This window comes from Niveispirillum sp. GW835-FHT14G11 (genome assembly GCF_058793615.1).
The window spans coordinates 1-55762 of the sequence record NZ_JBXAFZ010000024.1; the positions used below are offsets into that span (position 1 = coordinate 1).

Annotated in this window: 54 protein-coding genes and 2 pseudogenes (1 of these 56 cut by a window edge); 20 read left to right on the plus strand and 36 right to left on the minus strand. The window is 62.4% G+C overall.

Annotated elements, in window-relative coordinates:
• Positions 1-58 precede the first annotated feature (58 nt).
• From AC1Q7F_RS29115 to AC1Q7F_RS29125, 3 genes and pseudogenes are all read right to left on the minus strand, one after another.
• Positions 59-646 (minus strand): helix-turn-helix domain-containing protein, encoded by a 588-nt coding sequence (locus tag AC1Q7F_RS29115; protein ID WP_492512070.1) that lies wholly within the window; start codon positions 644-646, stop codon positions 59-61.
• A 137-nt stretch (positions 647-783) separates the two neighbouring features.
• Complete coding sequence (locus AC1Q7F_RS29120; protein ID WP_492512071.1) at positions 784-1323, minus strand: hypothetical protein; 540 nt, start codon at positions 1321-1323, stop codon at positions 784-786.
• A 131-nt stretch (positions 1324-1454) separates the two neighbouring features.
• A pseudogene (locus AC1Q7F_RS29125) lies at positions 1455-2809 on the minus strand (IS3 family transposase).
• A 124-nt stretch (positions 2810-2933) separates the two neighbouring features.
• Here AC1Q7F_RS29125 and AC1Q7F_RS29130 point away from each other — a divergent pair.
• A pseudogene (locus AC1Q7F_RS29130) lies at positions 2934-3880 on the plus strand (IS1595 family transposase); the annotation flags it as partial.
• Between the two features lie 42 nt (positions 3881-3922).
• Here AC1Q7F_RS29130 and AC1Q7F_RS29135 read toward each other — a convergent pair.
• From AC1Q7F_RS29135 to napE, 6 genes are read right to left on the minus strand one after another with little or no spacing between them, the layout of a single operon-like run.
• Entirely contained in the window at positions 3923-4558 is a 636-nt protein-coding gene (locus tag AC1Q7F_RS29135) for a NapC/NirT family cytochrome c (RefSeq protein ID WP_492512072.1), read from the minus strand.
• On the minus strand, positions 4558-5109 hold the full coding sequence (locus AC1Q7F_RS29140; RefSeq protein ID WP_492512073.1) for a nitrate reductase cytochrome c-type subunit: 552 nt from the start codon (positions 5107-5109) through the stop codon (positions 4558-4560). Before AC1Q7F_RS29140 ends, AC1Q7F_RS29135 begins: the two co-directional genes overlap by 1 nt.
• A gap of 2 nt (positions 5110-5111) precedes the next feature.
• On the minus strand, positions 5112-7613 hold the full coding sequence (gene napA, locus AC1Q7F_RS29145) for a nitrate reductase catalytic subunit NapA (protein WP_492512074.1): 2502 nt from the start codon (positions 7611-7613) through the stop codon (positions 5112-5114).
• The gene (locus AC1Q7F_RS29150) at positions 7610-7879 is read right to left on the minus strand and encodes a chaperone NapD (RefSeq protein WP_492512075.1); all 270 of its coding nucleotides are present in this window, start codon (positions 7877-7879) and stop codon (positions 7610-7612) included. Before AC1Q7F_RS29150 ends, napA begins: the two co-directional genes overlap by 4 nt.
• Complete coding sequence (locus tag AC1Q7F_RS29155; RefSeq protein ID WP_492512076.1) at positions 7876-8172, minus strand: 4Fe-4S dicluster domain-containing protein; 297 nt, start codon at positions 8170-8172, stop codon at positions 7876-7878. The genes AC1Q7F_RS29150 and AC1Q7F_RS29155 overlap by 4 nt, the downstream gene beginning before the upstream one ends.
• 15 nt (positions 8173-8187) lie before the next feature.
• Positions 8188-8346 carry a periplasmic nitrate reductase, NapE protein gene (gene napE / locus AC1Q7F_RS29160; RefSeq protein WP_492512077.1) on the minus strand — a complete coding sequence of 53 codons (159 nt, stop codon included), beginning with the start codon at positions 8344-8346 and terminating at the stop codon, positions 8188-8190.
• A gap of 298 nt (positions 8347-8644) precedes the next feature.
• On the opposite strand from napE, the gene AC1Q7F_RS29165 reads away from it, so the two are divergent.
• The 3 genes from AC1Q7F_RS29165 to AC1Q7F_RS29175 all read left to right on the plus strand — a co-directional run bounded on the left by AC1Q7F_RS29165 (position 8645) and on the right by AC1Q7F_RS29175 (position 10362).
• Positions 8645-8896, plus strand: coding sequence for a hypothetical protein (locus tag AC1Q7F_RS29165; protein ID WP_492512078.1), 252 nt, complete (start codon positions 8645-8647; stop codon positions 8894-8896).
• Between the two features lie 18 nt (positions 8897-8914).
• Positions 8915-9574, plus strand: coding sequence for a DUF542 domain-containing protein (locus AC1Q7F_RS29170; protein WP_492512079.1), 660 nt, complete (start codon positions 8915-8917; stop codon positions 9572-9574).
• Positions 9575-9654: 80 nt separating this feature from the next.
• The gene (locus tag AC1Q7F_RS29175) at positions 9655-10362 is read left to right on the plus strand and encodes a cyclic nucleotide-binding domain-containing protein (protein WP_492512080.1); all 708 of its coding nucleotides are present in this window, start codon (positions 9655-9657) and stop codon (positions 10360-10362) included.
• Between the two features lie 205 nt (positions 10363-10567).
• Here the strand turns inward: AC1Q7F_RS29175 and AC1Q7F_RS29180 are convergent, their stop codons facing one another.
• From AC1Q7F_RS29180 to nirK, 7 genes are all read right to left on the minus strand, one after another.
• Positions 10568-11773, minus strand: coding sequence for an NnrS family protein (locus AC1Q7F_RS29180; RefSeq protein WP_492512081.1), 1206 nt, complete (start codon positions 11771-11773; stop codon positions 10568-10570).
• Between the two features lie 136 nt (positions 11774-11909).
• Positions 11910-12161, minus strand: coding sequence for a cytochrome C oxidase subunit IV family protein (locus tag AC1Q7F_RS29185; protein WP_492512082.1), 252 nt, complete (start codon positions 12159-12161; stop codon positions 11910-11912).
• A gap of 4 nt (positions 12162-12165) precedes the next feature.
• On the minus strand, positions 12166-12762 hold the full coding sequence (locus AC1Q7F_RS29190; RefSeq protein WP_492512083.1) for a cytochrome c oxidase subunit 3: 597 nt from the start codon (positions 12760-12762) through the stop codon (positions 12166-12168).
• A gap of 37 nt (positions 12763-12799) precedes the next feature.
• Complete coding sequence (locus AC1Q7F_RS29195) at positions 12800-13177, minus strand: hypothetical protein (RefSeq protein ID WP_492512084.1); 378 nt, start codon at positions 13175-13177, stop codon at positions 12800-12802.
• Positions 13178-13228: 51 nt separating this feature from the next.
• A complete protein-coding gene (locus AC1Q7F_RS29200) occupies positions 13229-13726 on the minus strand; it encodes a pseudoazurin (protein ID WP_492512085.1) in 498 nt (165 codons plus the stop codon).
• A gap of 75 nt (positions 13727-13801) precedes the next feature.
• Positions 13802-14623: a formylglycine-generating enzyme family protein gene (locus AC1Q7F_RS29205; RefSeq protein WP_492512086.1), complete on the minus strand. Its 822-nt coding sequence runs from the start codon at positions 14621-14623 to the stop codon at positions 13802-13804.
• A gap of 71 nt (positions 14624-14694) precedes the next feature.
• A complete protein-coding gene (nirK, locus tag AC1Q7F_RS29210) occupies positions 14695-15822 on the minus strand; it encodes a copper-containing nitrite reductase (RefSeq protein WP_492512087.1) in 1128 nt (375 codons plus the stop codon).
• Between the two features lie 171 nt (positions 15823-15993).
• Between nirK and AC1Q7F_RS29215 the strand changes: the two genes are divergently transcribed.
• Positions 15994-16698, plus strand: a complete 705-nt coding sequence (locus AC1Q7F_RS29215; RefSeq protein WP_492512088.1) for a Crp/Fnr family transcriptional regulator — start codon at positions 15994-15996, stop codon at positions 16696-16698.
• Between the two features lie 82 nt (positions 16699-16780).
• On the opposite strand, the gene AC1Q7F_RS29220 is transcribed toward AC1Q7F_RS29215, so the two are convergent.
• Complete coding sequence (locus tag AC1Q7F_RS29220) at positions 16781-17002, minus strand: DUF1858 domain-containing protein (RefSeq protein WP_492512089.1); 222 nt, start codon at positions 17000-17002, stop codon at positions 16781-16783.
• Between the two features lie 139 nt (positions 17003-17141).
• Between AC1Q7F_RS29220 and hemN the strand changes: the two genes are divergently transcribed.
• On the plus strand, positions 17142-18470 hold the full coding sequence (gene hemN, locus AC1Q7F_RS29225) for an oxygen-independent coproporphyrinogen III oxidase (protein WP_492512090.1): 1329 nt from the start codon (positions 17142-17144) through the stop codon (positions 18468-18470).
• A 33-nt stretch (positions 18471-18503) separates the two neighbouring features.
• Here the strand turns inward: hemN and AC1Q7F_RS29230 are convergent, their stop codons facing one another.
• From AC1Q7F_RS29230 to ubiT, 7 genes are all read right to left on the minus strand, one after another.
• Complete coding sequence (locus AC1Q7F_RS29230; RefSeq protein WP_492512091.1) at positions 18504-20414, minus strand: nitric oxide reductase activation protein NorD; 1911 nt, start codon at positions 20412-20414, stop codon at positions 18504-18506.
• A gap of 6 nt (positions 20415-20420) precedes the next feature.
• Positions 20421-21227: a CbbQ/NirQ/NorQ/GpvN family protein gene (locus tag AC1Q7F_RS29235; RefSeq protein ID WP_492512092.1), complete on the minus strand. Its 807-nt coding sequence runs from the start codon at positions 21225-21227 to the stop codon at positions 20421-20423.
• Positions 21228-21290: 63 nt separating this feature from the next.
• A complete protein-coding gene (locus tag AC1Q7F_RS29240; RefSeq protein WP_492512093.1) occupies positions 21291-22649 on the minus strand; it encodes a cbb3-type cytochrome c oxidase subunit I in 1359 nt (452 codons plus the stop codon).
• 12 nt (positions 22650-22661) lie between these two features.
• On the minus strand, positions 22662-23144 hold the full coding sequence (locus AC1Q7F_RS29245) for a c-type cytochrome (protein ID WP_492512094.1): 483 nt from the start codon (positions 23142-23144) through the stop codon (positions 22662-22664).
• Between the two features lie 129 nt (positions 23145-23273).
• A complete protein-coding gene (gene ubiV, locus AC1Q7F_RS29250) occupies positions 23274-24167 on the minus strand; it encodes a ubiquinone anaerobic biosynthesis protein UbiV (protein ID WP_492512095.1) in 894 nt (297 codons plus the stop codon).
• Positions 24168-24172: 5 nt separating this feature from the next.
• The gene (gene ubiU / locus AC1Q7F_RS29255) at positions 24173-25150 is read right to left on the minus strand and encodes a ubiquinone anaerobic biosynthesis protein UbiU (RefSeq protein ID WP_492512151.1); all 978 of its coding nucleotides are present in this window, start codon (positions 25148-25150) and stop codon (positions 24173-24175) included.
• A complete protein-coding gene (gene ubiT / locus AC1Q7F_RS29260; RefSeq protein ID WP_492512096.1) occupies positions 25150-25704 on the minus strand; it encodes a ubiquinone anaerobic biosynthesis accessory factor UbiT in 555 nt (184 codons plus the stop codon). Before ubiT ends, ubiU begins: the two co-directional genes overlap by 1 nt.
• A 135-nt stretch (positions 25705-25839) precedes the next feature.
• Between ubiT and AC1Q7F_RS29265 the strand changes: the two genes are divergently transcribed.
• The 4 genes from AC1Q7F_RS29265 to AC1Q7F_RS29280 all read left to right on the plus strand — a co-directional run bounded on the left by AC1Q7F_RS29265 (position 25840) and on the right by AC1Q7F_RS29280 (position 29645).
• Positions 25840-26535, plus strand: a complete 696-nt coding sequence (locus tag AC1Q7F_RS29265) for an NnrU family protein (RefSeq protein WP_492512097.1) — start codon at positions 25840-25842, stop codon at positions 26533-26535.
• Between the two features lie 193 nt (positions 26536-26728).
• Positions 26729-28741 carry a ribonucleoside triphosphate reductase gene (locus AC1Q7F_RS29270; protein WP_492512098.1) on the plus strand — a complete coding sequence of 671 codons (2013 nt, stop codon included), beginning with the start codon at positions 26729-26731 and terminating at the stop codon, positions 28739-28741.
• Positions 28742-28765: 24 nt separating this feature from the next.
• A complete protein-coding gene (gene nrdD, locus AC1Q7F_RS29275; RefSeq protein WP_492512099.1) occupies positions 28766-28957 on the plus strand; it encodes an anaerobic ribonucleoside-triphosphate reductase in 192 nt (63 codons plus the stop codon).
• Positions 28941-29645, plus strand: coding sequence for an anaerobic ribonucleoside-triphosphate reductase activating protein (locus tag AC1Q7F_RS29280; protein WP_492512100.1), 705 nt, complete (start codon positions 28941-28943; stop codon positions 29643-29645). The genes nrdD and AC1Q7F_RS29280 overlap by 17 nt, the downstream gene beginning before the upstream one ends.
• A 25-nt stretch (positions 29646-29670) precedes the next feature.
• Here the strand turns inward: AC1Q7F_RS29280 and AC1Q7F_RS29285 are convergent, their stop codons facing one another.
• The 5 genes from AC1Q7F_RS29285 to AC1Q7F_RS29305 all read right to left on the minus strand — a co-directional run bounded on the left by AC1Q7F_RS29285 (position 29671) and on the right by AC1Q7F_RS29305 (position 35803).
• Positions 29671-30855 carry an NnrS family protein gene (locus tag AC1Q7F_RS29285; RefSeq protein WP_492512101.1) on the minus strand — a complete coding sequence of 395 codons (1185 nt, stop codon included), beginning with the start codon at positions 30853-30855 and terminating at the stop codon, positions 29671-29673.
• A gap of 8 nt (positions 30856-30863) precedes the next feature.
• Positions 30864-31616: an ABC transporter ATP-binding protein gene (locus AC1Q7F_RS29290; protein ID WP_492512102.1), complete on the minus strand. Its 753-nt coding sequence runs from the start codon at positions 31614-31616 to the stop codon at positions 30864-30866.
• Positions 31616-33835: a TonB-dependent receptor family protein gene (locus AC1Q7F_RS29295; RefSeq protein ID WP_492512103.1), complete on the minus strand. Its 2220-nt coding sequence runs from the start codon at positions 33833-33835 to the stop codon at positions 31616-31618. The genes AC1Q7F_RS29290 and AC1Q7F_RS29295 overlap by 1 nt, the downstream gene beginning before the upstream one ends.
• A 158-nt stretch (positions 33836-33993) precedes the next feature.
• Positions 33994-34815, minus strand: coding sequence for an ABC transporter permease (locus AC1Q7F_RS29300; RefSeq protein ID WP_492512104.1), 822 nt, complete (start codon positions 34813-34815; stop codon positions 33994-33996).
• A 7-nt stretch (positions 34816-34822) separates the two neighbouring features.
• Positions 34823-35803 carry an ABC transporter substrate-binding protein gene (locus AC1Q7F_RS29305; protein WP_492512105.1) on the minus strand — a complete coding sequence of 327 codons (981 nt, stop codon included), beginning with the start codon at positions 35801-35803 and terminating at the stop codon, positions 34823-34825.
• 408 nt (positions 35804-36211) lie between these two features.
• On the opposite strand from AC1Q7F_RS29305, the gene AC1Q7F_RS29310 reads away from it, so the two are divergent.
• Together AC1Q7F_RS29310 and mog are read left to right on the plus strand one after the other, a co-directional pair.
• A complete protein-coding gene (locus tag AC1Q7F_RS29310) occupies positions 36212-36352 on the plus strand; it encodes a hypothetical protein (RefSeq protein ID WP_492512106.1) in 141 nt (46 codons plus the stop codon).
• 184 nt (positions 36353-36536) lie between these two features.
• Entirely contained in the window at positions 36537-37067 is a 531-nt protein-coding gene (gene mog, locus AC1Q7F_RS29315; RefSeq protein WP_492512107.1) for a molybdopterin adenylyltransferase, read from the plus strand.
• 118 nt (positions 37068-37185) lie between these two features.
• Here the strand turns inward: mog and AC1Q7F_RS29320 are convergent, their stop codons facing one another.
• Positions 37186-38190 carry a helix-turn-helix transcriptional regulator gene (locus AC1Q7F_RS29320; protein WP_492512108.1) on the minus strand — a complete coding sequence of 335 codons (1005 nt, stop codon included), beginning with the start codon at positions 38188-38190 and terminating at the stop codon, positions 37186-37188.
• Between the two features lie 149 nt (positions 38191-38339).
• On the opposite strand from AC1Q7F_RS29320, the gene AC1Q7F_RS29325 reads away from it, so the two are divergent.
• The 3 genes from AC1Q7F_RS29325 to AC1Q7F_RS29335 are packed head-to-tail and all read left to right on the plus strand — an operon-like array spanning position 38340 to position 41602.
• The gene (locus tag AC1Q7F_RS29325; protein ID WP_492512109.1) at positions 38340-40328 is read left to right on the plus strand and encodes a TonB-dependent receptor; all 1989 of its coding nucleotides are present in this window, start codon (positions 38340-38342) and stop codon (positions 40326-40328) included.
• Positions 40329-40334: 6 nt separating this feature from the next.
• Positions 40335-41408, plus strand: a complete 1074-nt coding sequence (locus tag AC1Q7F_RS29330) for a PepSY-associated TM helix domain-containing protein (RefSeq protein ID WP_492512110.1) — start codon at positions 40335-40337, stop codon at positions 41406-41408.
• Positions 41405-41602: a hypothetical protein gene (locus tag AC1Q7F_RS29335; RefSeq protein ID WP_492512111.1), complete on the plus strand. Its 198-nt coding sequence runs from the start codon at positions 41405-41407 to the stop codon at positions 41600-41602. Before AC1Q7F_RS29330 ends, AC1Q7F_RS29335 begins: the two co-directional genes overlap by 4 nt.
• Before the next feature lie 79 nt (positions 41603-41681).
• Here AC1Q7F_RS29335 and AC1Q7F_RS29340 read toward each other — a convergent pair whose 3' ends face one another.
• Positions 41682-42575, minus strand: coding sequence for a helix-turn-helix domain-containing protein (locus AC1Q7F_RS29340; RefSeq protein WP_492512112.1), 894 nt, complete (start codon positions 42573-42575; stop codon positions 41682-41684).
• A gap of 112 nt (positions 42576-42687) precedes the next feature.
• Between AC1Q7F_RS29340 and AC1Q7F_RS29345 the strand changes: the two genes are divergently transcribed.
• Together AC1Q7F_RS29345 and AC1Q7F_RS29350 are read left to right on the plus strand one after the other, a co-directional pair.
• Positions 42688-44754, plus strand: a complete 2067-nt coding sequence (locus tag AC1Q7F_RS29345) for a TonB-dependent receptor (RefSeq protein WP_492512113.1) — start codon at positions 42688-42690, stop codon at positions 44752-44754.
• Complete coding sequence (locus tag AC1Q7F_RS29350; protein ID WP_492512114.1) at positions 44754-45212, plus strand: hypothetical protein; 459 nt, start codon at positions 44754-44756, stop codon at positions 45210-45212. Before AC1Q7F_RS29345 ends, AC1Q7F_RS29350 begins: the two co-directional genes overlap by 1 nt.
• A 42-nt stretch (positions 45213-45254) precedes the next feature.
• Here the strand turns inward: AC1Q7F_RS29350 and AC1Q7F_RS29355 are convergent, their stop codons facing one another.
• The 5 genes from AC1Q7F_RS29355 to AC1Q7F_RS29375 are packed head-to-tail and all read right to left on the minus strand — an operon-like array spanning position 45255 to position 51917.
• Entirely contained in the window at positions 45255-47474 is a 2220-nt protein-coding gene (locus tag AC1Q7F_RS29355) for a TonB-dependent siderophore receptor (protein WP_492512115.1), read from the minus strand.
• 45 nt (positions 47475-47519) lie between these two features.
• The gene (locus AC1Q7F_RS29360; RefSeq protein ID WP_492512116.1) at positions 47520-47795 is read right to left on the minus strand and encodes a DUF3325 domain-containing protein; all 276 of its coding nucleotides are present in this window, start codon (positions 47793-47795) and stop codon (positions 47520-47522) included.
• A complete protein-coding gene (locus AC1Q7F_RS29365; protein WP_492512117.1) occupies positions 47792-49396 on the minus strand; it encodes a PepSY-associated TM helix domain-containing protein in 1605 nt (534 codons plus the stop codon). Before AC1Q7F_RS29365 ends, AC1Q7F_RS29360 begins: the two co-directional genes overlap by 4 nt.
• Positions 49393-49716, minus strand: coding sequence for a hypothetical protein (locus AC1Q7F_RS29370; protein ID WP_492512118.1), 324 nt, complete (start codon positions 49714-49716; stop codon positions 49393-49395). Before AC1Q7F_RS29370 ends, AC1Q7F_RS29365 begins: the two co-directional genes overlap by 4 nt.
• Before the next feature lie 26 nt (positions 49717-49742).
• A complete protein-coding gene (locus AC1Q7F_RS29375; protein WP_492512119.1) occupies positions 49743-51917 on the minus strand; it encodes a TonB-dependent siderophore receptor in 2175 nt (724 codons plus the stop codon).
• Positions 51918-52137: 220 nt separating this feature from the next.
• Here AC1Q7F_RS29375 and AC1Q7F_RS29380 point away from each other — a divergent pair, with 220 nt between their 5' ends.
• The 3 genes in view from AC1Q7F_RS29380 to AC1Q7F_RS29390 are tightly spaced (each overlapping or abutting the next) and all read left to right on the plus strand, a layout consistent with a single transcriptional unit that may run on beyond the window.
• Complete coding sequence (locus AC1Q7F_RS29380) at positions 52138-54399, plus strand: TonB-dependent receptor (protein WP_492512120.1); 2262 nt, start codon at positions 52138-52140, stop codon at positions 54397-54399.
• Positions 54396-54971: a hypothetical protein gene (locus AC1Q7F_RS29385; RefSeq protein ID WP_492512121.1), complete on the plus strand. Its 576-nt coding sequence runs from the start codon at positions 54396-54398 to the stop codon at positions 54969-54971. The genes AC1Q7F_RS29380 and AC1Q7F_RS29385 overlap by 4 nt, the downstream gene beginning before the upstream one ends.
• Positions 54968-55762, plus strand: partial view of a PepSY-associated TM helix domain-containing protein gene (locus AC1Q7F_RS29390; RefSeq protein WP_492512122.1) — the 5' portion only. It continues 720 nt past the right edge of the window; the window shows 795 of its 1515 coding nt (coding positions 1-795); it begins with the start codon at positions 54968-54970; its stop codon lies off the right edge, out of view. Before AC1Q7F_RS29385 ends, AC1Q7F_RS29390 begins: the two co-directional genes overlap by 4 nt.

Below are 55762 nucleotides of genomic sequence, written 5' to 3' on the forward strand. Positions count from 1 at the left end.
AGCAAAGGCAATCGCCGAACTCTTGCCATGGAATTGGAAGGCAAAACCCTGAATGGGCCTACGCCGGATGCTTACCCTCGTCCTGCCACCACAGCTCTATGTCGGTTCCCGGCGGCAGGCTGGTCCGGATCGATGCCAATTCAGCGGGGAAGTTTTTTTTAAATTCATCAAGGGCCTGAACGTCCTGGGCGTAGTGGTGGGGACGGGCAGACAGCTTGGCGAACCCCAACGCCTTCATCTCGCGGCTCATGGTTGACGCATCCAGAGAAATGCCGAACTCCTCGGCGATCCACTGCACCAGGTCCTTGAGCCGCCAGCGCACCACACCGTCAACCGCCGGGATCGGCCCCCGTTCCACCTTCTCCGCCAGTGCTTGCCGCTGGGCGGCATTGAGCTTCGGCCGTTGACCTGGCGCCTTCCGGTCGATCAGACCGTCCGGGCCCAGTGCATTGAAAGCAAGGACCCAGTCCCAGACGATTTGCAGGCCGACCCCGCCCAGCTTAGCCGCCGCGCTGCGACGGCCCCCATCATAGATCGACGCCAGGGCCAACAACCGCCGCTTCTGGTCGGCGTCCCGCGACCGCCGGGCCAAGGCAACAAGAGCGGGGCCATCATAATCAGGACGAAGGGGGATCGGCGCTGCCATGGAAAAGCTTCGGCTGTTTGCCAGAGTGACTCACATCCGATCACCTTTGGGAATCCCCGCTGTGAGTCCTCATCAGCGCATATTGGTATAAGTGGTCATTTCTACTATCCATCAAACCTCGGCTTGACTGACAACGCTCAAATTGAAGGCATTGCGTCCAATTGCCGCCGTTGTCGCAACGTGAGCGCTCTTTCGTAGTATTTTACGTTATATCGCTCCATAGGATCCATATTTTCGAAAAGCGTCGCCAGTCGGTCCCAGTAGTCTTGATCCGCTGTGTGGTTTCCGCCATCCAGAAGCACTTTGATCAGAAACGCACGCATGCGCGACAACTCGCCGCCATCGACGTGGAAGTCCCGGACCTGCTGGATAGTTACATCGTGCAGCGTCTGGAAAACGCCGGGGTCGATGCGCGACGAGTTGACCACCGTCACGAATACGCTGCCGAGCGTGACCGCAGCAGAGTGCGAAATTGTATCGAAAGCATCGGTGCATTCGGGAAATACGCGGTGCAACGAGTCCTTGGGCAATCGTTTAAACATATCCACCCAGCCGATGAGAGTTTGCATGAGTTCGTAAAGCGACCGGGCTGCGCGAACAGAAAACTCGGAAGCGCGATCGATCCCGTCCCCACTGGAGTTATAGGCTTCTTCCAGACCGTCCCCGATATGCCGCAAATAATAGAGTCACATGTGACAGTTGACGCTCTGCCGCGCCGCTTTTTTTCACCATTATTGTCCGTCGTCGAAACAAATGGGACGGTTTGCCGATTTTGTGAGCGGAGGTTCTGGCTCGTTGCGGGTTGATGTTAAGCGGGCTGGCTTTGATGGCACAAGCGCCGGTGCTGGATGGTCTGCCTCTTGATTTTTGCCCGCCGTTCCAGGATGGCGGAGCCGCGGCCGTAATAGACATCGGCGGGCGTCAGGTTGCCGATGCTTTCATGGTATCGGCGGCGGTTGTAATGGTCGACGAAATCCTGGATTTTGGCTTCCAGGTCGCCGGGCAGGAGATAGTTTTCGAGCAGGATGCGGTTCTTCAGGGTCTAGTGCCAGCGCTCGATCTTGCCCTGGGTCTTGGGGTGGTTGGGGGCGCCGCGGACATGGTCCATGCCCTTGTCTTCCAGCCATTCGGCCAGATCGCGCGCGATGTAGGACGCGCCATTGTCACTGAGCAAGCGGGGCCGGTGGGCAACATCGACCCGATTGCAGCCCGAGGCCTCCAGCGCCAGGGTCAAGGTGTCGGTGACGTCATCGGCCCCGCTTGCTCAGTGCACAGCTTCCAGGCGACGATATAGCGGGAATAATCATCCAGTATGGTCGACAGATAGAACCAGCCCCAGCCGATGACCTTGAGATGGGTGAAATCGGTCTGCCACATCTGGTTGTGCCGGGTGGTCTTGTCGCGGAATTCGTCGGCCGCCTTGATCACCACGAAGGCCGGGCTGGTGATCAGGTCATGGGCCTTCAGCAACCGGTAGACCGAGGCCTCGGAGACGAAATTGCCCCCGGTATCGGTGAACCTCACCGCCAGTTCACGCGGCGACAGGTCTGGCGCCTCCAGGACCAGTTCGATCAACTGCTGGCGGACCGCGTCGGGGATGCGGTTCCACACCCGGCCCGGCGCGCTGGTCCGGTCGGCCAGGCCGCCTTCACGTGCTGCCCGATAGCGCGCATGCCCCCCGATAGAAGGTGGTGGCGGGAATGCCAAGCCTGTCCGGGGTTCGGTGCAGCGGCAGGTGCGATGCCTCAACCAAGCGGATGATCTCCAGCTTTTCGGACGCGGGGTATCTCATTCCTCGTTGCCCCCATCCGCGATCATGCTTTTTTTGAGCAGGCGGTTTTCCAGGGTCAGGTCGGCGACTACTTCCTTCAGGTCGCGCATCTCGCGCCGCAGGTCCTTGACCTCGCCGGTGCTGGCTTGGCGGGCCGTGTCGCCGGAAAGGCGCTTCTTGCCAGCCTCCAGGAATTCCTTGGACCAGCTGTAATACAGGCTCTCGGCGATGCCTTCCCGTCGGCACAGTTCCGCAATGCTGTCCTCGCCGCGAAGGCCCGACAGCACAATGCGGATCTTCTCCTCCGCCGAATAGTGTTTGCGCGTCTGCCGCCGGATATCCCGGACCACCTGCTCGGCACGCGATTTCGGCGCCATGGATTTCTGCCTCATCTGCGTTCCCTTCGGTCACTACGATGAGCAAGAAATCCTCCCTTATGCAATCAACCGAGTTCGTCCCACAGGGCCTGACGGCGGACAGCCGACGCCGTTGCCGCGTTTTCGGATGATAATCGGTGCCGCCGGCTGCCATCGGTCAATCAGCCTAGCTGGCCGGGATACGGGGCGTCGGGCACGGCCAGGGCATTATCAATGCTCTGACCAGGATTGCCGACAGCAATTCACGGTTACAACGCGGACCCCGCTGCATGCGACCAAGCTGCGGTTGCGCATCTGGCTGCTGGCCCTGAGGTTCATCCTGCAATCCGATAAGGGCGTCTCCTCGTTCCGGCTGGCCGACATCATCGGGGTAAGGCAGCCGACGGCATGGCGGATGGGGCATGTGCTGCGTCTGCTGGTGGCCCGTGACCACACGCTGGGTGGCGTCATCGAAATCGATGATATGTATTTCGGTGGTGCTCCCGGTCCGATCCCGACAAGCCCGGTGCCGGTCGGGGCTGCAAAGGACACCCGCGTACGACCAAGACCCCGGCCATGGTCGTTGTTCAGCGGCCCGCCGGATCGGACCCGGGAACAGCGGCCGACGAAGCCAGGGCCTGCGTTGTTGCCGACCTGTCGTTGAACGAGACCGAACGGGTGCTGGAAGCGAGCGTGACGCCGCAGGCCCATCTGATGAGCGATGAATGAAAGGCCTTCGTGGCGGCCGGCACTGCCTTCGCCCGTCACGACACCGTGTGCCCTGCCCGCAAGGAATATGCCCGTGGCACCGTCCATGCCAATGCTGCTGAAGGCTTCAACAACCGGGTCCGCCAGACCATCGCCGGCATCTTCCATCACATCAGTCCCCAGCATGCCGACCTCTATTTCCATTGGTCACAGCGTATTGCTGCCGGTCGAAAGATCCGAAGAGCCCGGAAAGGAAGGACAATTCTGCAAACCCTCTGGGACCGGGTGCCCCCCGCACGCCAGTTGCCGGCTGTTTTCGTCATGGCCGTCGGACGTCAGATCCGACGGACAAAAGCCGGCGGCATCAATGTCAGATCAACCGTGGCTGCCTTTGGTTGACAATGGCGGCGTGATTCTTCGCCCCTCCTATGTCGTGACCCCTCAATGGGGCGCTGCCGCCTGCTGCGGCATGGTCCAGATCGGCACGCCGGTCATGTCGGGCAGCCGATGGGCGATGCCCTTGTGACAGTCGATGCAGGTGGCCTGACCGGTAAACAGGAATTGCTGATGTGCCGCCGCGCCGCGCGCGCCCTGGCGGGTGATATCCATGCTGTCGGCGCTGTGGCAGTTGCGGCATTCCAGGGAATTGTTGGCCTTCAGCCGCGCCCATTCATGGCTGGCCAGTTCCTTGCGCTTGGCCTCGAACTTCTCCGGTGTGTTCACGGTGCCGAAAATCTTGCCCCAGACCTCTTTGGAGGCCTGCATCTTGCGGGCGATCTTGTCGGTCCATTTATGTGGCACATGGCAATCGGGGCAGGTGGCCCGCACGCCCGACCGGTTGGAATAATGGATGGTCTGTTTCAGATCGGCATATGGATTGTCCCGCATCTCGTGGCAGCCGATGCAGAAGGCCTCCTTGTTGGTGACCTCCAGGGCGGTGTTGAAGCCACCCCACCACAGCACGCCGGCGATAAAGCCGCCAATGGTGAGGAAACCGATGGAGAGATGGCCGGCCGGGCGGTTGAACGCCCGCCAGGCCGCCATCACCAGATCCAGTGCGCGACGGATGATGCCCATCATTGGCCCCCTTTGGCGCCGGCATCCTTTTCGCGGATGACGCTGTCGACATCGCGGAAACTGTTGGGCACGCGCGGCTGTACGTCCGTCTGCGGCACATGGCATTGCAGGCAGAAATAGCGGCGCGCCGACACGGCCCCCAGCACCTGCCCGTCACGATCCTGGAAATGGGTGACGGAGATCATTGGTGCCTGGCTGTCGCCGGTAAATTCCCGCGCGTGGCAGGTCAGGCACTTATTGGCGCGCAGGTCCAACTGATATCCCACGATCTGGTGCGGGATCACCGGCGGCTGTTCGGGATAGTTGCGCTGCCGGCGGCGGTCGTCGGTGGCATCCTTCGGAATGGACGGGGCTTCCTGAACGGTCAGCCCGTCGGCCCCGGTGAAGGCCGGGCGGCCACTGGCTTTGACATCGCGCACGGTCGCGCTGAGGCTGGCGGCGACCTGGGCCGGGGCCGGATCGGTGGCGAAAGCTTTTTGCGCCACCGGCACGCCCAGCACGGGCAGGGCCGCCAGCAGGGACAGGATCAGGGCGGTGCGGAGGTTCTTCATGATCATGCCCCCTGGACCGGCGTGATGCGCACGGCGCATTTCTTGTAGTCGGTCTGTTTGGAGATCGGGTCGGTGGCGTCCAGCGTGACGCGGTTGATCAGCACATCGGCATCAAACCAGGGCACGAAGACCAGCCCGCGCGGCGGCTTGTTGCGGCCCCGCGTTTCCACCCGCGCCCGCACCTGGCCACGCCTGGAGGCCACCAGCACTTCCTGCCCGCGCCGCACATTCATCGCTTGGGCATCATCGGGATGCATGTAGCAGAGTGCCTGCGGTACGGCCTTGTGCAGTTCCGGCACGCGGCGCGTCATGGAACCGGAATGCCAATGTTCCAGCACCCGGCCCGTCGACAGCCAGAATGGATAATCCGTGTCCGGGCTTTCGGCCGGCGGCTCATAAGGCAGGGCATAGATGCGGGCCTTGCCATCCTTATGGCCATAAAAGCGCATCCCTTCGCCGGCCGGCACATAGGGGTCGCTGCCTTCACGGAAGCGCCAGCGCGTTTCCTGGCCATTCACCACCGGCCAGCGCAACCCGCGTTCCTCGTGATAGCGCTCATAGGGGGCAAGGTCATGGCCATGGCCACGGCCAAAGCTGGCATATTCCTCAAACAGCCCCTTTTGCAGATAGAATCCCAGTTCCTTGGATTCTCGGTTCTCATAGGCCGGGTCGCATTCGCTGAGGGAGAACCTGTCCACCTGCCCATTGCGATAGAGGATGTCGAACAGGGTCTTGCCGTGGAATTCCGGCGCCTTGGCCAGCAATTCCGCCGGCCAGACGTCCTCTACCTTGAAGCGTTTGGAGAATTCGACCAGTTGCCACAGGTCCGACCGCGCCTCGCCCGGCGCGTTCACCAGCTGGTGCCAGACCTGAGTGCGGCGTTCGGCATTGCCATAGGCCCCTTCCTTTTCCACCCACATGGCGGCGGGCAGCACCAGATCGGCGGCCATGGTGGTGACGGTGGGATAGGCATCCGATACGACGATGAAATTGTCCGGGTTGCGATAGCCGGGCCAGGTCTCGTTGGCGGTATTGGGGGCCGCCTGCATGTTGTTGTTCACCTGCACCCAATAGCAGTTCAGCTTGCCATCCTTCAGCATCCGGTCCTGCTGCACGGCGTGGAAGCCGGGCTTGGCCGGGATGGTGCCTTCCGGCAGCTTCCACAGATGTTCGGCATGGGCGCGGTGTTCGGCATTCGTCACCACCATGTCGGCGGGCAGCCGGTGGGAGAAGGTGCCAACCTCCCGCGCGGTGCCGCAGGCGCTGGGTTGACCGGTCAGCGAGAAGGGGCTGTTGCCGGGCTCGGCGATCTTGCCCGTCAGCAGATGGATATTATAGGCCAAGTTATTGGCCCAGACGCCGCGCGTATGCTGGTTGAAGCCCATGGTCCAGAAGCTGGTGACCTTGATCTTCGGATCGGCATAAAGCTCCGCCAGCGCCTTCAGCCTTGCCGCCGGCACACCGGACTGGGCGGCCACCTTTTCCAGCGTATAGGGGGCGACGAAGGCGGCGAATTCCTCAAAACTGATCGGGTCGGAATCATTGGCACTGCCGGCATTCTTGGCCGCCTTTTCCAGCGGATTGTCGGGCCGCAGCCCATAGCCGATATCGGTGCGCCCCTTCACGAAGGTGGTGTGTTTGTTGACGAAATCCTTGTTCACCCGCCCGGTCTGGATGATGTGGTTGGCGATATAGTTCAGGATGGCCAGATCGGTCTGCGGCGTGAACACCATGGGGATGTCGGCCAGCTCGAACGAGCGATGTTCGAAGGTGGACAGCACCGCCACCTTCACATCCGGGTTGGACAGGCGGCGGTCGGTGACGCGGGTCCACAGGACGGGGTGCATCTCCGCCATGTTGCTGCCCCACAGCACGAAGGCGTCGGCGGCTTCGATATCGTCATAGCATCCCATCGGCTCATCAATGCCGAAGGTGCGCATGAAGCCGGCCACGGCCGACGCCATGCAGTGCCGTGCGTTGGGATCGATATTGTTGGAGCGGAAACCGGCTTTCATCAGTTTGACGGCGGCATAGCCTTCATGCACCGTCCATTGGCCGGACCCGAACATGCCGATGGCTTCCGGCCCCTTGGCCTTCAGGGTGGCCTTCCACTTCTCCGCCATGATGTCGAAGGCCTGATCCCAGGTGATGGGGGTGAAGTCCCCCTCCTTGGCGTACTGGCCGTTCTTCATGCGCAGCATCGGCGTGGTCAGCCGGTCCTGGCCATAGATGATCTTGGACAGGAAATAGCCCTTCACGCAGTTCAGGCCCCGGTTGACCTCGGCCTTCTGGTCGCCATGGGTGGCGACGATGCGGCCTTCCTTCACCCCCACCATGACGCCGCAGCCGGTGCCGCAGAAGCGGCAGGCGGCCTTGGACCATTTCACCTTGGCATCCATGCCGGTGGGCAGTTGCGTGGCACCGGCCTGCAGGGTGACGCCGGCGGTGGCGGCCGCCGTGGCGGCGGCCTGGGCCTTCAGATAATCGCGGCGGGTCAGTGTCATGGCATGGGCTCCGCAAGGCACGCCGACGGTTCGGCGTGGTGATAAACGGGAAGGGCGCTGTAGACGCCGGCAAGGGCATTGATGGCGTCCAGCATGTCCGCCGTGGTGCCTGCACTGGGCTGTTCGGTCAGCACGATCAGCCGGCTGGCATCGCCGTCGGTGGGCACAATCTCGCCCCCCAGCGCCTGGATGCGGGCGGCTATCGCGGCCAGCGCATCGGGGCGGGCATGGACGATCAGGCTGGAAATGTGGATTTGATCGCTCATGCGGCATCTCCCGTGCGGGGTGTGAGTTGGATGGCACCGACAGGGCAGGGGGCAAGGCAGTCACCGCAGCCGGTGCAGCGATCCCCATCCACATCGGCCCGCGCCCGCCCGCGCGGCAGCAGCAGGAAGCGGATGGCCGCTTCCGGGCAGGCATCGCCGCAGGTCCGGCAATAGGCCCCGGTTTCCGCCAGGCAATGGGCGGCTATAACGGCCAGCGGCGGACCGGCAGGCGGTATGGCACCAGGAGCAGGTGCCCGGCCAAACAGGGCGCGGCGTGAAAGCCTTGTTTCCATGGCGGTCGTGCCCCGTCACATGCCCGGCGGGCCAGCGAATATCTGATATATCCAGACGGTGAAGCCATAGCCAGCCACCACCCCGATCGACAGAACCGGGATGAAAACGAAGGCCAGAAAGACGAACTTCAGCAGTTCGGCCTTTCTGGAGTCCGGAGCGGGGGTTGCATCCATGACATCCTGCCAAAACTATTATTTGCTGACAAAACCATACCCCCAATTGTAGGGGCAAACATTGATCAGGATCAATCTTGCATAACGTCAGCAGTGATCATCGTATTCCGTTATACACAGAAATTTATAGAAAATTGATAATAGTACTATTGTCAATTGATAATAATCAATTTACATCTGAGTGATTTTCCTCATCACTTCTGGTGCCGCACTTGTGCGGAATTTGCCGAAGCGCAAGGACTGCGGTGTTCAGGCCTGCTTGGATGGCCTGCATCCCCAGTGTGAAGGTTCTTGATAGATGACGACGCAATTCATCCAGTTCCGACGTGATGCTGCACATCTACTGTTGTTGCAGCAGGGTGCCGTACTCGGCGCACAGGCCGATGGATCGGTTATCTGTGCCATTGACGATTGTCCCGAGGCACTACCGCCTGAGCGGCTGTTGCAACGGTTGCAGGGGCTGTTCCCGACACCGGGCACGGCCCGCATCAGCTTTACCGATTTGCCCGAACGCGATGGTGGCTGCTGCGGCGGCCGCTGTGGCGGCTGACAAGGCCCGAGGAACGACATGACATCCCTGACACAACCCGTATCGATGTTGGCTGCCACCATTCCAGGTGCCACCGCCGTCTTTCGGCGCCATGGCATCGACTTTTACTTCAGCGGCGATTTGCCCCTGGCTGACGCGGCCAAGGCCCAAGGGCTTGACCCGGCCGGACTTTTGCGGGAACTGCTGAGCCAGCCGGATGGCGAGGGTGCGGCCCCCGCCAGCGTGTCCACTCCGGCGCTGATCAGTTTGATTCTGAGCCGCTTTCATGAAGGTCACCGGCGACAGTGGGAGGAATTGCTTTACCTGTCGCGGAAGGTGGAGAGCGTCCATGGCCAACACCCGGACTGTCCCAAGGGCCTTCATACCCTGTTGGTCCAGGTGGCGGCTGAGTTGGAGGAACATATGCAGAAGGAGGAGCAAGTGCTGTTCCCGGCCATGCTGTCCGGCGGTTCCCTGTTCCTGACCGGCCCCATCGCCTGCATGATGGAGGAGCATGACCTGTTCGGCGATCAGTTGCGCCAGATGGTGGCGCTGACGCGCAACTTCACGCCCCCGGCCCGCGCCTGCGCCACTTGGCGGGCACTCTATAGCAGCTTGCAACATTTCGTGCAGGAGGCCGGGGAGCATGTGCACCTGGAAAACAACGTCCTGTTTACGCGCTTTAATATATCGATTTGAGCAGTGATATTGACGCAGGAGCGCCGCATATCCTACCTAGCCATGGGCCATCAGATGACCTCGCCTCACAGATAATGACAATGAAGCCCGACGACCTGAGCTTGGTGCGCAGCCTTCCGATGTTTCGCAAGCTGGCCGACGGGCAATTGTCGGCCCTGGCGGCATATGGATCGCTGCAGCGCTATCCGCGTTCCACCCTGCTGTTCAACGAGGGGGATCAGGCCGATTTCCTGATGGTGCTGCTTGAAGGTGCGGTTGAACTGTTTGCCCGCGACCAGGATGAGAAGGAGGCGGTGGTGGACATCCTGTTCCCCGTCGATAGTTTCATCCTGGCTGCGGCATTGACCGGGGCCCCCTATTTGATGTCGGCCCGAACCCTTATGCCATCACGCATTTTTCTACTGGAAGCTGGGGCGTTCCGTCGGGCCGTGGCGGCTGATCCTGATCTTTCCATCCCCGTGATGGAGGAACTTGCCCAGCATTTCCGCAGGCTGGTCCGTCAGATCAAAGATCTGAAGCTGCGAACAGGTGCCCAGCGCCTGGGTTGCTATGTCCTGTCCCTGGCGGGGGAAACGGATGAGGCAATATTGCGTTTTGACAAGCGAACGTTCGCTTCACGCCTGGGCATGACGGCGGAAAACCTCTCGCGCGCCTTTGCAACATTGCGAGACCATGGATTGTCTGTTGACGGAAGCCGGATGGTGATCCTGGATCGGATTCGGCTGACTGCTTTCTCCCGTCCAGCGGCCCTTATCGATCACGATGATCAGCCGCTCTCAATCATATAGAGCGGCCTTCCTTTGACTGGAGGCTGGTCCGGCGGCGACTGCCATCGGTGCCGCCCGCGCGGGGTAGGCCCAAACCGCAGACGCGGTGTCGGCGATTGAGGAAAGCGAAAGCCTGGAGCGTGTTTCCGGTCAGCAGAAACACGCTCCAGGGATTGGTCGTGGAAAGGGTGCGAGGCGTGCCAACGCTCTGGAAGACCGATTCTGGTCATCCCGGTCGGCCATCGGCGCGGCGGGAAACCAGAATCGGTGCATAGATGATGAGAAACAGGATGAAGGCCGCCACCCAGGCGGTTCCGGCAATCCTGTAGGCGATCATCATGTCGGGCAGCAACGGGGCAAGAACCCGGACCAGCGCGCCCAGGGTCAACAGCAGGTACGCGGCGACCGTTGCCCTGGCGGCAACAATCTCCCGCCCGGTATGGCCCAGCGCCGCACGGCTCATCACGGCAAGGATCATGGTGGCGAAGGCACCAGCCGTCAACGCATGCACCCAGCTCTGGCCGACAGTCAATCCCACCAGAAGCCATCCCGCCTTCAGGATCAGGCCGACAGGGATCCAGCCATAAGCCACATGCAGGATGAACAGGATGGGCTGATCCACCCCCTTCCATCCCTGCCAGCGGGCTAGGCGCAACCCATGCGCCAGACCGGCGGCAAGGGCAAGAACCCCCGGCACCCACCCGGTCGGTTGCAGGATATCGGCCAGGGTCAGCGCCAACGAGGTGGCCAGGGCCAGCCGGTCAGCCCAGCCGAAGGCAGGTATGGTGGCCGGTCGGCCCAGCCGCTTCAACGCACTGCTGGTAAAGGAGGGAACGATCCGTCCGCCAATCAACGCCACCATGATCAGGACCATGTCGATGGCCAGAATCCGTCCGGTTGCCCAGATCCCCGGCACCCAGCCCAGGCGATCCAGGTGATAGAGGGCGCTGGCGGCGGTGAGCATCAGCAGCAACAGCAGCATCATATAGTTACGCCGATTGCGTGCGCGGATGATGGAGGGAAGGACCATGGCCCCCAGGGCCGGAAAGAAGGCAAGGTCGATCAACGCCCCCGGCAATGGCGGCAGCGGCGTAATCGGGTTCAGGGCCAGCCGCCCGGCCAGCCACAGCAGCGTCAGTGCCACCAGCTTGCCGCCCGCGAAGCCTCGCTCCCCGGTCCAGTTTGGCACCGCAGTCAGCAGGAAGCCGGCGATGGCGGCTCCGGCGAAACCGAACAGCATTTCATGGCCATGCCAGTCGGCCGGATTGCCCAGACCATCGGGCCAATGACCGCTGTGCAGAACATGCAGCCAGAGCGCCAGCAGGATAATGGCATGCGTCCCCGCTGCCAGAAAGAACGGGCGGAACCCGTAAGCGAACAAAGCGAGACGGGCAGGGCGGGGACGGAATGTCTCTTCAAACGGCTGGGTCATGGTGGGGATACCTTCTACTGCGTCCCCCTTCTTATCGCCCCCCAGAATGCGCTGGCGTTGTGGTGGCACAAACAACCGACATTCCACCCGGCTTTTTTGCAGAAAGGTGTTCTTGCCATCCCCTTCCTTCAGGACGCTATCCGCCGATCCCGGTCAGCCTGTGCAGCAGGAACAGGCAACCGATGACCACCACGAAATAGGAACCGAAGGCGACTTGCCAGGAGCGCCCGGCGTGGCGCATTTCAGCGAAAACCAGCAGGACGATCATCACCTTGGTAAAGGTGAGGCCGAAAATCAGGGCAACGGCACCGGCGGGAAGGGTGCTGGCGACCATGGACAGGCTGGTCAGGGCGAGTAGGGTGATGGCGGCGATATGGATGGCACGCATCAGGTCACCGGATGATATACAGGGTGGGCAAGATCATCAGCCAGATCAGGTCCGTGAAATGCCAGTATCGGGCATAATCCCCCAGATAGTGATGTTGCGATTTCAAGAAGGACAGGCTGAACAACACCAGCCCCAGCGCCACATGCAGCGCGTGAAATCCCGTGATCAGGTAATAGATCTGGGCGAATTTTGCCTCATAGTCGAACCTGTTGATGCTTATGGTATATTCCTGGACTTTAAACGCCAGGAACAGCAGGCCGGAAGCCATGGCGCCGATCAGTGCCGGTTTGAAACGGCGCCGATGACGCTGGCATTCCACGGCGATGGCAGCCAGCCAGCCGCTGATGATCAGGGCAAATGTTTCCATGATCGCGGGCTTGACCGCCAGCATCGACTGGGTGTCTGCGAAAACATCCCTGTTCAGCAGCTTCATCACGCAAAAGCCGATCAGCAAGCCCGAAAAGACCAGCAGATCGCCGATGATGAATATCCAAATCATGACATTGCCGGGAATTTCTGCCTGATCGGCAAGGGGGGCGTCGGCACCATCGGTTTCCCCGGTCGCAGGACCGGCGGTGGATATGGAGCGCGGTGAGTACATGATGATCCTCCGGCACATCCACGTCGGGTCGGATGGATCAGGCCGGTCCATACCATAGACGCGGCAGCACCGCGTAAACGGCCAAGCCCGCCAGTTGGATAGCACCAGCCAGTGTCGTGAACCGGGCGAAATGCGTGGTGACGGGAACGCTGCACAGACTGACTGCAATGGCGGCATCAAGGCCGAAGAACAGCCCCAGCGCCACGACGCCTGCCCGAAGCGGTTGATCCCCAATCCGGGATGCGATCATTCGCCAATGTTGGGTCAGCGCCAACCCCACCACGCCCACCGCAAGAAAGCCGGCCAGTTCAACCAAAGCCCCGAGCGGGGCACCGACCCGTGCATCAAGCCATAAGGTGCGCAGCAGGCCGGTACCGAGATAGAGCAGGCAGAGGGGAAGCCCGTAGAGGATCATGGCGGGTTTTCCCCATTTCCTGATACTGGCGGCGCGTGACCATCGCTGCGGTTAAAGCCCGCCCAACAGGGTCTCGAACTTTTTGCCCGCCCGGCCTGGATTTTTCACGGCCTTTGCGGCATCCAGATTGGATGGCTTGCCAACAATGACCGCCCCCACCATGCCCATGGCGAAATGCGGCTTGCATTTCACGCCATAGATCCCCTCGGTGGTGAAGGTGACGGTAACGTCCTGACCCATTTTACCGATAAATGGCTCAGCCCCGGCAGGGGCCATACCGGGAATCGTTTCGGCATTATGGCCGGGATCGGTGGCTTTGAAGGTGACGCTGTCGCCCGGCGCGATCCGGATCAATTCTGGCTCGAACACCATGGCACCAGTGGCTCCCTTGTTCAGCATCTTCACCTCGTGACTGGCCGCCGTCGCCATCGTGGGCAGGCTGATGACAAGGGCGGCGGCGAGGAGAAGGGCTTTTGACTTCATGATTGGCTCCATCAATGGATTTCGACATTCGTCACCGGCATCGATATCGCGGATGGAAAGCGGCACCTTTGCGCCAGGGCAAACAGAAGATGAAAACCCGCACGGCAAGCGGCCATCAGGACAGGATGTCGCGGAGCTGACTTACAGCCCCAACCAACGTCTCAGGCCGCCTTCTTCCCGCACCAGCCGGATGCCCAGGTTGGCGGGCGGGACGCCAACGGAGCAGGCACCGGCCTTCGGGTCGCGGATGAAGCCGACCATCAGGGCGCGGTGGCCTCCTTCGGCAACACGGACGCCGCAATTCTCTGTCACCTGTGTTTGCCCGTCCGGCTTGACGTGGTGGCGGATATAGCAGGTGGAAGTCCATTCCCAGACATTGCCCGACAGATCGGCCAGACCATGTTCGTTGATCCCGAAATGCCCGGCCGGCATCGGCGTGGCATCAATCTTTCCTTGCCCGCGTGACTCTGCCGTGTAGGTGGCAATCCAGCGCTTGGACGGATCGTTTGGGTCGCTGATTTCGGTATAGGCATCGTCTTTATAGCGGGAGCCGGCGGCCAATGCCCATTCCTCATCGGTTGGCAGCCGCCATCTTTTGCCGGTCCGGGCGGACAGCCAGTCTGCATAGGCGACGGCATCATCGTAATTGACACCCGTCACCGGACGGTCAGCGTCACCCGCCCTGTCCAGTACAGGACAAGCATCGGCGCCGACGCACTGATCATACTCCCCCCTGGTCACCTGGTTCCGCATGATGGTCAAGGGGTACTGAAGCGTGATGGTGCGCAATGGTCCGTTGACGGGCGTGCCATGGTGGAGAAACTCCCCGGCTTCGCGATAGGCTACGGCGGCGCTGCTGATGCGCACCGTACCGCCGTCGTTCGGGGCAGGTGCGAGGACATGGGCAGCGGTGAGTGCGGAAAGCCCGATCAGGGCCGCTTTGATGCTGCTGGATGCCAGCATGGGACACCTCTCGACCGCATGATGGAAGCGACTGGCGACCTCTTGATTGTCTCCAGGTCGCCAGTGAGTGATCAGTTGAGGGTGATGGGGCCGGGGGGCGTCACCTGTTTCATCAGGTCGTTGTTCCAGTTGCCCGCGACCTTGACATGGGCGGTGGCTCCCAGCTCTGCCGCTTCGATCAGATTGTGGTTCACATAGGCATAGATGCCGGGCTGTTGGAATGTGTAGATGGCCACGCCGGCGCTGCCGCCCGCGACAAACCAGGTTTCCAGCCCTTTCTCCGGGGCATTGGCGAACTTGCCGCGTTCCCAGACATAGTCGCCATGGCCGCCGATCAGGTGAGGGCGGGTGTCGCGGTTGGCTGTGCTGTGGATGAACAGCACGGTCTCGCCCACCTTCGCATTCAGGGCCTTGTCGCCAGTCAGCGCGCCGACGGCACCGTTGAACACCACATGGGTCGGGATCAGTCCCTTCATGACCTCTGCCGTGTCGGCATAGGAGTCGCCGGCACTTTCATAATCCTTGTATTTGCCGTTGGCATCCTTGGGCACATAGAGGTCGAATTCGCCGATCGTATAGGCGCGGTCATATCGGATGGGCTTGCCCTTCTCATCCTTCAGCCCGTCGCGCGGCAGAACCATAATGGTGCCGGACATCCCGCCGACCACATGCCAAGGGATCATGCCCGGGGGTGCGCAATGATAGACGAAGGCCCCGACTTTGGTGGCCTTGAAGCGCAGGGCCGCCTGTTCGCCGGGATTGACCAGGGTCAGTTGTGCCCCACCCAAGGCGCCGGTGGCGCTATGAAAGTCGATATTGTGCGGCATGGAGTTGGTCTCGGGGTTGATCAGTGTCAATTCGACATAGTCCCCCTCATGCACCACCATGGTCGGACCGGGCATCGAACCGTCGAAGGTCATTGCCTGGAAGGTCGTGCCTTCACCATCAATGACGATCTCCTTTTCGTCGATCCTCATCGTGAACTGGACGACCTTGGGTCCGCCCTTGGCAATCTGGTCATGTTCCATCACAAAAGGCGGGGCCACCAGCTTTGCCTTCACGCGCGGTAGCCCGATGGTTAGATCGGCTTGGTTTTTGGCATTGAGTGTGGGATTGGGGCCTTCATCGGCCCGGATCGGGGCTGCCATCAGCAGGGCGACGGCAGCGGCACCGCAAAGGGCGACGCGGAGGGATAACATGGCACTTCCTTTCTTGACTCTTGCCGTTGCTGTTGACGGGAGTAGACGACGAAGCGTCGTTGCGTTATTTGAGAAAAGGCAATGAGTGCCTCATCTGGTGAGTAGCCGGTCATTTGGTCGCACGTGCGACGGTCATTATTTAGATGGCATTTTGGAATACTGGAGGCGTGAATGGCAGCGCAACGTCTTGACCAGTCGCTTATTCGTGGTCACGGCATCTTTCAGGCGATGAATGGTGATGATCTTGACGCTGTTCTTGCCATGGCATCAGTTCGCCGCTTGGCCGAGGGGTCTGCCGCTTTCACCCAAGGGCATGAGGCGACCGAGTTCTTCTGCTTGCTGAACGGTTGCCTGAAAGTCACCCAGACGACGCAGGATGGACAGCAGGTGGTGATGCGACACGTCAATCCCGGCGATATTTTCGGTATCGCCATGGCAATGCGCCGCCCCGACTACCCGGCGACAGCTGTTGCCGTTGTCGAAAGCTTGGCGCTGGCCTGGCCGTCCAGCCAGTGGGACAACTTCATTGCCCGTTGCCCGACGCTGGCGGTCAATGCCCTGCAAGCGGTCGGGCAGCGCCTGCAGGATGCCCATACAAGGATACTGGAATTATCCACGGAGGAGGTGGAGCGTCGGGTTGCCCATGCCGTGCTGCGCCTGGCCCGTCAGGCTGGTCGCAAGACGGAGGAAGGAATCCTGATCGACTTCCCGGTAACCCGTCAGGATATAGCGGAGATGACGGGAACGACGCTGCACACGGTCAGCCGTGTGATGGCGGCGTGGGAGGTCAAGGGGCTGATCACCTCCAGCCGCAAACGCGTCATCGTGGTGGATGCGCACCGGCTTTTTATATTGGCCGAAGGCAGCGGTGAGTAATGGCGGCGTGAGGGCAGATTTCCTGTGAGTGCGGATATGGCGGAGGATTCCGCCTGAAACGGCATCCGCTTCAATCCATTATTCAGCCGCCAGCCATGATCGCACCATTGATTTCGGCGAGAAACGCCGAAAGCGGGATGCCATGTTCGGCGCACGCCTGCTGCACATCATGCAGGCTGGCGATGGGGCAGCCAACACACATCATCTTGCAGCGGATGAAGATCGGGATGGTCACCTTGTATGTCGCCATCAAATCATCAAGGATCGTGTCCGCTCTGATCGGTACGGTTAGCGCTGCGACCATGGTGCACCCTCCTCAAATCATGGGTCGAGGCTAGACCAGTCAAGCGCTGGCGACGTTGACGCCGCGCAACGTTCATTCTGCATCGGCGGGTCATGGTTTTGTCCTCCTCTACCAGCCCGCCCGCAGGACACAACGCACCATGACGGCATCAATCTCCCCTGAACTGGTGGCCCTGTCGGGCCAGTCGGTTCCCCGCTACACCTCCTATCCCACGGCACCGCATTTCTCCGCGGACGTTACCGCAGCGGATTATGGGGAATGGCTGCGGGTGGCGGGTGTGACCGGCAAGCCGGTATCGCTCTATCTGCATATCCCCTTCTGCCGGACGATCTGCACCTATTGCGGCTGCACCACCAAGGCGGCATTGCGCGATGATCCCATCCGCGCCTATGCCGCCACCGTCCATGATGAAATCGCCCTGGTGGCGCGGCATCTCGGACCCGCCCCGCTGTCCCATATCCATTGGGGTGGGGGCACACCCAACATCCTGCCGCCGGATTGTTTCACCGGATTGGTGGAGGATCTGGCCCGCCGCTTCCGGTTGCAGCCGGGCATGGAACATGCCATCGAACTGGACCCGCGCCATGTGACGCCGGAAGGCGCGCAGCATCTGGCAGGCTTGGGCATCAACCGTGCCAGCCTGGGCGTACAGACGTTGGATCCGGCGGTGCAGGCCGCCATCGCCCGTATCCAGCCGTTGGAACGGATCGAGGCCGCCTTTGCCGCCCTGCGCGCTGTCGGCATCACCGCCATCAATGCCGATTTGATGTTCGGTCTGCCGCGCCAGACGCTGGACTCCATCCGGGGGACGGTGGCCGCCCTGGTGCGGCTGCGTCCGCAGCGGATCGCGGTATTTGGCTATGCCCACGTGCCCTGGATGAAGCCGCACCAGCGGCTCATCCGCAACGAGGACTTGCCGGATGTGGCCGGGCGGCTGGCCCAGGCGCAGTTGGCGCGCAACCTGTTGCTTGCGGCGGGCTACTGCGCCGTCGGCATTGACCATTTCGCCCTGCCGGACGATGACCTGACACTGGCCGCCAATGCGGGCACGTTGCGGCGGAACTTCCAGGGCTACACGACGGATAAGGCGGAAAGCCTGATCGGCATCGGTGCCTCCTCCATCAGCCGGACGCCGCATGGTTACGCCCAGAACGCCCCTGACAATCATGGTTGGCGGCGTGCGGTGGAGGAGGGGTGTCTGCCCGTGGTGCGGGGGCGCCGCCTGCTGCCCGATGATGTGGTGCGCGGTCAGGTGATCGAGGATATCCTTTGCCGTTTCAAGGCCGAGCTGCCGCGACCGGATATGGCCGTACCGCCGCAACTTGCGGCCCTGGTGGAACAGGGCTGGGTGCGGGTGGCGGCGGGGCGGGTGGAAATCCGCGACCATGCGCCGGAAATCGCCCGCATCGTCGCCAGTGCCTTCGATGCCTATCTACCCAGCGGCGGGCGGCATTCAGCGGCGGTTTAGGGGCATCCGGGGTGCCTGTGGCGGCACCCCGCTTCAACCGACCAATTGGCGGTAAATGGCAGGCAGGGCGGCGGGCAGCCGTTCGGGATGGGTGATGATAGCATAGGCGCCCCGGCCAAAAAGATAGGGGAAATAATCCTGCGCCGTCTCATCCACCGTGACACCGAAGACTTTCAGCCCGGCCTTGCGCGCCTCCCGGATGGCGGCGCGCGTATCCTCAATACCGTAGCGGCCTTCGTAATAATCGATATCGTTGGGCTTGCCGTCCGTCAGTAACAGCAACAGCCGGTGCCGCTGCGGGCGCTGGGCCAGTTGCGCGGTGACGTGGCGCACCGCCGCCCCCATGCGAGTATATTGCCCCGGCTTCAGCCCTTCTATCCGGCGTACCACCCTTGCATCCACTGGATCGGTGAAATCCTTCACCAAATCCACCCGCACATCGTTGCGACGGCGGGACGTGAAGGCGAAGATCGCATGTTCATCACCGCAGGTGTCCAGCCCCTGACTAAGCGCCAGCAGGGCCGCCCTTTCCACATCAATCACCCGATGCGCGCCGATGACGGCATCGGTGGACAGCGATACATCCATCAGCACGGCCATGGACAAGTCCCGTTCAATGGCACGCCCGGCGATGAACAGGTTCTCCGATCCTGCACCGCCGGCCTTGCGGTCGGCGGCGGCGCGCACCAGGGCCGACAGGTCTAGATCGTCGCCATCGGGCTGGCCATGCAGCACCACTCGGCGGGGTCGCAGCGCCTCGAACTGCCGACGCACAGCGCGGATCTGGCGCTGCATCTCCGGCGATGGCTGCCACGCTTCGCCATCCTCCTTGGCGCGGGCGGTGATGACGCGGCAATGGTCGGGCCGGTGGGCCTGCTTCTTCCAGTCCCATTCCGGGTAGGTCAGTCCCTCGCTCAGCGCTGTTTCCTCCACGGCGGCGGGGGCGAGGTCCAGATCCAGTTTCAGGCTCGCCGCCGTACGCTGGCTGTTGCTGCCGATGGTCAGGTCGGTCAAATCATCTGCGGCCTGACGCGCCCCTTCCTCATCATCCTCGTCCACCCGGCGGTTCACATTCACCATTTCGGCCAGGGAGAAGATGGTTTCAAACCGGTGGAAACAGAGCGGGTCGCCCCGGTCGCTCTGTTCTGTCTGCCGCCGTTCCGCCTGTCGGCGGCGATTATCGGTGGTGACGGCGGTGCCGGCCTCTTCCTCCCGGTCGTCAGGCGGGGCCGTGCCCGGCATCTGCCGCACCTCCCCGAACAGCGGGATGGGCAGGAAAGGACGGTAGCCGCGCGGGGCGGAGAGGGGGGGGCGGATTACGGCCCCCGGCTGTTCGATCAGAAAGAGAAAAGCATTACCCGGGGGGCGATGTCCGCCCAGGATGGCCCGGATCGCCGCTTCCATCTGCGCTTCTACCGCCGGCAGGCGGCGCTCCCGGCGGGTCGCCAGGGCGGTCGCGCGCAGGCGGTGGAACAGGGGGCGCAGGCCCGGCCACGCCTTCAGGACCGCCCGCGTACCGGCCACGGCGCCGCGTAACGCCTGGATATCCTGGACCAGCGCATCATCGCAATCCGCCACCGGCACGGCATGGGCGAACCAGGCGGCCAGCCATTCATAAAGGGCGGCATTGTCCGCCGCGTCAGGGAAATAGTCGATCACGGCTGGCAAGCGCAGGCTGGTACTGTCCAGTACGGCGCGTTCCAGCTTCTCCTGCCCCAGCCCGACGCGGTGCAGGAAGCCCAGCCGGTGGCTGGATACGACGGGAGCCGCCTCGGCAAGACGGATGGCACCATCCCCGCCCAGCGCGCGGAACAGCACGCCCAGCCGCCCCCTTATATCTGCCAGCCGGACGGCGGCTTGCGGATGATGGGGCAGGGTGGTCAGACCGCCCACCAGCCGGTGCCAGCGCGTGCCGATAAATTCCTCTGGTTCGAAGATAGACATGGGTGCTCACCCCCAGGCCAGTTCGGCCACCCTGGCCAGGGCGGCCTGCACATCCGGATCATCGCTCAAGGGTTGCAGCAAGGCGGCCTCCAGCGCCGCATCCGGTTTGATCCCGGACCGGATCAGGGTGGCAGCATAGACCAGCAGCCGGGTGGATGCCCCTTCCTCCACATCCTGGCCCTTCAGGTCGCGCAGCGCATTGGCCACCCGCACCAGGGGCACGCAGCGCTCCTTGGGCAGTCCGCTCTCGGCGGAAACGATGGCGGCCTCCGTCTCCGGGTCGGGATAGCCGAATTCCAGCGCGATGAAACGCTGCCGGGTGGAGGGTTTCAGTGCCTTCAACACATTCTGATAGCCAGGATTGTAGGAGATCACCAGCATGAATTCCGGCGGAGCGGTTAGCATCTCCCCCGTCCGTTCCAGCGGCAGCACGCGCCGGTCATCGGTAACGGGGTGCAGCACGACGGTCACGTCCTTGCGCGCCTCCACCACCTCATCCAGATAAAGGATCGCCCCTTCGCGCATTGCTCGGGTCAAAGGGCCATCGGTCCAGACTGTCTCCCCGCCCTTCAGCAGGTAACGGCCAGTTAGGTCGGCGGCGGTCAGGTCATCATGGCAGGCCACGGTATAAAGCGGACGGCCCAGTCGGGCCGCCATATGCGCGACGAAACGGGTCTTGCCGCACCCGGTTGGCCCTTTCAGCAGCACCGGCAGGCGATTGCGATAGGCCTGTTCGAACAACAGGCACTCATTGCCGGTTTGGGCATAGAAGGGCGAGACTTCGACCGCCGGCAGGTCCGCGGCTGTTTGCATGGCTCAACTCCTCATAAGGCGATAAGGGCCGGGTGCGGTATGATTTCCGCACCCGGCACCGGCTCACTCGGCAGCGACGGAGGCAGCACCGGCGCGCCGCTGTACCACCTTGCGGGCGTCGCGGACCGGGCCGAACACGGCCCAAAGGAACATCAGTGCCGCCACGACAACCAGCACACCGGAGCCCAGACGCACCCAGTAGAAGGGCGCGATATGGTCCTGCACTTCCATGTAGGACATGCCCATCACCCGCTGCAGATGCACCTGGATGGCACCAGCGAAGGTTAGCGCGAAGGTCATCACCGTCATGCCGCCGGCCATGATCCAGAATGCGAAAATGTTCAGCGTCTGGTGATAGGGCGCCTTGCCGCGCAGATAGGGCATGGCATAGCTGATCATGGCGAGGTTGAGCATGACATAGGCCCCGAAGAAGGCCAGATGCCCATGCGCCGCCGTCACCTGCGTGCCATGGGTATAGTAGTTAACGAAAGACAGGGTGTGCAGGAAACCCCAGACCCCAGCGCCGAAGAAGGCGCCGACGGTGCAGCCCAGCGACCACAACATGGCGGCACGGTTGGGATGGTCCTTGCGGCCCTTGAACACCATCTTGAAGGCGAAGATCACCATGGCAAAGAAGGGTGCGATTTCCAGGGCGGAGAAGATCGACCCGATCCACTGCCAGTATCCCGGCGCCCCGATCCAGTAATAATGGTGGCCGGTGCCCAGCAGCCCGGAGAACAGCGCCAGACCGACGATGGAATAAAGCCATTTCTCAATGACCTCACGGTCCACGCCCGTCATTTTGATCATCAGGAAGGCGAGGACCGAGGCCATCACCAGTTCCCAGACGCCTTCCACCCACAGATGGACAACGTACCACCAATAGACCTTGTCGACCGCCAGATTGTCCGGCGTATAGAAGGCGAACAGCCAGAAAACGGCGATACCCCAAAGGCCTAACAGCAGCACATTGGTCACTGCCGTGCGCCGGCCCTTCAGCACAGTCATGGAGACATTATAGAGAAAGATCAGCGCCACCACGACGATGGCAGCCTTGATCCAGAGCGGTTGTTCCAGGAATTCCCGCCCCTCATGCACGCCCTGCGTATAGCCGGCGACGGCGGCCAGCGCCCCGAACATCAACAGGCCCAACTGGACATAGGCCAGCATTGGGCTTTCGATATCCCGCTCGGCTTCCTCTGGGATCAGATAATAGGTGCAGCCGAAAAAGCCCATCAACAACCAAACGATCAGGGCGTTGGTGTGGATCATGCGGATGATGTTGAAGGGCAGCAGCTCCGACAACGTGTTAGGCAGCACATAGACCGTACCGGCCAGCGCACCCGCCGCAATCTGCACCCCGAACAGGATCATGGCGCAGGCGAAATACCAGTAGGCCACTTTTTGTGAAGCGTATTTCATGATCGTCCCTCCTCAGCCCGCATCATTGGGCGGCCAGCCCTGGGTGTTGATGCGGCTGGTCCATTCCAGGAAATCGACAAGATCGTTGAGTTCCTGATCGCTGAGATTAAATTGCGGCATCTGGCGGCGGCCTTCGATGCCCGACGGCTGCGACTGCATCCAGGCGATCAACCCTTCGCGGGCAGCCTGTGGATCATCCCGCCCGCCAAAGCGGACCCAGACATTGCCAAGCTCCGGCGCGAAATAGGCACCTTCCCCCAGGATCGAATGGCAATTGACGCAGGCGTTCTTTTCCCAGACATGTTTGCCGCGCAGCACGCTTTCGCTCAGCGTCGACTCGTCGGTCGATTTGTTGAGGATGTGCCAATGGCTCTGCGCCGTCAGGCCGACGAAGATCACGAAAAAGAAGACAGAACCGCCATAGAATATGTTCCGGGCGGCCGATTTGCTGAATCGCTCGACCGGTGGCCGATGCGGTTCATGGGTTGACGACATGCTGTGCTCTCCCTTTGCTGGTCCATTGAAGGCAGGTGTCGACGGTGAGGGCACAGCTACGGGGTTTATGAAGACGGGACGTTGCCACGGCGCAAACTTCCCCCCGTTTGCATGTATTGTGGGCTTAGGCTATGCTCGCAGGCACCAGGAAACGCCGCTCGGCCCTTCCAAAAATCCGTCGCAGAAGACCCCGCCCGGTGCCAGTGGCAAAGCCTGGGCGCTTAGTTCGTTGGCATCAATGCGACCGGCGATCAGATCGCGGAACAGGCCGATCACCTCGAAAAAGCCCGTACTCTGCGGGGAGAGGCGCAGTCCTGAGACACCCAAACCAGCTAGCCGGTCCAGCGCATAGGCCATGTTGGCGCAGGGTGACGACAAGGTCTGCACGCCATTGATGGCCAGAAATTCCTGGCCATCCAGCGTATCCACCGCCAGCCCGTCTGGGTCGTCGGCGCAGACGAACTGGCACTGGTCCTTGGGCCGGTCATGATAGCGGGCATGGTAGCAGCGACCGGAAATCGCCAGCGGCAGCCTCCCCCATCCCCAAACCTCCACCGGCACCGGGCCGGCAGCGGCCGTCAAGTGCCGGATGGAGTCGGCGGGCAGTTCCGGCGGCAGGCAGAACCGCACCGCCCCGCGCCCAGCCAGAAGGCGCAACGTGCCTTCATTATAGACATTGATCAGCGGCCCGGTGGAGAAGGCGGCCCCCGGTGGTAGATAGGTCAGGGCGGTCAGATCATTGATCTCCACCTCCAGCCCGGTGCCGGCCAGTTCCGCCGTCATCTTGCGTTCACGTTTCAGGGTGACCAGGGCCAGGGAGGTGATGGCAACCTGCTTGCCCCCGGCCAGCAGCCGCTCGATCGCATCAGGAATGCGGGTTTGATAGAAGGGCAGGCGTTTGGAGCAGACTAGCTCCCCGATGATCACCCGGTTGATACCGGGTTCATCGGCAAGCCGTGCATAGAAATTGCTCCAGCGATTGGCATCCCAGAAGCCCTGTATCGGGCCGATCGTCAGGTCCATCGCACTCATCTCCAGATTTTGTTATAGGCACCGGTGGTGGCGTTTTGCCCCTCGGTTAATGCGGCAAGCGTCCCGGTGGGCAGAGGGCGTCCCGCGGCCATGGCCTCTACCGCTTGGCGGAAATTGCGAACGACCTTTGCCACATAGGCCCGCGACCGCTGGCGACCTTCGATCTTCAGCGCCGTGACACCGGCCCGTGCCAGGGCCGGTAGCAGGTCGGAGGCATCCAGGCTGGCCGGGTCTTCAAAAACATAGCCGGTGCGGGGCCCGACCTTGAAACAGCCCTTGCACAAGGTGGGATAAGGGGCCGGTGTTCCCTTAGGCGCGCGGTGTATGGTGTAGCCACCCAGCCGTGCCGCCAGTTCCGGCCCTTCCTCAGCATAGACGACATGGCTGGCGGGGGAGCAGACTCCGTTCATGTTGGGTGACCGGCCCGTGATGAAGGAGGAAAGGGAGCAGCGCCCTTCCGCCATCACGCAAAGGCCGCCGAAGATGAAAACCTCCGTCTCCACCTCGACCTCCCGGTTGATGGCGGCGATTTCCTCTACGCTCAGCACGCGGGGCAGCACCACACGCTTCACGTCAAAGGTCTGGGCATAGAAATTTATGATATCCGGATTGGCGGCGGCGGCCTGCACCGACAGGTGCCGCCGCAGACCGGGATGATATTCCGCCGCATGCGCGATCAGGCCCAGATCGGCCAGGATCACCGCATCGGCTCCGGCCTGTTCGGCGTCTGCCACGGCCCGGTGCCACAGTGCCTCATTGCCGGCGCGCGGAAAGGTGTTGATAGCGATCAGTACCCTGGCCCCGCGCGCATGGGCATAGTCCACGCCATTGGCCAGTTCGGCGCGGGAGAAGTTCAGACCCGGGAAATTGCGGGCGTTGGTATCGTCGGCGAAGCCGCAATAGACGCTACGCGCGCCGGCATCCACAGCGGCGCGCAGCGACGCCGGGGTGCCGGCTGGGCAGACAAGTTCCATCATCGGGCCGCCCCCGTCCGTGTCAGCGGCACGCCGGTCAGATTTTGCACCAGCCCGATCAGCCGGCGGACAGAGGGGCGGAAGGGGCCAGCAATCTCCGCAGCTTCCGCTCCCAAATCCAGTTCCGCATCATCAATGGCGTTGCGCAGCGCCAGGGCGGCCGATGTGTCACCGTCGATGGTCAGATCGCGGGAGAAGAACAGCGCATCCCCGTCCCATACGCCATGCACCAGCCCGACCAAAGCCGCCAGCTTGCCGGTGATATGGGCATCTGCGGCGGTTGGGCTGGCATGAAGAGTGATGGCGACCGGATCGCACGACAGATCCAGCAGAAAGGTAAGCGGCACATCGCTGGCGGTCAGCGCGAACCGGCTGTGCCGGTAGCAACCAAGCCTCACCATCAGTCCGGGATGGCGGCCGATCATGCGGCGTGTCATCAGGCTCAGGCAGAAGGCGGCTGGGGCCATCGGCGCACGACGCAGGGCGAAGGCCAATAGCGGCGAGATGTGCGGGATGGCGCGGGGCGGCCCCGCATCCCCTTCGTAGATGCTCATGCGGATCTCCAGATTTCGTGGATTGGGGCCGACCATAGGCGGACCAGACGGGCCGCTTGTTGACCTGTCGCAACCTTCCCGGCGAAGGGCTGGATTAAGATGTCTCTATCACCGGCTATCGGCGGAAGAGGGAAGATGGACAGTGTGTTGCCGGTCGGGGAGTTCATCCTCGCTTTTACAGCGTTCCTGGCTTCCCACCGGCTGCCGGCGCATCCGCAGGTGCGCGGCATGCTGATCAGCCGCTTGGGCGCGCGGGGCTTCCTGCTGGCCTATTCGGCCTTGTCCATCCAGCTGCTGGGTTGGGTCTTCGGTGCCGCCGGCCGGGCGCCCTATGTTCCGTTATGGGAGACGAGCCCGGCGCTGGCGTATCTGGCGCTGGTGGCGATGGCTGTGGCCCTCCTGTTGGCCTGCCTGTCGCTGGGCCGGCCCAATCCCTTCTCCTTCGGGGGGGCGCGTAATGATCGCTTCAATCCGGCCCGACCGGGCATGGTGCGGCTGACCCGGCATCCGCTGCTGGCAGCGCTGGCCCTTTGGTCCGGCGCGCATCTGCTGGCCAATGGCGATGGGGTACATGTGCTGTTGTTTGGCAGCTTCCTGCTGTTTTCCATCGCCGGGCGACGGGTGATGGACCGGCGCTGCCGGCACCGGATGGGGCCATCCTGGCAGGCGCTGGCCGATGCCGTGGCGGCGGCCCCCTTGTCCGCTGCCTTGTTTCCGATGGGGCCGACCCTTATGCGTGGCATCTTGGCCTTTGCCTTGCTGGGGTTGGTGCTGCTGCTGCATCCGCTGCTGTTTGGTGTCGATCCGCTGAGGGCCTATTTCCTGCCGTGACTGAAACATCTGAATGTTGAATGGTTTTCTGGGTTGATTTCCTAACCATTAATTCCTGCGACAAGACGTCACCTGACTCTGGAAATCGTATATATTGTGTTTCAAAACTTCATTAACACTAGATATTGATAATCCTGCTTCGGCCTACCGGGCCGGGTTTCTGCTTTTCTTCATAGCCGGGATCATTCCGCCAATGTCTACGCCACTGCCACTCACCCTGGTGACCAAGCGCGACGGTCGCGTCGTGCCCTTTGAAAGCGGCAAGATCCGCGCGGCCATTGCCCGTGCGGGGGAGGCGATGGGGGAGTTCGGTATAGAGGTGGCGGATCGCCTGACCGAGAATGTCGTGAAGGTGCTGTGCCACCGCCATGCCGGGCAGGCACCGCAGATCGAACAGATCCAGGATGTGGTGGAACAGGCGCTGATCAGCGCCGACCATATCAAGGCCGCCCGCGCCTATATCGTCTATCGCGAACAACATGCGCGGCTGCGCCGGGACAAGGCCACGCTGGTCGATGTCGCTTCCAGCATCAATGAATATCTGGATCACGCCGACTGGCGCATCAATGCCAATGCCAACCAGGGCTATTCCCTGGGCGGGCTGATCCTGAATGTCTCGGGAAAGGTGGTGGCCAATTACTGGCTCTCCCATGTCTATCCGGCAGAGATCGGGCAGGCGCACCGGGAGGGTGATATCCATATCCATGATCTGGACATGCTGGCAGGCTATTGCGCCGGCTGGTCCTTGCGTACCTTGCTGGCGGAGGGGCTGAACGGCGTGCCTGGCAAGGTGGAGGCGGGGCCACCTCGCCACCTGACCAGTGCGGTCAGCCAGATCGTCAATTTCCTGGGCACGTTGCAGAATGAATGGGCCGGTGCGCAGGCTTTCAGTTCCTTCGATACATATCTGGCACCCTATGTGCGGCTGGACGACCTGACCTATGAACAGGTCCGCCAATCTATCCAGGAACTGGTCTATAACCTCAATGTACCCTCCCGCTGGGGGACGCAGACCCCCTTCACCAACCTGACCTTCGACTGGACCTGCCCGGAAGATTTGCGCGAACAGGTGCCGGTGGTGGCGGGGCAGGAAATGCCCTTCACCTATGGTGATCTGCAGCACGAAATGGACATGATCAACCGCGCCTATATCGAGGTCATGACCAAGGGGGATGCTAAGGGGCGCGTCTTCACCTTCCCCATCCCCACCTACAATATTACCCCGGAGTTCCCGTGGGAGAGCGAGAACGCCACCCTGCTATTTGCCATGACGGCCAAATACGGGCTGCCCTATTTCCAGAATTTCGTGAATTCGGAACTGAAGCCCAACATGATCCGGTCCATGTGCTGCCGCCTGCAACTGGACCTGACAGAGTTGCTGAAACGCGGCAATGGCCTGTTCGGCTCGGCTGAACAGACGGGCTCCCTGGGGGTGGTGACCATCAATTGCGCCCGGCTGGGCCATTTGTATCAGGGAGATGAGGCAGGCTTGTTTGCCCGCCTGGACCATCTGCTGGAGTTGGGCCGCAACAGCCTGGAGATCAAGCGCAAGGTCATCCAGCGCCTGATGGATAATGGCCTGTTTCCCTACACCAAGCGCTATCTGGGCACCCTGCGCAACCATTTCTCCACCCTGGGGGTGAATGGTATCAACGAGATGATCCGCAATTTCACGGGCGATCATGAGGATGTGACCACCAAATGGGGCCAAGCCTTCGCGCTGCGCCTGCTGGACCATGTGCGCGCCCAAATCGTGCAGTTCCAGGCTGAAACCGGACACATGTTCAATCTGGAAGCCACCCCGGCAGAGGGTACGACCTATCGCTTCGCGCGGGAGGATCGTAAACGCTTTCCCGGAATCCTCCAGGCCGGCACGGCGGACCAACCCTATTACACCAATTCCTCGCAATTGCCGGTGGGCCATACCGACGATCCGTTCGAGGCGCTGACCCTGCAGGAACCGCTGCAGGCCAAATATACCGGCGGCACCGTGCTGCATCTCTATATGACGGAGCGGCTTTCGTCGGCCGATGCCTGCCGCAAGCTGGTGCGCCGGGCGCTGGAGAATTTCCGGCTGCCCTATATCACCGTGACGCCGACTTTCTCCATCTGCCCCACGCATGGCTATCTGGCCGGCGAACATGCCTTCTGCCCGAGATGCGACGAGGAAATCCTCGCCCGCAAGCGCCGCGAATCCGTGCGGTAACTGCCCTTTATCAAAGGATCAATCATGAGCAATATCGTCGCCTTGGCCCCTGTCCAGGACATGAAGATCGAATTGGCCGATGCCGAGCGCCAGCCATGCGAGGTCTGGACGCGGGTGATGGGCTATCACCGCCCGGTTTCCGCCTTCAATGCCGGCAAGAAGGGGGAGCATCAGGAACGCCGCTTCTTCCAGGAACGCCATGCCCATTGTGCCTGAACCACGCATTGGCGGCCTGTCGCGTCTTTCAAGTTGCGACTGGCCGGGGCAACTGGTGGCGACAATCTTCTACCAGGGCTGCCCCTGGTCCTGTCGCTATTGCCATAATCCCCACCTGATTCCAGCCGACCGCGCCGGGGATATTTCCTGGCGCGATGTGCTGGCTTTTCTTGAAAGACGGCGCGGCCTGCTGGATGGCGTCGTCTTCTCCGGCGGGGAACCGACGCTGCAGGTCGGATTGGCTGATGCTATCGTCGCTGTGCGTGACCAGGGCTTCCGGGTGGGGCTGCATACGGGCGGCCCCTATCCCGACCGGCTGGCCGGGCTGTTGCCCCGGTTGGATTGGGTCGGCTTCGATATGAAAGCACCGTTCGCCGATTATGCCCGTATCACCGGCGTGCCGGGCAGCGGCGAGCGTGCCCGGGCTAGCCTGGGCATGCTGCTGGACAGCGGTGTCGATCTGGAAGTGCGCACGACGGTGCATCCGGCCCTGCTTTCCACGGCCGATCTTGCCGGGATGGCGGAAGGCCTGCGTATCTTGGGCGTGCGCCGCTTCGTGATCCAGGGCTTCCGCTCGCAGGGTTGCGCGGATGACGAACTGGCGGCGCTGCCATCCGCCCTGGACGGTGAGGCCATCGGTGGCATTATTGCGCGGTTCCCGGAGGGGTATATCCGGGTGGGGTTATGACGTGTCCTCCCGTCATCATGGCTTCTCAGCAACGCGCCGCATCATCCGCGTCCCCACCGGACAGGAATGGCCAGTAAAGGCGGAGCCAGACCAGAAAGCCCAGGCTCCAGAACAGGGCCGCCACCGCGTAGGTCGGGCCCGGCGGTGCAGGGATTATATCCAGATCGGGCAGAACCCGCAGCAGCACGGCGACAACCATCAGCAGCAGGGCGCTGCCCATACCACGTGGAAACGGCAGGGTCCGCCCCGTATGCATCAGGCCGGCGATGGCGAAGACCGTCATGACACCAAGCCCCAATCCGCCCATAAGGGCCAGATGCAAGCCCGGTACTTCCGCAAAAGGGGCACCTATCCGTGCGGCACCCACCAAGATCAACCCGATACCTGAGAACAGGCTTGATCCGGCGAGTGCCAGAATTTCGATCCGTAGCCCCTCCCTGCCGACAAAGGCCTCACCCACGCGGTCGATGAAGGCAGCCCCGGCTGCAATGAACAGCCAGCCCGTGACGCCGCTGGAAAGCCCCAGCAATTCGCCCGTCAGGATCACGGCGATCAGTGCCGGGGCGAGGTTCCGGCGGCCGGGATGCGGCCGGTAGGGGGACGTTGCCTGCGACGGGTCCAGGACCAGATTGGTCACGGGCACGGTGATGCGGGAAAGCGCAAGACCGAGGAGGCCCAGAAACACCAGTCCGGCGATCCGCAACAGCATGAGTGCGGTATCAGGATCATTCAGCGCCATGGCCATCCGAGCGGCGATCCCCGCCATCGCGAGGGCGGCAAGCCCGATTAGGAAACCAAAGAGACGTTCCGTTCCCCGCTTCCGGGCCACGGCGACCAGATAGAGCGGCAGGAAGACAAGCCATGCCCCGTCGGCAATCAGGCCAAGCCACGCCAGCGCGTCGGCACCAAGCAGACCGACCAGACGGGCGATAAGCCAGCATCCAGCCAAAATATACAGGCTACGTCCCCGAAGCCGGGGCGTGTCCGACCATTCCGGCACCGCCGTCGTGATGAAGCCAATCAAGGCCGCGCCGTAGGTGCCCAGTATCATCTCGGTCGCGTGCCAGATGCCTGGCGGCATGTGGTGCGCCAAGGGCAGCGATAGGCCATGCAGCACCGTCCATGAGAGGGGCCATAGCGCCGCATGCAACGCCGAAAGGGGAAAGAACAGCCGCACCCCCTCATCGCCCAAACGCCGTAATATCGTCATGCCGGACCTCACGATATCCGCCTTTCATCAACATCGAAGATGTGGCGGAATAGCGGGTCATCGCGGTGCCAGCGATCGGTCAATCTAAACAGCGCCTCGTCGCTGCGCGCTCCCGGTTCACCCGGCACCCTGCGCTCGCCGGCGATGCCCCGGCCATGCGTATCCATCACCAGGACACGGTGAGCGATGCGCGCCGCCTCCATCAGGTCGTGGGTGATGAACAGTGCTGCAAAGCGGGCGGTGCCCGCCGCCATGATCACAAGATCCTGCATACGCCGCTTCAACGCCGCGTCCAGTGCCGTGAACGGTTCGTCAAAATAGATGAAGTCGGGTTCGACGACCAGCGCCCGGGCGATTGCTGCCCGCTGACGCATACCTCCCGACAGTTCGACCGGATATTTCAGCAGATCGGCGGGTTCAAGCGAGACGCGGGCAGCGGCGGCGGCGACCCGCCGCGACCGGTCCCGCCTTGCGGTTGCCGCCAGACGCAGCGGATAGGCAATATTGTCATGCGCCGTCGCCCAGGCGAGCAGCCGGGGTTCCTGGAACACCATGCCATGGCGGCCGTAAAGCCGGGACACCCGACCGCGGGATGGTTCGATCAGGCCGGAGGCGATCTGCGCGACCGTGCTTTTACCGCATCCCGACGGGCCAACCAGGGCGGTGATTTCGCCGGCGCCGATACGCATATCGACACCGGAAACCACGGTGCGCCCGAGATAGGCATGTTCGACGCCTTCCAGGAGAAGGGCCGGTTCCATCAGAACCGGACCTTGAGGCCGGTATAAAAGGCCCGACCATCTGCGGGCATGAAGGCGGCCTGTCCGGCGACCGCCTGATCGACGATGAGGGTTGAGGACGCGTAATTTGTATCGAACAGGTTTCGGACCTCGCCATAGAGGGTGACACTCTTGTTGAACACGTAGCTGGCACCCAGATCGGCGGTGATGAACGAGTCCATGTAAAGCGTGTTCATATTGTCGACCGGCGTGCGGCCGGGCCACCAGTCCATCTCCGTGCGCAGATGAAGCGATGTCGTCACCTGATAGCCAAGCTGGGCGTTGAGGATATGCCGGGGCGCACCGGCCAGACGGTTATTTTGGCGAAGCGGGTCATCATGGAAACGGAAATCCTGGTACGTATAGGCGATCCGTCCGGAGAGGGAATCGCCGATCCAGGTGGACACGCCCAGCTCGATGCCGAAATGCCGGGTTTCATCGGCATTGATGGCTCCCAGCGAAACGCCGGTCGCGTCGCGCAGATTCAGCAACTCCTTTTCGACCCACGAATAATAGATCACCGCATCGGTCATGACCGGTGCCAGATGGCCGCGCCAGCCAAGTTCCACGGTCGTTGATCGTTGCGCGTCCAGGTCCGGCGTGGCGAAGACGGCGGCGGCCAGCGCCGGGTTCGCCGGATTGGGCCGGCCGGGGCTGCTGTTGGGCGTGCCATTGACGGTGGCCAGAAGATCATCGTGGGTTGGCGGCTCGAAGCCGCGGCTTATGGCCCCGAAGAGCATATGTTTTTCGTTCGGACGCCAACTCAGGCCCAGGCTGGGCGTGAAGCCGCTATAATTGCGTGCATAGCTGGTGTCGGTGGTGGCGACGCTGCCGGCTGGCAGCGCCGTGGTGGGGTTCGCCGGGCTGAAAGCCAGCGTGGGCCGGCGTGCGCTATCATAGGTGTCGTCAAAGTCGCGGCTGGCATGGGCGACCGCGATGGCCGGGGAAAGGGTGACGCCAGTGCCAATGGGGATGTTCGCCCCGGCACTGACGGTCAATGTATCAGAATCAAGGGTTCCCTTCCCGAACAGCGCGCCGCGCGTGCCGGCATTGTTGAGATAGTATTCCCGATCGGCGGAGCCAACGACATAGGTCGCGGTGGCTTCAAGCAGGGGCAGGGCAGCCGTCGCCACCGGCGCATAGGCATAGCGCGCCGCCAGCGTCAGGTCACCGCCTTCTGTGACGCGCACGCCCGATGATACGGGGAAGCGGAACATGTCGTCGGTGTAGGCGTAACCGGCTGCCACATCCATCAGATGCGGCCCGATGCTCGCCGTCGTGCGGTTGCCGATCCGATATTGCTCCGTTTCGCGCCGGGGCATGTCCCGAATGACATTGGGTCCGGGCGCCACCGCCACGCCACCGACAATGAGGGGGCCGGTATGTACAGCGCGGGGATCGGTATTCAGCGTCGCTTCCGTCGTCGGTCCGGCGACATCAAAGCCAAGATCGGTATAGCCAGCGAAGAAGCGGGTCCGCAGGGCTTCGGTCAACTCCAGGCCGACATTGGCGTCGAAGCCCGTTCGTTCCGATTGGTTATAGTCGCGGTAACCGTCGCGCTCGCTATGCTGGGCGGCGATCATCGCATCGGTCCTGTCCCATTGCTGTCCGACCTGCGCCCGCGCGTTGAACTGGCCGAAGCTGCCGCCTTCCAGGATGAAGGTGGCGCCGGGGGCGGAGGAACCGGTCGGGGACACCAGATTGAAAGCACCCCCCAGGACGGTGGCACCCAGCCGGTTGGCCGTGTAGCCCCGGTAGATTTCGGTGAACGCCGCCCCCCGCACATCGGCCAGGCCGACAATGTAGGAACCGTCGGCCCGGTTCAACGGCAGGCCATCCTTGAGGGCCAGGATACCGCGTTCCACGGGGTTCTGCTGCAGCCCCGAACCCCGGATCTGTATCCGGGGCTGATCATTGCCACCGAAAAAGGTCTGGACGACCACGCCGGGCACTGTCGCCAGCGTGTCGGCAAGATTAAGGTCAAGCTTGCCGAGCAGATCATCGCCATCAATGACCGCGATGCCGCCGGCCACGGCCTCCAGCCGCCGTCGGGCCTCATCGGCGCTGGTCTCTTCGCCCTCCACCTTCAGCGGACTCAGGATCACGATGGCACCCGGCCCGGCTGATTGGGCCATGGTCGCCGGCGGCAAGGCTAATATCCCTGCGACGCCCATCCCTGCCGCCATCAAGCGTCGCGCCATTCTATCAGTCCCCACCATCTTGGCCCCATGTATGCGATTGAGTTGCAATTGCATATAATAGGAATTCCCGTCTCGGCTTTATTGTCGCCGGACAAACTGAGCGCTGAAAAGCCGCGTCGGCGCAGCAATGGTACCAGCGCGCAATTTGTTGAAAGGGTTCAGCGCTTCACCCCCCATGGGCGCGCGGCGTCCCGCCAGCGTTCAAACTCGGCCCGGAATGGCTGCAGCAGCGCATATTCGGCGGTGATCAGGCCCGCTACGGCGATTAGTACCCAAGCCATTGCCCCTGCGACATCGAGATTGGCCCGCGCCCGGGCCAATTCGCCGCCCATCCCGCCGGTATTGGCGAGCAACTCCGCCATGACCGTCACTTTGCAGGCGACGCCCAGGGCGACACCCAGTGCTGGAAAGAGGAAGGCTGCCGCCTGTCGTGCGCCCAATGTCCAAAGACGGGCGCAGGCGCTTGCCCCAAACAGGCGAGCCATATCATCCAGGCCCCGATCACGGGTCATAATGCCCTCGGCGACACCGGCGAAGATGATGGGGGTTGCCGACACGGTGACGACGGTAACCACCATGCCATCGGTCGATCCGAACCAGATCATGGCGAAGACGATCCAGGCGATTGGTGGCACGCCGAGCAGCACGGTCAGCAGGGGACGTGCGATCCGCATCGCCGCCGGTGAGTATCCGGCGACGGAACCAGTAATGATGCCGACGGCGACGGAGAGTGCAAAGCCCTCAGCCGCTCGCAGCATCGTCGTGGCGATGATTGACCAGGAGATGGGATCGGCGACGATCATCCCTGCCGCGGCCATGGTGTCCAGCGGCGATGGCAGGATGAAAGCGCCATAGGTCTCGTGACCGGCTTGCCAGAGGCCGGCAAACAGCGCCAGCCCGGCAATACCCGCCCAAGCCGACCACAGAAAGCGCCAGGCGCGTCCCAGACGATCCGCTGATGCCGAGATCAAACCCATCATGACCCCGTCAGAGATAGAAATCACTGTCCGGGATATTGCCGCCCAGAATACGCGGATCCATCGCGGCGATCTGCTGGAAGGCTGCCTCGATGGATGGCCTCGCCTCCCGCGCCGTGACGGCCACCAGATTGCAGTAGGGAATGGCCGCCGCAAGCACGGGTGCAGGCATTCCCAAGGCATCCGCTGCGTCCTTTGCGCCATGGGAAGGATTGGCATTGACCGCCGCCGTGGCCTGCACCAACCCCTCGTGCAGGGCAGCGACCAGGCCCGGATGTTCGCGCAGGAAAGCCTCGCTGACCCCCAGCCCGGCTTGTGGCAGCGGTCGGCCCTGTGCGGCGACCGCGCTCCATATCTGCTGCAGGTCCATGGTACGGGTGACCTGTTTTCCCACCATGCCGGCCCGCATGATGGCTGCCGCCGCAGCCGGCTCCGGGAGCAGGGCGGCATCCGCCCTGCCGGCGTAAAGCAGTTGAATGGCTTCCATCGGCGTCCCGGCGAATTGCAGGGAAAGATCCGTATCGGCGTTCAGGCCGTGCAGTGCCAGCAGGCGCCGCAGCGTCAATTCCACCGTATCGCCGCGGAACGGGAGGACGATGGTGCAGCCTTTCAACGCGGCGATGCTGGAGAGGGATGCGTCGGTTGCCACCATGTACAGCAGACCATTGGTCAGGACATTGACCAGACGAACCCGAAGGCCACGGTTGTACAGGTTGGCCGCCGTGTTGACCGGCATGACAACGGCCTGCATGGTGCCGGAGGTCAGACCGGCCCGCAACTCGTCGGGGTTGCGCCACGCCTTGAAGGCGACCTTGTCCGCGATGTCCTGCACATATCCGGCCGTGATGGCGTGCGCAACAGTGATTGAGGGGCCGGCCGGTGGCCCCCATATCGTGAGTTCACGGAGCTTTTGCCCGCCATGCGCCGTAAGTGGCAACCCCGCGAGGGCTGTGAAACCGGCCAGGGCGGCGCGGCGGGAAATCAGGCTCATTGCGGGTATCCCTCTTATCCAACAAATTGCGACTGAGAGGCGGTCGCTTTTGATGCGCTGACTGATGCGCTAGGCCTCTCTTCAATGCAACTCTAAGCGATGGCGCGGAAAGCAGCTTGACCTGGATCAACATCCAAGGGTGATTTATCTGTCATTTCTTGGTGGATCGTGACGCCCCCGGGCGCGCGCATCGATAATTCCCGTGGAAATCAGGCAAGTTGATGCGCCATCTCCTCCTGTTAACCCTCCTGTTTCAGGCAATTATTCCGACAGTGACAAGGGTGAACGGGAAACCGCATAGGCCAGCCTGCATCTGGACCTTGTGGGGGCCACGGCAGAGGCTTACTGAACCGGCTGAAGGAAGAGCGCTGGGTACAGTTCTCCGCTAACCTCACCCAGCAGGAACGGGTGGCCGATGAATGGTTATGGGGCAGCATCGCCGCCATCATTACCAGCGGCACCAAGCGGGAAGGGGTGGATGTCCAGATCAGTCTCCGCCCGCCGGGCGATGGCCGTGCCTTCTATGGCACGGTTAACCTCCGCTTTTAATTGTAATACTCAGTTGCCTTGATCCGAAGCTATATGTTCTGATCAACGCCTTCAGCGTCGGCGCCAACACCCGTTGGCTTGCTTTCACGTGGCATGTGCCGCGCGGCGGCGGATCGGTGCTGTTATGGTTGTGGTCTTTCCGGCCGGATACATCCGGCCGCCTTCGATTCAGGAGCTTTGAGATATGCGCCTCCCTTGTATCGGCATCCTCACCATCTCTGATCGTGCCAACCAGGGCCTTTATGAGGATAAGGGCGGCCCGACGGTGGAGACCAGCCTGCGTGCCATCCTGGCGACGCCGTTTGAGGTGCTGCGGCGCTGTGTGCCAGATGAGCGGCCGGTGATCGAGGCGGCGCTTTCCAACTTGTGTGACAATGACGGTTGCTGTCTGGTGGTTACCACTGGCGGCACGGGCCCCGCCCCGCGCGACGTGACACCGGAGGCCACGGAAGCGGTATGCGACCGGATGCTGCCAGGTTTTGGGGAATTGATGCGGATGGAAAGCCTGAAACAGGTGCCCACCGCCATCCTGTCGCGACAGACGGCCGGCTTGCGCGGTCGCTCGCTGATTGTCAATTTGCCTGGTAAGCCCTCTGCGATCGATCTGTGTCTTAAGGCCGTCTTTCCGGCGATCCCCTATTGCCTGGATTTGATCGGAGCCGCCCGGCTGGAAACTGATCCCGCAATCTGTCCGGCGTTTCGACCGGGAAAATAGAATTTATCTTATGGCCAATTATTGCAAACAATTAAATCTTAATAATAGTATTAAAATGGACATGATAAGTAAAAAAGCCAATAATCCGGACACTTGAAAAGACTATGGAGCAAGCTGCTTATCGGCATCGCTTAGGTGTCATGCCGTAGGCGCGGCGGAACAGCCTGGCAAAGTGACTGGGATTGGCATAGCCGACTGTCAGGGAGACTTCTGTCACCGACGCGCCGCCTAGCAGCAGAAGGCGTCCCTGTTCGACGCGCATCGCCTGCAGGTCGGCATGGACGGGCTTGCCGAAGCGGGCGCGATAGCCCGCTTTCAGACGCTTGTCGTTGAGGCCGGCCAAGCGAGCCAGTTCGGCAATCGTCCAGGGATGGGCAAGATCGCCGCGCATGGCCCGACGCACCTCGTCCAGACGGGCGGCGTCGCGCAGCCGCGTCGCGGTGCTGACCGCTTTCTGTGCCCCCGTGTGCATCAGGTCCAGCACCGTCTCGAACAGGGAAAGCGCCCGGCTTTCCACGCGGAGATCGGCCTGGGCACCGTCCAGCACGTCGCGGAACATTGTCTGCGCATCCGTCAGGATGGCGCACGGTGCTGGTGCAATACCCAGCCAAAGCCGGACGTTGGAGGCATGGTGCAGCCCGTGCTTCGCATCGGCCTGCATGAAGATGTCAAGCGCCCCTGTTCGTTCCAGGAAGGCCAGCGACAGTCGCAGTTCCACCAGACGGAAAGGTTCATCACCAACAGCGCGGGCCGTTCCCGTTACCGTCTCGCGCGCCAGCGAGATATAAAGATGCCCGGCCCGATAGGGGGTAGGCGGCAGTGGCGTGTCGCCATTCGGATCAATCTGACCCTCACCGGCACCGGATAACAGCACGACAATGGCCAGACAGGGCTGTGTCGTGGCGGAGACCGGCGGTCGCCCGTTCACCTCCAGCTCATAGACCGACAGATCGAAGCCCGGGCGGACGCTCAGGCGCACGCCACGCCCGCAAGGACGCCCGGCACCCTGGAAATGCTGTTCCGGCCGCAACCCGACAGGCTCTGACACAAGGTCGCCCGCCTGTGCCAGGGGGCGCTGCGCGATATCAAGGCTGGAATGGGTAAGATTGGATGAAAGAGACATAAGCGGATTATGGATGCGAATGAAAATCACAGTCAATTAAGTTCTGATCACATCGGTTCCGTCCCCGATTGCGTTAGCGCAGACCGGTATGACCCGACACTCTGCGCGCCGCCAGTCCCTATCCGCTCGTTCGTCCGCAGGAGATGAGTTTGTCCGCCGTCCGTATCTTTGCCTTCATGGGCTCGATCAGCAGCCTAGCCCTGCTTGCCGGTCCCGTCCGATCCAGCGAGCCTGTCCCCGTGATGGAGGAAATCATCGTCACGGCGGGCAAGCGCCCGCAGCTTCTTGCCAGCATTGACGGGCAAGTGGCGGTGGCCGTTGCCGACCGGTTGGACCCGCGCGGATTGCAGGGGGTGGAGCAATTGGACCGGCTGTTCACCGATCTGTCACTGCGTGCCCGATCCAGCCGCGCTTATGCCAATGTCACCATCCGGGGCCAGTCCTCGGTCGATTTCTATAATCCTTCCGCCCAGCTTTACGTTGATGGATTGCCGCAGGATCAGGCGCTGTTCTTCCAGCAACTGCCGGTCGGGCTGGACCGGGTGGAACTGCTTTATGGTCCCCAAGGCACGCTCTATGGGCGTGGTGCCGTCGGCGGGGTCATCAATGTCGTCACACGGCGGCCTGGCGGTGATGCAGCGGTGGAGGCGGCCGGTGCCGTTACGGAACTGGGGGAGATGGGGCAGGCCCTGGTAACGCTGCCCGTCATTGCGGACACGCTGCATGTTGACGGTCTGTTTGCTGCGCGGCGGGAGAAGGGCGAATTGACGGGCTTGACCAGCGGCGGTGACCTGGGTGGGTCCAAGGGGGAAACCGGCCGGCTGCGGGCACGCTATGCGCCCGAGGGCGGGGTGGCGGATATCCTGCTGTCCGCCCAGCGCAGCGTGGTACGCTCCGACGAGGAATATTTTGTGCCGGAGGCCTTCCTGGATCAGCGCCGGGCGCTGGAGATGCCGTCCCATTACCGGTTGCAGACCGACAGTTTCGGGATCAATGCTGATTTTGATCTTGGCTTCGCGTCGCTGACCGCTCTGACCGGCTATCAGGACCGAGATTTCGACCGCACCGTGTTCGGCAGCTATACGCCGGAGGTGCAAAGGACGTTCAGTCAGGAACTGCGCCTTGCATCGAAGACGCAAGGGGCCGTCGATTATGTTGCCGGTCTTTACTATGAGGATCTGCGTTTCCGTCGCACGGTGCCGGCTTATGCGCTGGGATCGCGCCAGGATATCCGCACCCTGGCCGCCTTTGGGGAGCTGACCTGGCACGCCACGGACGCCATCGACGTTACCCCTGGCCTGCGCATTTCCAACGAGCGGACCAAGGCTGACACCTGGTTCGGGACCACGGCGCTGAATAACCAGGATAAGGCGACCAGCCTGCTGCCCAAACTTGCCCTTGGCTATCAGGCCAGCGAGGCGCTGCATCTCTATGCAGTATTCAGCACCGGCTTCAAGGCGGGTGGTTTCACCCGCGCCGTGACGCCGGCCACCATCGCCTTCAGCTATGATCCGCAGCACAGTTACAATTATGAGGTCGGGGGGCGTTTGCGCAGCGCTGACGGGCGCTTTGAGTTGGGCGCGGCGGCCTATTACCTTGTCAGTACGGACTTCCAGCTTTCCGTCGGGCCGGTCACCGGCATGTATCTCCAGAATGTCGGCACGGCCAAAAGCAAGGGCATCAATCTGACCGCCCGCGCGGAGCCTGTGGACGGCCTAGTCCTGACCCTGGCCGGGTCGCTGAATGACAGCTGGTTCAGCCGCTATGATAATCCGGCCAATCCGGGGATGGACCTGTCGGGCAACAAACTGCCCTATGCACCCTCCGCCACACTGAATGCCAATCTGGAATATGGGTTCGACCTGCCGCTGGGCCGGTTCAGCCCCCATGCCGGGATCAGCCTAGTGGGTAAAAACTGGTTTGACGAGGCGAACAGCATCGGTCAGAGGGCCTATACGCTGCTGGATGCTGGCTTACGCTGGCAGGTGAGCCGGAATTTCACCCTTGATCTCTATGGCGACAACCTGTCCGACCGCCGCTTCGCCACCTATGCCTTCAATGCCGGCCCCGGCATCGGCAATGCCTATCAGTTGGGCAAGGGGCGCGAGTTGGGTGTGCGGCTGCAGACAGCCTTCTGATCCAGCATGACACCGCAAGCCATTCGCCGCTGGTCGGTTCTGCATCGCTGGTCGTCGCTGCTGTGCACCCTGTTCATGTTGCTTCTGTGCGCAACCGGTCTGCCGCTGATCTTTCGGGAGGAGATTGACCGGGCGCTGTCAGGTCCGGGCGCGGAAGCTGGTGCCTCCGCTGCACGGCCGCTGGAGGAGATCGTTGCCACCGGTTCCACCCTGCAGCCTGACCGGGTTGTGCAGTTCATCGTCTGGGAACCGGAGACACCCGGACATATTACCCTGTCCATGGCCGCCACGGCCATCGCCTACCCGTCGGATAATGTCAGTGTTGTGCTGAATGCAGCGACGGGTGAACCGGTGGGCGGGGGCGATGCCGGTATCATGGAACTGGTGTTGAAGCTGCACGGGCAATTGCTGCTGGGACCGGCGGGCCCGCCGCTGCTGGGTCTGATCGCCATTGCCTTCCTGCTCTCCCTCCTGTCCGGCATCGTGCTCTATGCCCCTTTCATGCGGCGGCTGCCTTTCGGTGCTGTCCGGCGTGATCGCAGTGTCCAGGTGCGGCGGCTGGATTGGCACAACCTGCTGGGCATTGTCACTGCCGCCTGGTTGCTGGTCGTCGGCGGCACGGGCTGGATCAATGCCTGGGGTGGCTATATTTTCCAGATATGGCAGGTGACGGCCATGGCACCGACCCCACCGGATGCGGCGATCCGCCCGCCGCTGGTGTCGGCTGGTACCGCCCTGCATACGGCCCTTGCGACCCTGCCCGGCCATGCCCCCGCGATCATCGCCATGCCGGGATCGCTGATGAGCGATCCCGATCATTATGCGATTTATCTGCACGGCGGCAGTGCCCTGGAAAGCCGATTGATGCAGGCAGTTCTGGTGGATACGCAAAATGGGGTGGTGGCATCGGTACCCGACATGCCCTGGTACATCATCGGGCTGTTGCTGTCGCAGCCGCTGCATTTCGGCGACTATGGCGGTCTGACGCTGAAGCTGCTGTGGGCCATTCTGGATATGGCTGCCATTGCCGTGCTGTGGACGGGGCTGCGGCTCTGGTGGCGGGGAAGGGGTGTTGCATGAAGGCGGTTCAGATATTCGCTTTTCCCGCCCTCTGCGCGGCCTTAACCCTGGCGGGCCTGATTCTGGCGCTGGTCATGGATGGGGTCGGTGATGCGGCGGCCACCCTGTTCCTGTTGGTGCCACCGCTCATCGCCGCCATCGCCAATTACCGGTTCCGCACCCGGATGAAGCACCGAGAGGATACTGGATCGTGATGTAGCATCACTGCAATTGGTTGTCGGCATGGTGAATATGGGGATGTCCGGTCGCGCCAGGAATTTGCGGGCCCGTATCTCATGTCTGGCGGCAGCGGGATGGCTTCATGCCCCGATAGCGCTGATAGGCAGTGCTGAACTTGCTGGGGTTTGTGTAGCCCACCGCTGTTGCCGTTGCCGTTACGGACAAGCCCTCGCGTAACAACGCTTCGGCCTGTGCCATTCTGGCGTTTGTCAGGAACTGGTGCGGTGGCAGGCCCGTCGCATCCCGGAAGGCCCGACTGAAACTGGCAGGGTCGCGGCCGACCAGGGCGGCCATTGCCGGCACGCCCGGCCCTTCTTCGAGATGGGCTGCAATAAACTCCTTGACCTTGGTGACCTGGACAGCCGTCAGCGGCCGGTCGCGCCGTCGCGCGGGCGGATCACCGGCTAATTCCCCCAGCCGAATGAAAACCTGACCGATGCAATGGTCGAAGAATGCCCCCGAAAGCCCATGTATGGCGCTTTCATGCCAAAGGGTGGTCATGATGGCCGTCAGCAAGGGATCGCGGTGGATCCGCATTGCGGCTGATGACAGCAAGCGACCGCTATCCGCAAGGCTCAACCGGTCATCCAGTCCTGTCGGATCAATGCCGATGGCGACCATCCGGCAGCGGTCCCAATGAACGCACGCCCCGTCGTCTGGTGGGCAAACAACGACCGATCCTGGTCGCAACACACCCGCTAGGGTTCCGTGCCGTGACTGGCGTTGGATCGGTGCCACTGACCGGGTGCACAGGCCGAGGCTGATATAGTCTGCTGGCGGCTGATCGCCGGAAAAGCGGGTATAATCCAGCACCGCCATGCGCACCCGTCCATCCGGTGCCATGGCAATCTGTTGCGGGGTGACACCCAGGCCGGCTGCGCGTTGACGCAACGCGTCAAATTCAGCCTGCGCATCCATATCCAGGTCCGCCTGTGTCGATTTCGACATGATTGGAGCAATTTCCCCAGGAGTGGAGTGGCGGGCATCGCCAGATGCGGTAAGGAAACACGGACTGCGAATTATTCGCAATATCGCTTTTCGCGCTTGGGGTATGAGAGAGATGAGCCGTTGGATCGCCAGTGTCGGTGCCATTTCCGTGTTGGCATGTGCCCTGCCTGTTGGTGCCCAGGAGGATGAGGGGGTGGTTGGCATACCGGAAATCATCGTCACAGCGGAAATGATCCGCCGCCCGCAGATGCTGACGGGGAATAGTGCGGTTATCCTGACCCGCAAGGATCTGGAGGATCGGTCGGGCCTTGATACCGTTCGCGATGTGCTGGAAACGGTCCCCAATCTCACGTTGGTGACGGGGACCGGCAAGGCACCCACCGTGCGCGGGGTGGATGGCACCGGGCCGGCGGAAAATGCCAACGCCTTCTTCGCGGGAAGCCGGGCGCGTCTGAACTGGCGGATTGATGGTCGGCCCGCCAGTTACAACGAGGTGGTGTTCGGCGATGTCGGGCTGTGGGATATCGACCGTATCGAGGTGTTGCGTGGCCCGCAAAGCACCCTGGTCGGGCGCAATGCCATTGCCGGTACGGTGGTGGTGGACACGATCGACCCGACCTTTGTGCGCGAAGGGGCGGCCCAGATCGCCGCTGGCAGCGATGACCAACGCCGGGCATCTGCCATAGTCAATCTGCCGATCCTGGCCGACAGCGTCGCCCTCCGCCTTTCCGCGGATCGGTATCAACGCGATTCTGTCACCAGCTATGATGGCTATGAAGGGGTGAGCGATCCCGGCCGGGTCAAGTCAACGACGCTGCGGGGCAAGCTGCTTTTCACTTCGCCTGCTGATCCAGATCTGCGTGTGCTGGTGACGGGGGCGCATGTCGACCATCGCGGGCCCAATGGCGAGATCATTGTCCGACCGTTTGCCGACCGCCGCTCCAATTTCCCCCAGCAGCCGGTGCATGAACCACGCACGGACAGCCTGAGTGTGGAGGCGGGAATTCCCCTGTCGGACGGTTACAGGATCGAGTTGTTCACCTCCTATACGGATTTCCGGTTCCGCCGCCGGGCTGTGCCCAACAGCTCCAATGCCCGCATCGACACAGACGAATTTATTGCCGAGCCGCGCCTGCGGTACGAGGCAGCGGATGGTGCGTCGTTGGTCGGGGGCCTTTACCTGTACCGGGCGCGGCAGAAGGAATTCATCGAGTTCATTGCGGCCCAAAATTTCCGCGACAACACCGACACTGCCGCCGCCTATGTCGAAGGATTGCTGCCGGTCAGCGAGACGCTCGACCTGACGGCAGGGCTGCGGTACGAGCGGGAAGAACGCGAGCGCAATGGTGGGGATGCCGCCGGGGCCATTGCTCGCATCCAGTCCGATGCGACCTATGATGTGTTTCTGCCCAAGCTGGGCGTGACCTGGCACCCCAGCGACCGTCTGAGCTGGGGTGCCCAGATCTCACGCGGATACAATGCCGGTGGTGGCGGCATCGCGTTTGCCATCCCCATCGTGAACTATGAATACGGGCCCGAATATGTATGGACGGCGGAGCTTTTCGGCCGCCAGAAATGGGCCGACGGGACCATCAGGACAACACAGAACCTATTCCATTCCCGGTATCGGAACATGCAGTTGCCATTCGACCTGACACCTGCCAACACCCATGACGAAGCCTTTGTAGTCCGCAATGCCCCGCGGGTTGAAACCACGGGTGCGGAGTTGGGCATCGAGGGCACTGTTCTGGATGGCGTTACGGCGCGCGCCCAGCTTGGCCTGCTGCGAACCCGGATCACCCACTATCCGGGCTCCGGCCTGGAGGGGAACGACTTGCTGACGGCGCCTGACGTCACGGCGGGCGGCAGTCTGGAATGGCGCCATGGCGATTTCACCGCCTCCGGTGCCCTGACTTATACCGGTGCCTATTTCACCGATGTCAATAATCGCCCACGTGGTCGCACCGACGGGCGCGTTATCGCCGACATTCAGGCTTCCTATGATCTGGGCCGGTTCCGCTTCTTCGGGTCGCTGAAGAACCTGTTCGACAGTGAGGCGGCCCTTGCCCGTTATCCCGGTGTCGTCCCGACCGGCGGCAGTGGCGTGGAGGCCGACTATGACAGTGCGGTGCTGGTTCAGCCGCGCACCTTCCTGGCGGGTGTCAAGGTGACGTTCTGATGAAGCCGATCCAGACATCGCTTACCCTCTGGCCCCTGGTCATCGCGGTTTACCAGGGGCACGCATCCCTTGACGATCACCTGGCCCATCTGGCCGCGTGGAACCTATGGTTCACGCGCGGCCCGCGCTTCATTGTGTTGCGGGTTTTCATGGATGAAGCGTCGCTGGATCAAGCGGATGGCGTCGCCAAGGCGACAAAGCAATGGCTGACCGATGGGGCAGGAGACGCCATCCGGTCACAGGTCGATGCCATGGTGAACGTCGTGCCGCCATCCGCTTATGGCCGGATGGCGGCCCTGAGTGTGGAGAAGGTATTTGGCGTACCGGGCCTGATTACAGCGGAACTGTCGGAAGGGGTGGAGTGGCTTCGGTCACAGTATCCAAAATTCTGTCAGTGGGAGCATGTTCCTGATACTGTACAGAAATGTTCAGTGATCAAGTCCTGTAAGGAAGATTGATACGGAGGTCTGAAATTACAGCTGAACCTCGCCCTATCATCCCTACATCGATACCCTTAAATTGACCAATACACGGCGCGGTTGTCCCCAGAGGCCGGCATTGAAATAGCCGACATTGCGATAATACTTCCTGTCAAAGATATTGGTGGCGTTGACGCCAACGCTGACCTGCTCGCTGACCTGATAGCGCGCCATCAGGTCAGCCAGGAAATAGGCCCCTTGGGTGACCCGGCCCTGGGCCGTGATCGGTGTGCCATTGGCGTTGAAGCGGCCCGTGGGGATGGCCTGATTCTGGTAAATCTCGCTCTGCCAGGTAACGCCGCCGCCAAAGCTGTAATCGCCCAGTCTGTAGTTGCTGAACAGGCGCAGCATATGGGCTGGGCTGACGGTGAAGGTCCGCGCGCCCGTCTGGTCCTCACTGCGGGCATAGGTATAGCCGCCGGTCAGGCGCCATTCTGGTGTGATCGACCCCGAGACCTCGGCCTCCGCTCCCCATGTTTCGACACCCTTGACAGCGCGATAGGCGTCGGCCCCGTCGGGCAGCATGCCTGGGGTGGCGGTCGGGTCCAGTTCCGCCACATTGTCCTGCTGCATATGAAAGCCGTTCAGCGAGCCATAGAGCCGCTTGTCAAAGAACTCGCCCTTGAATCCAGCCTCGTAATTGGCGCCGGTCAGGGGCGCCAGTTGCTGATTGTCCCGGTCACGCTGGCTCTGCGGCCGGAACACCTGGGAATAGGACACGAAGGCAGAGATTTCTTCGGTCAAATCGACCACGGCACCCAGATAGGGGCTGAGCTTGGTGTCGGCATTGACGGCACTGATCGATGTCCGCACGCCGGCGGTGGAGAAATTCTCCGTTTCCGTCTCGAAATCCGAATAGCGCACACCGGCGATGACCTTGACCCCGTCCATCGGGTTCAGCCGGATGGCGCCATAGACGCCGCTTTCCGTGGAATGTTCCAGGGTGCGGGGAATGCCCAGATTCTGCACCGTGGGCATGCCGATATCGCCCGTCCAGGTGTAAATGCTGGGGAAGGTCGTGCCATAGGGCCGGCTGATGATGCTGGCATGCATCGACGCGAAATCACGGTCATAATAGTTTGCACCGAACACCAGTTCATGGCTGCGCCCGAACAGCTCAACGGGCCCGGACGCATAGGCATCCAGCGAATCCTCCCGCGTCTCGCCCACGCCATAGGTGTCCGACCGGCCCAGACCCAGGCCGGTGGCCTTGTTGATGAAGCTGGTGGCACCGGAGTTGGAGCCGACATAGAGCAGGCTTTCCGTGTCGGTCCAGCGCTTGTTATAGGCAAGGCGCGCCACCCAGTCCCCGATCGACTGTTCCAGCGAGCTGGACAGGTTGATATTGTCGCGCTGCCACCGGCTCCACTTGGATGCGGCACTATAGGAACGGTCGGTGCGGATGCGGGTACCATCGCTGTAGAATAGCGGTGAGGCGCCCCAGGAGCCGCCCTGGCTGTCGGTGCGTAGATAATCCACGCCCACGCGCAGGCGGGTGGTCTCCGTGATGTCCCCCTCGATCACGCCATACAGGCTGGGCGACTTGTCGCGCTGGAAGCGGACATGGCTTTCCCGGTCGGTATAGGCACCAACCAGGCGGGCGCGGATGCGGCCATTCGCCAGCAGCGGCCCGCCGATATCGGCCTCGGCCCGCTTATAGTTCCAGCTGCCATAGGTCAGGCTGGTGCTGGCCTTGACGGTCTCCTGCGGCCGCTTGCGCACCATGTTGATGGTGGCGGATGGGTCGCCGGTACCGGTCACCAGACCCGTGGCACCACGCACGATCTCCACCCGCTCATAGATTGAAGTGTCGCTCATCACCGAGTTGGCGGCAGCCCCGGTCTGGAACACGGTTGGCACGCCGTCGAACTGGAAATTGGTGATGGGGAAACCACGCGCCAGGAAGCGGGTGCGATTGCTGTCATAGGATTGCACCGTGATGCCCGGTGTCTGTTCCAGCACGTCGGCGACGGTGATCAGGTTGTAATCCTCGATGCGCTCCCGGGTCATCACCGTGACCGATTGCGGCGTTTCGCGCAGAGAGAGCGGCAGCTTGGTGGCCGTGTTGGCGGCGCGCGCGTGATAGCCCTCGGTCCGATGCAGCACCAGGATCTCGTCCAGCAACTGCTCGTTCCCCTCCGTCGCCGTCTGGGCCAGCGTCGGACCTGCCAGCAATGCCAGCGACAAGGTGAGGGCGGTACCGGCCCGCACGCACGGGCGGCCTGAATGAGGACGGGACATTGGGTTTCCTTCGAATTTCGTAAAGAAACGGCGGTCAGGCACGGCTCAGCGCCGCCTTGGAGTTACGTAGGTGCGGGTCAGCACCAGAGGGCCTGCGGCGACGCTCAACAATCCGCACCAGGCGATGCTGCCCAGTGCTGGCCCCCAGGACGCGGCGGCGGACCCCCAGGACAGCGCCAGCAGCGACCAGCCCAGCAGGCGCAGGGTGAAGGCCCCCCGTCTGGAGGGGCGGCGGCCCACCAGCCAATGGTGATGGTCTTCCATGGCCAGCGCTAGACAGGCAAAGCCGGCCAGGGCCAGCAACCAGGATATCAGGCTCATTCCCCGGCCACGGCCAATGCCGCCTCCCTTGGGGCACGGCCCTTGGCGGGGGCCACGCGCGGTTTGTGACGATGGACCTTCACGGCGATGGCCGCCAGCGACAGACCCAGAGCCATGAAGGTGATGTCGGTCCAGAAGCGGGTGGCGTCACCATGGGCTAGGTGCTGCCACATTCCCTGGCCGGATAGCTGGTCAAAGATCGGCAGGGCCACAAGCGCTGCCCCGGTCAGGCCGAACTGTTCCACCCAGCCGCGCTTTGGGGGGCGGAGAAAGGCATAGGCCAGGGCGAGGCCCCAGGCGATGAACATGGCGTTCACCTCCCCATGCCAGCGCCCCTCCATGTCCACGGGCAGCAGCCGGTTGGCCCACAGCATGGTGACCATGCCCAACGGCAATCCCGCCACCGTGCCGACATTCAGCCGTTCCACCAGCCGGAAGCCGATATGCGGACGAGCCGGATCGGGCAGCTTTTCCCGTCGCTTGGCAGTCCACATCACCAGCCCGGTGCCGACCATCACCGTGCCCGACAGTCCGGACAGGAAGTAGAGCCAGCGGACCGTGATGGGGGAGAAGCGGCCGGCATGGATGCCGACCATGGCATCACGCGTGGCCGTGCCGGCACCGCTGGCCGGTGCCTGGCCCAGCAGCGTGCCGCTCACCCCGTCGAACACCAGCGGTTCGCCATCATCCAGGATGGAATGGTGCAGGTCGCGGCCCATGGTCACGCGGGCGGACGCATCGCCGGGATTGGCGATGCGGATGCTGCCGGGGCCGACGCCACCCCACACCTGACGCGCCTTTTCCAGCATCACGCCCATCGGTGCCATTGGTGCCGACGTGGCGGCGTATGTGGCGGGCGGCACGTTGGGCTGGGTGGCGGCGAACGCGGCGTTGCGGTCATCGAAATTGGCCAGCATGCCCCAGGGCATATACAGCGCCATCAGCGTGACCAGCCCGGTATAGGTGATCATCAGATGGAAGGGCAGGGCCAGCACGGCGGTGGCATTATGCCCGTCCAGCCAGCTGCGCTGCCCCTTGCCGGGCCTGAAGGTGAAAAATTCCCGGAATATCTTCTTGTGCGTGATGATGCCGGTGACGATGGCGATCAGCATGAACATCGAACAGAAGCCCACGAACCAGCGCGCCCAGATCACCGGCATGTAATGCAGGTCGAAATGCAGGCGGTACCACAAATCGCCACCGCGCGTTTCCCGCACGGCCACGGGCTGACCGTCACCATCCACCCACAGGCTGTTGGTGGCGTCGGGCCAGCGGAATGGACGGCGTGGTTCACCGGGGGGCAAGCGTTCGGTCCACACCCCCTGGACGCCCACGCCACGCGAACCCGGCAGGGTGATCGACCAACTGGTGGCATTGGGCGCGCGGGCGGCCAATGCGGCCAAGGCACCCTCTACCATCCGCCGTTCATCCTCAGGCGTGCGCATTTCCGATGTCACGGACAGTTCCGGCCGCATCCAGCGGCTGATTTCCTCGCGCCAGAAACTGGCGGTGCCGGCGATGAAGATCAAGAACAGCACCCAGCCGACCAGCGGGCCGGTCCAGGTATGCAGGGCCGATTGCGTCTGGCGGAAACCCTTCATGCCGGCCATCCCGCTTGCATGGAAAGCCAGGCCAGCCCGCCTGTCAGCAGTGCCAGCCCCCATATCCACCCTGTCACCAACAGTGCCCGGCTAGCGCCGAAGGTCCAGACCACGGCACCCGCGAACAGGGCGAAGGACAGGGTCGTGGCCGCCATGGCGGTCTCCAGCGGCGAACCGGGCAGCATCCGGGCCAGCAGCGCCGTGGCCGCCGCCGTCAGGGCATAGCCGCCCACCGACGCCGTCAGGATTCGCAACGGCACGTCCCAGACGGGACGTGCTCTGGTGCTATTGGTGCGGTTGGCCTTGCTGCTTTGGGTCATCGGGTTACCTGTCTGCTGTCCGGCGGTCAGAAGCGATAACCGACGCTGCCCACCACCGATCGGCGGGCACCCAGGAAACAATCGCCACGAGCAAGGCAGGTGGAAATGTATTTCTCGTCTGTCAGATTGTTGACATTGAGGCTGAGCCGCCAAGCATCCTGATTATAGGACAGCATCAGGTCGGCCAAGGTGTTGGCTGGCGTATTGATGATGATGGTTCTTGCACTGTTTTGATCGGTCTGGCTGCCGACATAGCGCACACCGCCGCCCAGCTTCACCTCAGCACCGTTCTCCAGCGGGAAGGTACGGGTTACGAAGGCTGACGCCATATGGCGCGGGGTGGAACTGGCCGGCTTGCCGATCTCCGTCGCCACATTGCTCTTGGATGTTTTGGCGTCGGTGTAGGTATAGCTGGCGCTGATCGTGTACAGCTCCAGGAAGGCTGCCTGCGCCTCGAATTCAAAGCCCTGAGCCTTGATTTCACCTGTCTGTACACGGTCCAGCGGGTTGGTGGGGCTGGTGGTGACGCGGTTGGTGTCGCGAAGGTCGAAGATGGCGCTGGTGAGCAGGATATCCTGCATCGGCTGCCATTTGACCCCGGCCTCCCATTGTTTGCCGATCTGCGGATCAAACGGCTCCCCGGCCAGATTGGTTCCGGCCACGGGCAGGAAGCTTTCTGAATAGCTGACATAGGGGGCGAAGCCGCCTTCGACTTCGTATAGCAGGCCAGCTCGGTAGGAGGTGGCGCTGTCCTTCTTCTTGGTCTCCACCCCCGCCGGGGTCAGGGTCGAAGACCGAGCATTGTCATGACGCAGACCCAGCAGAAGGTTCCAGCCCTGCCATTTGATCTGATCTTGAAGGTAGAAGCCGATCTGTTTCTGTTCGGAGGTATTGCCCTTGGCGCGTGCAGGGGCAGTGAAGCCACTCGTATAGACGGGGTTGAAAAGGTCGATGGGCGTGGTCAGGCGCGTGGTGATCTGGTCCAGCTCCTGCCGGTATTCCTGCCAATCCATACCGGCCAGCAGGGTATGGCTGATGCTGCCCGTGGCGAAATTCCCCTGAAGCTGGGTGTCGGACGACAGGATGCGGACATCGGGATAGGACCCTGTCAGATAGCGCCCGACATTGCGCTGTGCGCCGGTATAGCCGGCCTGGCCCGCCGACAGGAACGGCTTCAGCGGATTGCTGAAAGAGTTGGAATAGATGGTCTGATAGGTGACCTCGCTCCAGGCAGCGCGGAAATTCTGCCGTGCCTGCAGCCAGTCGGTGACCTGCTGCGCCAGGAAGGCGGAGACATTGGTCTGCTCGGTCTTCAACTGGTCATAGTCGGGTTCCCCGATGAAGGTGGAAAAGCCGATCTGGCCATTGGGATTGTCATACAGCGTCCCGGACCAGGGAAAGAACTGGGTGGTCAGGCCGGTATCATCCTTCTGGTGGTAAAGCTGGATCGTGGCCTCGGTTTTCTCGGTCGGACGCCAGGTCAGTTGCGGGGCAATGAACCAACGGTCGTCATCAACGTGATCAACCTGGGTATCGCCCTTGCGCGCCAGCCCGGTTACACGGAAGGCGAGGGTCTCTTTCTCGTCCAGCGGGCCGGTCAGATCGAACTGCACCTGTTTGCGGTTATAGCTGCCATAGGACAGGATAACCTCGTTCGAGGCGGTGAAATCCGGGCGCTTGCTGGTCAGGTTGACCACACCGCCGACGCTGCCCTGACCGTAGAGGACCGAGGCTGGTCCCTTCACGACCTCCACCCGTTGCAGCATGTAGGTGTCGGCGCGGGCGACATTATAGCTGTCATAAGATGTGCGCATCCCGTCCAGATATTGCAGCGGGCGGGTGCCGCGGACCAGATAGCTGTCGACGCGGCTGTCATTGCCATAGGCGTCGGACCGCACCCCGGCGCTGTATAGCAGCACATCCTGGATCGACAGGGCCCCCCGTTCTCGCATCTGTTCGTCAGTGATGACAGCGATGGATTGCGGGGTGATGGCCAGCGGGGTGTCGGTCTTGGTCCCGCCACTGGCCCGCCTTGCGCGCTCTCCCACCACCACGATCTGATCCCTGTTGATGGCCTCCGCCACCTGCTGCGCATCGCCCGACGCGGTATCGGCCAGGGTCGGGGCAGAGACGCTGCCCAGCAGCAAGGACAGAAGCAGCACGCGCGGTGCCGCTACGGAGGAGGGCCGGACAACAGACATGATAGGGCTCCAAACCGAATTAAGAGCTATTCGCATCTTGTTTACTGGTGTGGGCGCAGAATGCGAATGACTCTTAACCGCATATGTGTGCTGCATTTGTTGCATGGGTGTTTGTGCCGCTTTCGCTACTGAATGCCCGTAAAACAGCATATGCGAATGCGATTGACTCTTATTAAAATAAATGGGTACCACAAGGGCGACCCGTGGGGGAGGGGTAATTATGTCCAGATCGAATGTTGTTTGTGCCAGCACTGTCGCCTTGCTGGCGCTGTCAAACGCTGCTGTCGCACAGCCTGTCGCCGCCACGATGGAAACCGAGATCATCGTGACCGGGGAGAAGGTGGCGCGGTCGCTTCAGGATACGGCCTCTTCGGTCGCCGTGACGACCGATCAGCGCCTTGAGGACGAGAATATTCAGTCTTTGCAGGAGATCATCCAGCGCACCGCCAATATGGCGGAGACGTATGGTGTCTCGGGCTTCACCATCCGTGGCATCGCCAATCGCGGCGTGTCGGCCGGTGGAGACGCGCCGTTGGCCACCATCTATCTGGACGGGGCAGCCTTGCCCGATGGGATCATCGCGTCCGGTCCCACCGACACCTGGGACTTGGGCCAGGTGGAGATTTTCAGGGGTCCGCAATCGACGCTGCAGGGCTTGAACGCACTGGCCGGGGCCATCGTGCTGCGCACACAGGATCCGACCTTCCATTGGGACCTGAAGGGCCGCGCCATCCGGTCGAGCGGCGACACGACCAGCTTCGCCCTGGCCGGTGGCGGGCCGCTGGTTGCCGATGAATTGGCTTTCCGGGTCGCGGCGGAGAAGCGCGACAGCGACAATTTCATCCATAATGTCACGCGCGACACGCCGGAGGAGCCGTTGGACAGCACCCTTGTGCGGACCAAACTTCTCTGGACGCCACAGGCGCTGCCCGAACTGGAGGCGCGGCTGGGCTTTACGCATTTCAAGAAGGAGGCCGGGTACACCTTCACCTATGCCAGCACGGCGGCGCCAGACTTTTATGACGACCGTGTCGCCTATGGTGATTATCCCAACAGCAGCGATACGCGCGCCGATATCGTCAATCTGGAGCTGGACTACGCGATCGCTGACCGCACGTCGCTCAGTGCTGTCAGCAATTACAGCGATGTCGACCATCATCGGACCTATGATGGCGACAATACTACCCAACCTGTGAGCTATGGCATCAATCCGGCGCAGTACAAGACCTTCTCACAGGAACTGCGGCTGCATCATGATGCGGATTGGTTGAAGGGGCTGGTGGGTGCCTATTATTACCATCGCGACCAGCAGACCAATTCCGAAAGCCGGACATTGGTGCCGACCCCCGTCAATCAGGTCTCGCTGCTGTTGCAGGCAGCTGGGTTCGATGCTGCCACGGCGGGACAGATCGCCTCGCTTTACGCAACCGCCCTCCCCAACATTACGGTGCAGTACGCTGCCGACATGCCGATGAAGGTGGAGACAATGGCTCTCTTCACCGATGGGCGGGTGGAATTGACCGATCAACTCTCGCTGCTGGGTGGCCTGCGTTATGATCATGAGCGCAATACGGTCACGGTGACGCAGACGGCCAGCTTTGCGGGCACCTATCCCAACCCCGCCGCCTTTGGCCCCTATGCCCCGCTGATCACCGCCATCAATGCCGGTGTGCAGGGGCTGGTGGATCAGGCGTCGGGCGCGACACCGCGCTCCACGCGCAATTTCAACGCTTGGCTGCCCAAGCTGGGGGCCGAATGGGCCTGGACGCCGGACCTGTCCACGACCTTCCTGGTCCAGCGTGGCTACCGATCCGGCGGCACAACGGCCAACACGGCGCGTTCGCTGGCCTTTGCCTATGATCCGGAATTCACCTGGAACTATGAACTGTCCCTGCGCTCACAATGGCTGGACGGGCGCCTGACCCTGAATGCCAATGCCTATTACATCGACTGGAAGGATCAGCAGACGACGGTCAATTTCGGCCTTAACCTCTATGATTATCATACGGTCAATGCCGGCCGCTCCCATGTCTATGGCGGCGAGGTGGAATTGAGCCACCGGATCACCGGCGATGTCGACTGGTACGCCTCGCTGGGCCATACCAGGACGAAGTTCGATGAATTCCAGACCAATGTCGGCTCGGCCACGGACCTGTCCGGCCTGGAATTCCCCTATGCGCCGCGCTGGACGCTGGCGGCCGGGGTGAATGTCCGCTTCGGTGACGGTTTCGCCCTGAACGTGAATGGCAGCCACCGCACCAAGGTCTTCGGCGACGTCTCGCGTCCGCAGGAGAATATGCGGCTTGAGGCCCGGACGCTGGTGAATACGAAGCTGGCCTACACCTATGAGGATTGGACCATCTCCGTCTTCGCCAACAACCTGTTCGATGAGAAGTATAAGCAGTACGAGTATGCCGCGACACAGCAGGCCTTGCTTGGGGCGCCACGGGTGATCGGCGTGATGCTGGAGGGGCGGCTGTGAGCGACCAACTGCCATTCGCGCTGATCCTGGCGGCTGGGCTGGGCGGGGTTTGGGCCTTGCGCCAGTCTTGGCGTCTGGGCGGTGGTCAGGGACGGTGGCCCTGGCTGCTGTTCGGTTGGACGCTGATCCTGGTCAGTCTTATTGCGCCGGCCTGGATGCTGGGTCCGGCTCGCGGACCCTTCATCGCCCTGTCACTGGTGCCTGTGGCAGCCCTGTATCTAGTCGCGTTGGGCCTGCAGGTGCGCAAGGCCCGTGCCGGAAGGGCGGGACGTGAAAGCCTGGCACCTGAACCGCTGGAACGACCTGGCACGACCTGGCGCACCATCCTGCGCTGGTCGCTGGCCGGTCCCATTGGCATGGTGGCGGCCCTGGCTATCGGCATTGCCTATGCCGTGTGGGTGCCGGGCGAGGCGCAGACGCGGCTGGTCGTGGGCGGGCTGCTGGTGCCCGTCGTCTGGGGCGGGGCCATGGCCTGGACGCTCGCCGACAATCGCATCATCCGGGCTACCGCCGTGCTGCTGGGCACGGCGCTGGTCGGCTTCACCGCTTCCATCCTGAAGGGCTTCGCATGACGGACCTTCCCAATAGTGCCAATCGCAAGCGCCGCCCCCTCCTGCCGCCCGGCTTCGTGGTTGCCGTCCTGAAGGGACATAGCGGGCTGGGCCTGGCCTTCGCCGCCATCCTCTATGTTGTCTGCTTGACCGGCAGCATCGCCGTCTTTGCCCATGAGCTGCAGCGCTGGGAAAGTGCGGGCATGCCACGCGTGGATGCTGTCTCGCCGGAGACGGTACAGAAGGCAATGGCAGCGGCGGTTGCGGCCACAGGGAAGGGGGTGGAGCATGTCTATATCACGCTGCCCGGCGACGACCTGCCCTGGTTGAAGGTGACGACCGATGTTGCCGGCACCACCCGCCACTGGATCGCTGATGCCGATGGTACTTTGACGGAAGGGGCCGCAAGCCCGTGGACGGAGTTCCTGACGGCCCTGCATATCCATCTGCATCTTCCGCGCAGTTGCGGCATGTTCCTGGTCGGATTGACGGGGGTCGCCCTGCTATCCTCATTGATCTCCGGCCTGCTGGCGCATCCGCGTATCTTCCGCGACGCCTTCCATCTGCGCTTTGGCGGGTCGCGGCGGTTGCAGGAGGCCGACCTGCATAACCGGATCGGGGTTTGGGCGCTGCCCTTCCATTTCACCGTGTCATTGACAGGGGCATTGCTGGGGCTGACGACGCTGATCGTCGGTGTGCTGGGCCTTGCGGTTTTCCAAGGGGACACGGAAAAGGTCTATGCCCTGTTCGTGCCGCCGCACCCGGCGGACGACCCGCGTCCGGCCCCGCTGCTTGACCTTGTGCCGATGTTT

What these genes read in the sequence shown, in the direction of transcription:
- AC1Q7F_RS29115 (WP_492512070.1), bottom strand. Translation starts at nt 646, where the DNA reads ATGGCAGCGCCGATCCCCCTTCGTCCTGATTATGATGGCCCCGCTCTT.
- AC1Q7F_RS29135 (WP_492512072.1), bottom strand. Translation starts at nt 4,558, where the DNA reads ATGGGCATCATCCGTCGCGCACTGGATCTGGTGATGGCGGCCTGGCGG.
- AC1Q7F_RS29140 (WP_492512073.1), bottom strand. Translation starts at nt 5,109, where the DNA reads ATGAAGAACCTCCGCACCGCCCTGATCCTGTCCCTGCTGGCGGCCCTG.
- napA (WP_492512074.1), bottom strand. Translation starts at nt 7,613, where the DNA reads ATGACACTGACCCGCCGCGATTATCTGAAGGCCCAGGCCGCCGCCACG.
- AC1Q7F_RS29150 (WP_492512075.1), bottom strand. Translation starts at nt 7,879, where the DNA reads ATGAGCGATCAAATCCACATTTCCAGCCTGATCGTCCATGCCCGCCCC.
- AC1Q7F_RS29155 (WP_492512076.1), bottom strand. Translation starts at nt 8,172, where the DNA reads ATGGAAACAAGGCTTTCACGCCGCGCCCTGTTTGGCCGGGCACCTGCT.
- napE (WP_492512077.1), bottom strand. Translation starts at nt 8,346, where the DNA reads ATGGATGCAACCCCCGCTCCGGACTCCAGAAAGGCCGAACTGCTGAAG.
- AC1Q7F_RS29165 (WP_492512078.1), top strand. Translation starts at nt 8,645, where the DNA reads ATGACGACGCAATTCATCCAGTTCCGACGTGATGCTGCACATCTACTG.
- AC1Q7F_RS29170 (WP_492512079.1), top strand. Translation starts at nt 8,915, where the DNA reads ATGACATCCCTGACACAACCCGTATCGATGTTGGCTGCCACCATTCCA.
- AC1Q7F_RS29175 (WP_492512080.1), top strand. Translation starts at nt 9,655, where the DNA reads ATGAAGCCCGACGACCTGAGCTTGGTGCGCAGCCTTCCGATGTTTCGC.
- AC1Q7F_RS29180 (WP_492512081.1), bottom strand. Translation starts at nt 11,773, where the DNA reads ATGACCCAGCCGTTTGAAGAGACATTCCGTCCCCGCCCTGCCCGTCTC.
- AC1Q7F_RS29185 (WP_492512082.1), bottom strand. Translation starts at nt 12,161, where the DNA reads ATGCGTGCCATCCATATCGCCGCCATCACCCTACTCGCCCTGACCAGC.
- AC1Q7F_RS29190 (WP_492512083.1), bottom strand. Translation starts at nt 12,762, where the DNA reads ATGTACTCACCGCGCTCCATATCCACCGCCGGTCCTGCGACCGGGGAA.
- AC1Q7F_RS29195 (WP_492512084.1), bottom strand. Translation starts at nt 13,177, where the DNA reads ATGATCCTCTACGGGCTTCCCCTCTGCCTGCTCTATCTCGGTACCGGC.
- AC1Q7F_RS29205 (WP_492512086.1), bottom strand. Translation starts at nt 14,623, where the DNA reads ATGCTGGCATCCAGCAGCATCAAAGCGGCCCTGATCGGGCTTTCCGCA.
- nirK (WP_492512087.1), bottom strand. Translation starts at nt 15,822, where the DNA reads ATGTTATCCCTCCGCGTCGCCCTTTGCGGTGCCGCTGCCGTCGCCCTG.
- AC1Q7F_RS29215 (WP_492512088.1), top strand. Translation starts at nt 15,994, where the DNA reads ATGGCAGCGCAACGTCTTGACCAGTCGCTTATTCGTGGTCACGGCATC.
- AC1Q7F_RS29220 (WP_492512089.1), bottom strand. Translation starts at nt 17,002, where the DNA reads ATGGTCGCAGCGCTAACCGTACCGATCAGAGCGGACACGATCCTTGAT.
- hemN (WP_492512090.1), top strand. Translation starts at nt 17,142, where the DNA reads ATGACGGCATCAATCTCCCCTGAACTGGTGGCCCTGTCGGGCCAGTCG.
- AC1Q7F_RS29230 (WP_492512091.1), bottom strand. Translation starts at nt 20,414, where the DNA reads ATGTCTATCTTCGAACCAGAGGAATTTATCGGCACGCGCTGGCACCGG.
- AC1Q7F_RS29235 (WP_492512092.1), bottom strand. Translation starts at nt 21,227, where the DNA reads ATGCAAACAGCCGCGGACCTGCCGGCGGTCGAAGTCTCGCCCTTCTAT.
- AC1Q7F_RS29240 (WP_492512093.1), bottom strand. Translation starts at nt 22,649, where the DNA reads ATGAAATACGCTTCACAAAAAGTGGCCTACTGGTATTTCGCCTGCGCC.
- AC1Q7F_RS29245 (WP_492512094.1), bottom strand. Translation starts at nt 23,144, where the DNA reads ATGTCGTCAACCCATGAACCGCATCGGCCACCGGTCGAGCGATTCAGC.
- ubiV (WP_492512095.1), bottom strand. Translation starts at nt 24,167, where the DNA reads ATGGACCTGACGATCGGCCCGATACAGGGCTTCTGGGATGCCAATCGC.
- ubiU (WP_492512151.1), bottom strand. Translation starts at nt 25,150, where the DNA reads ATGGAACTTGTCTGCCCAGCCGGCACCCCGGCGTCGCTGCGCGCCGCT.
- ubiT (WP_492512096.1), bottom strand. Translation starts at nt 25,704, where the DNA reads ATGAGCATCTACGAAGGGGATGCGGGGCCGCCCCGCGCCATCCCGCAC.
- AC1Q7F_RS29265 (WP_492512097.1), top strand. Translation starts at nt 25,840, where the DNA reads ATGGACAGTGTGTTGCCGGTCGGGGAGTTCATCCTCGCTTTTACAGCG.
- AC1Q7F_RS29270 (WP_492512098.1), top strand. Translation starts at nt 26,729, where the DNA reads ATGTCTACGCCACTGCCACTCACCCTGGTGACCAAGCGCGACGGTCGC.
- nrdD (WP_492512099.1), top strand. Translation starts at nt 28,766, where the DNA reads ATGAGCAATATCGTCGCCTTGGCCCCTGTCCAGGACATGAAGATCGAA.
- AC1Q7F_RS29280 (WP_492512100.1), top strand. Translation starts at nt 28,941, where the DNA reads ATGCCCATTGTGCCTGAACCACGCATTGGCGGCCTGTCGCGTCTTTCA.
- AC1Q7F_RS29285 (WP_492512101.1), bottom strand. Translation starts at nt 30,855, where the DNA reads ATGACGATATTACGGCGTTTGGGCGATGAGGGGGTGCGGCTGTTCTTT.
- AC1Q7F_RS29290 (WP_492512102.1), bottom strand. Translation starts at nt 31,616, where the DNA reads ATGGAACCGGCCCTTCTCCTGGAAGGCGTCGAACATGCCTATCTCGGG.
- AC1Q7F_RS29295 (WP_492512103.1), bottom strand. Translation starts at nt 33,835, where the DNA reads ATGGCGCGACGCTTGATGGCGGCAGGGATGGGCGTCGCAGGGATATTA.
- AC1Q7F_RS29300 (WP_492512104.1), bottom strand. Translation starts at nt 34,815, where the DNA reads ATGATGGGTTTGATCTCGGCATCAGCGGATCGTCTGGGACGCGCCTGG.
- AC1Q7F_RS29305 (WP_492512105.1), bottom strand. Translation starts at nt 35,803, where the DNA reads ATGAGCCTGATTTCCCGCCGCGCCGCCCTGGCCGGTTTCACAGCCCTC.
- mog (WP_492512107.1), top strand. Translation starts at nt 36,537, where the DNA reads ATGCGCCTCCCTTGTATCGGCATCCTCACCATCTCTGATCGTGCCAAC.
- AC1Q7F_RS29320 (WP_492512108.1), bottom strand. Translation starts at nt 38,190, where the DNA reads ATGTCTCTTTCATCCAATCTTACCCATTCCAGCCTTGATATCGCGCAG.
- AC1Q7F_RS29330 (WP_492512110.1), top strand. Translation starts at nt 40,335, where the DNA reads ATGACACCGCAAGCCATTCGCCGCTGGTCGGTTCTGCATCGCTGGTCG.
- AC1Q7F_RS29335 (WP_492512111.1), top strand. Translation starts at nt 41,405, where the DNA reads ATGAAGGCGGTTCAGATATTCGCTTTTCCCGCCCTCTGCGCGGCCTTA.
- AC1Q7F_RS29340 (WP_492512112.1), bottom strand. Translation starts at nt 42,575, where the DNA reads ATGTCGAAATCGACACAGGCGGACCTGGATATGGATGCGCAGGCTGAA.
- AC1Q7F_RS29345 (WP_492512113.1), top strand. Translation starts at nt 42,688, where the DNA reads ATGAGCCGTTGGATCGCCAGTGTCGGTGCCATTTCCGTGTTGGCATGT.
- AC1Q7F_RS29350 (WP_492512114.1), top strand. Translation starts at nt 44,754, where the DNA reads ATGAAGCCGATCCAGACATCGCTTACCCTCTGGCCCCTGGTCATCGCG.
- AC1Q7F_RS29355 (WP_492512115.1), bottom strand. Translation starts at nt 47,474, where the DNA reads ATGTCCCGTCCTCATTCAGGCCGCCCGTGCGTGCGGGCCGGTACCGCC.
- AC1Q7F_RS29360 (WP_492512116.1), bottom strand. Translation starts at nt 47,795, where the DNA reads ATGAGCCTGATATCCTGGTTGCTGGCCCTGGCCGGCTTTGCCTGTCTA.
- AC1Q7F_RS29365 (WP_492512117.1), bottom strand. Translation starts at nt 49,396, where the DNA reads ATGAAGGGTTTCCGCCAGACGCAATCGGCCCTGCATACCTGGACCGGC.
- AC1Q7F_RS29370 (WP_492512118.1), bottom strand. Translation starts at nt 49,716, where the DNA reads ATGACCCAAAGCAGCAAGGCCAACCGCACCAATAGCACCAGAGCACGT.
- AC1Q7F_RS29375 (WP_492512119.1), bottom strand. Translation starts at nt 51,917, where the DNA reads ATGTCTGTTGTCCGGCCCTCCTCCGTAGCGGCACCGCGCGTGCTGCTT.
- AC1Q7F_RS29380 (WP_492512120.1), top strand. Translation starts at nt 52,138, where the DNA reads ATGTCCAGATCGAATGTTGTTTGTGCCAGCACTGTCGCCTTGCTGGCG.